This window comes from Sphingobium bisphenolivorans, from assembly GCF_000412635.1.
Lineage (GTDB): Bacteria > Pseudomonadota > Alphaproteobacteria > Sphingomonadales > Sphingomonadaceae > Sphingobium > Sphingobium bisphenolivorans.
The window spans coordinates 1-57,671 of record NZ_ASTG01000017.1 but is presented as its reverse complement, the minus strand read 5'-3'; the positions used below and the strand labels follow the sequence as shown (position 1 = coordinate 57,671).

Annotated in this window: 51 protein-coding genes and 2 tRNA genes (1 of these 53 running past the window's edge); 32 read left to right on the top strand and 21 right to left on the bottom strand. The window is 64.4% G+C overall.

What is annotated here, in order from left to right; genetic code table 11:
- The 3 genes from L858_RS0113065 to L858_RS20145 all read left to right on the top strand — a co-directional run.
- A protein-coding gene (locus tag L858_RS0113065; protein WP_022683598.1) for an NADP-dependent malic enzyme crosses the window boundary here: on the top strand, positions 1-891 show its final stretch. It extends 1,371 nt beyond the left edge of the window; 891 of the gene's 2,262 nt are visible here — the last part of the coding sequence; its start codon lies off the left edge, out of view; it ends in the stop codon at positions 889-891.
- Between the two features lie 223 nt (positions 892-1,114).
- On the top strand, positions 1,115-1,612 hold the full coding sequence (locus tag L858_RS0113060) for a flavin reductase family protein (RefSeq protein ID WP_028056100.1): 498 nt from the start codon (positions 1,115-1,117) through the stop codon (positions 1,610-1,612).
- A 142-nt stretch (positions 1,613-1,754) separates the two neighbouring features.
- Complete coding sequence (locus L858_RS20145) at positions 1,755-4,046, top strand: GumC family protein (protein WP_193742871.1); 2,292 nt, start codon at positions 1,755-1,757, stop codon at positions 4,044-4,046.
- Positions 4,047-4,317: 271 nt separating this feature from the next.
- Here L858_RS20145 and L858_RS20140 read toward each other — a convergent pair whose 3' ends face one another.
- The 4 genes from L858_RS20140 to L858_RS20130 form a co-directional block, all read right to left on the bottom strand.
- Positions 4,318-5,670 (bottom strand): lipopolysaccharide biosynthesis protein, encoded by a 1,353-nt coding sequence (locus L858_RS20140; protein WP_022683595.1) that lies wholly within the window; start codon positions 5,668-5,670, stop codon positions 4,318-4,320.
- Positions 5,671-5,683: 13 nt separating this feature from the next.
- A complete protein-coding gene (locus L858_RS0113045) occupies positions 5,684-7,024 on the bottom strand; it encodes an O-antigen ligase family protein (RefSeq protein WP_022683594.1) in 1,341 nt (446 codons plus the stop codon).
- Positions 7,025-7,113: 89 nt separating this feature from the next.
- Positions 7,114-8,127 (bottom strand): sulfotransferase family protein, encoded by a 1,014-nt coding sequence (locus L858_RS20135; RefSeq protein WP_152639825.1) that lies wholly within the window; start codon positions 8,125-8,127, stop codon positions 7,114-7,116.
- A complete protein-coding gene (locus tag L858_RS20130) occupies positions 8,105-8,902 on the bottom strand; it encodes a LuxR C-terminal-related transcriptional regulator (RefSeq protein WP_022683592.1) in 798 nt (265 codons plus the stop codon). The genes L858_RS20135 and L858_RS20130 overlap by 23 nt, the downstream gene beginning before the upstream one ends.
- Before the next feature lie 649 nt (positions 8,903-9,551).
- On the opposite strand from L858_RS20130, the gene L858_RS20125 reads away from it, so the two are divergent.
- The 4 genes from L858_RS20125 to L858_RS0113015 all read left to right on the top strand — a co-directional run bounded on the left by L858_RS20125 (position 9,552) and on the right by L858_RS0113015 (position 14,756).
- On the top strand, positions 9,552-11,609 hold the full coding sequence (locus tag L858_RS20125) for a polysaccharide biosynthesis protein (RefSeq protein ID WP_022683591.1): 2,058 nt from the start codon (positions 9,552-9,554) through the stop codon (positions 11,607-11,609).
- Positions 11,610-11,634: 25 nt separating this feature from the next.
- Positions 11,635-12,867, top strand: coding sequence for a DegT/DnrJ/EryC1/StrS family aminotransferase (locus L858_RS20120; protein WP_022683590.1), 1,233 nt, complete (start codon positions 11,635-11,637; stop codon positions 12,865-12,867).
- Positions 12,868-12,966: 99 nt separating this feature from the next.
- Positions 12,967-13,536, top strand: coding sequence for a polysaccharide biosynthesis/export family protein (locus L858_RS0113020; RefSeq protein WP_028056099.1), 570 nt, complete (start codon positions 12,967-12,969; stop codon positions 13,534-13,536).
- On the top strand, positions 13,527-14,756 hold the full coding sequence (locus L858_RS0113015; protein ID WP_022683588.1) for an outer membrane beta-barrel protein: 1,230 nt from the start codon (positions 13,527-13,529) through the stop codon (positions 14,754-14,756). Before L858_RS0113020 ends, L858_RS0113015 begins: the two co-directional genes overlap by 10 nt.
- Before the next feature lie 15 nt (positions 14,757-14,771).
- On the opposite strand, the gene L858_RS0113010 is transcribed toward L858_RS0113015, so the two are convergent.
- From L858_RS0113010 to L858_RS20110, 3 genes are read right to left on the bottom strand one after another with little or no spacing between them, the layout of a single operon-like run.
- The gene (locus L858_RS0113010; protein WP_152639823.1) at positions 14,772-16,193 is read right to left on the bottom strand and encodes a pectate lyase family protein; all 1,422 of its coding nucleotides are present in this window, start codon (positions 16,191-16,193) and stop codon (positions 14,772-14,774) included.
- Entirely contained in the window at positions 16,180-17,436 is a 1,257-nt protein-coding gene (locus tag L858_RS20115) for a glycosyltransferase family 4 protein (protein ID WP_022683586.1), read from the bottom strand. Before L858_RS20115 ends, L858_RS0113010 begins: the two co-directional genes overlap by 14 nt.
- 9 nt (positions 17,437-17,445) lie before the next feature.
- The gene (locus L858_RS20110; protein WP_022683585.1) at positions 17,446-18,633 is read right to left on the bottom strand and encodes a glycosyltransferase; all 1,188 of its coding nucleotides are present in this window, start codon (positions 18,631-18,633) and stop codon (positions 17,446-17,448) included.
- Positions 18,634-18,907: 274 nt separating this feature from the next.
- On the opposite strand from L858_RS20110, the gene asnB reads away from it, so the two are divergent.
- Positions 18,908-20,857: an asparagine synthase (glutamine-hydrolyzing) gene (gene asnB, locus L858_RS0112995; RefSeq protein WP_022683584.1), complete on the top strand. Its 1,950-nt coding sequence runs from the start codon at positions 18,908-18,910 to the stop codon at positions 20,855-20,857.
- A 169-nt stretch (positions 20,858-21,026) separates the two neighbouring features.
- Positions 21,027-22,220, top strand: a complete 1,194-nt coding sequence (locus L858_RS0112990) for a calcium-binding protein (protein ID WP_022683583.1) — start codon at positions 21,027-21,029, stop codon at positions 22,218-22,220.
- Between the two features lie 101 nt (positions 22,221-22,321).
- Here the strand turns inward: L858_RS0112990 and L858_RS0112985 are convergent, their stop codons facing one another.
- Both L858_RS0112985 and L858_RS0112980 read right to left on the bottom strand, forming a co-directional pair.
- Positions 22,322-23,080, bottom strand: a complete 759-nt coding sequence (locus L858_RS0112985; protein WP_022683582.1) for a LuxR C-terminal-related transcriptional regulator — start codon at positions 23,078-23,080, stop codon at positions 22,322-22,324.
- A gap of 482 nt (positions 23,081-23,562) precedes the next feature.
- Entirely contained in the window at positions 23,563-24,078 is a 516-nt protein-coding gene (locus L858_RS0112980; RefSeq protein ID WP_238564970.1) for an outer membrane protein assembly factor BamE, read from the bottom strand.
- A 142-nt stretch (positions 24,079-24,220) separates the two neighbouring features.
- Here L858_RS0112980 and L858_RS0112975 point away from each other — a divergent pair, with 142 nt between their 5' ends.
- From L858_RS0112975 to dinB, 4 genes are read left to right on the top strand one after another with little or no spacing between them, the layout of a single operon-like run.
- The gene (locus L858_RS0112975) at positions 24,221-24,736 is read left to right on the top strand and encodes a ubiquinol-cytochrome C chaperone family protein (RefSeq protein WP_022683580.1); all 516 of its coding nucleotides are present in this window, start codon (positions 24,221-24,223) and stop codon (positions 24,734-24,736) included.
- Positions 24,733-25,263, top strand: a complete 531-nt coding sequence (locus tag L858_RS0112970; protein ID WP_022683579.1) for a DUF177 domain-containing protein — start codon at positions 24,733-24,735, stop codon at positions 25,261-25,263. Before L858_RS0112975 ends, L858_RS0112970 begins: the two co-directional genes overlap by 4 nt.
- Positions 25,260-25,811, top strand: coding sequence for a hypothetical protein (locus L858_RS0112965; protein ID WP_022683578.1), 552 nt, complete (start codon positions 25,260-25,262; stop codon positions 25,809-25,811). Before L858_RS0112970 ends, L858_RS0112965 begins: the two co-directional genes overlap by 4 nt.
- Positions 25,812-25,862: 51 nt before the next feature.
- Positions 25,863-26,945: a DNA polymerase IV gene (gene dinB / locus L858_RS0112960; RefSeq protein WP_022683577.1), complete on the top strand. Its 1,083-nt coding sequence runs from the start codon at positions 25,863-25,865 to the stop codon at positions 26,943-26,945.
- Between the two features lie 6 nt (positions 26,946-26,951).
- Here dinB and L858_RS0112955 read toward each other — a convergent pair whose 3' ends face one another.
- A complete protein-coding gene (locus tag L858_RS0112955; RefSeq protein ID WP_022683576.1) occupies positions 26,952-27,764 on the bottom strand; it encodes a DUF1134 domain-containing protein in 813 nt (270 codons plus the stop codon).
- A 234-nt stretch (positions 27,765-27,998) separates the two neighbouring features.
- Between L858_RS0112955 and L858_RS0112950 the strand changes: the two genes are divergently transcribed.
- The 3 genes from L858_RS0112950 to L858_RS0112940 all read left to right on the top strand — a co-directional run bounded on the left by L858_RS0112950 (position 27,999) and on the right by L858_RS0112940 (position 31,817).
- Positions 27,999-28,090: transfer RNA gene (locus tag L858_RS0112950), tRNA-Ser, on the top strand.
- A 185-nt stretch (positions 28,091-28,275) separates the two neighbouring features.
- A complete protein-coding gene (locus tag L858_RS20105) occupies positions 28,276-30,426 on the top strand; it encodes a type I secretion system permease/ATPase (protein ID WP_022683575.1) in 2,151 nt (716 codons plus the stop codon).
- Complete coding sequence (locus tag L858_RS0112940) at positions 30,423-31,817, top strand: HlyD family type I secretion periplasmic adaptor subunit (protein ID WP_022683574.1); 1,395 nt, start codon at positions 30,423-30,425, stop codon at positions 31,815-31,817. The genes L858_RS20105 and L858_RS0112940 overlap by 4 nt, the downstream gene beginning before the upstream one ends.
- Positions 31,818-31,829: 12 nt before the next feature.
- Here L858_RS0112940 and L858_RS20100 read toward each other — a convergent pair whose 3' ends face one another.
- Entirely contained in the window at positions 31,830-32,696 is an 867-nt protein-coding gene (locus L858_RS20100) for a sulfotransferase family protein (protein WP_022683573.1), read from the bottom strand.
- A gap of 255 nt (positions 32,697-32,951) precedes the next feature.
- On the opposite strand from L858_RS20100, the gene L858_RS22280 reads away from it, so the two are divergent.
- From L858_RS22280 to L858_RS20090, 7 genes are all read left to right on the top strand, one after another.
- Entirely contained in the window at positions 32,952-34,718 is a 1,767-nt protein-coding gene (locus L858_RS22280) for a sugar transferase (protein ID WP_022683572.1), read from the top strand.
- Positions 34,690-35,613, top strand: a complete 924-nt coding sequence (locus L858_RS0112925; RefSeq protein ID WP_022683571.1) for a methionyl-tRNA formyltransferase — start codon at positions 34,690-34,692, stop codon at positions 35,611-35,613. The genes L858_RS22280 and L858_RS0112925 overlap by 29 nt, the downstream gene beginning before the upstream one ends.
- A complete protein-coding gene (locus L858_RS0112920) occupies positions 35,610-36,293 on the top strand; it encodes a PIG-L deacetylase family protein (protein WP_028056096.1) in 684 nt (227 codons plus the stop codon). The genes L858_RS0112925 and L858_RS0112920 overlap by 4 nt, the downstream gene beginning before the upstream one ends.
- 44 nt (positions 36,294-36,337) lie before the next feature.
- A complete protein-coding gene (locus L858_RS0112915) occupies positions 36,338-37,330 on the top strand; it encodes an ATP-grasp domain-containing protein (RefSeq protein ID WP_022683569.1) in 993 nt (330 codons plus the stop codon).
- Positions 37,311-38,009: an HAD family hydrolase gene (locus L858_RS0112910; RefSeq protein WP_022683568.1), complete on the top strand. Its 699-nt coding sequence runs from the start codon at positions 37,311-37,313 to the stop codon at positions 38,007-38,009. The genes L858_RS0112915 and L858_RS0112910 overlap by 20 nt, the downstream gene beginning before the upstream one ends.
- A 97-nt stretch (positions 38,010-38,106) precedes the next feature.
- Positions 38,107-39,120 carry a sulfotransferase gene (locus L858_RS0112900; RefSeq protein WP_193742870.1) on the top strand — a complete coding sequence of 338 codons (1,014 nt, stop codon included), beginning with the start codon at positions 38,107-38,109 and terminating at the stop codon, positions 39,118-39,120.
- Entirely contained in the window at positions 39,117-40,268 is a 1,152-nt protein-coding gene (locus L858_RS20090; protein WP_022683565.1) for a glycosyltransferase family 4 protein, read from the top strand. Before L858_RS0112900 ends, L858_RS20090 begins: the two co-directional genes overlap by 4 nt.
- Here L858_RS20090 and L858_RS0112890 read toward each other — a convergent pair.
- Genes L858_RS0112890 through L858_RS0112875 form a run of 4 tightly spaced genes read right to left on the bottom strand, consistent with a single transcriptional unit; the run spans position 40,228 to position 43,986 of the window.
- Complete coding sequence (locus tag L858_RS0112890; protein ID WP_022683564.1) at positions 40,228-40,626, bottom strand: GtrA family protein; 399 nt, start codon at positions 40,624-40,626, stop codon at positions 40,228-40,230. The genes L858_RS20090 and L858_RS0112890 overlap by 41 nt on opposite strands.
- Positions 40,616-41,350 (bottom strand): HAD family hydrolase, encoded by a 735-nt coding sequence (locus tag L858_RS20085; RefSeq protein ID WP_193742869.1) that lies wholly within the window; start codon positions 41,348-41,350, stop codon positions 40,616-40,618. Before L858_RS20085 ends, L858_RS0112890 begins: the two co-directional genes overlap by 11 nt.
- A gap of 4 nt (positions 41,351-41,354) precedes the next feature.
- The gene (locus L858_RS0112880; RefSeq protein WP_022683562.1) at positions 41,355-42,359 is read right to left on the bottom strand and encodes a UbiA family prenyltransferase; all 1,005 of its coding nucleotides are present in this window, start codon (positions 42,357-42,359) and stop codon (positions 41,355-41,357) included.
- 25 nt (positions 42,360-42,384) lie between these two features.
- A complete protein-coding gene (locus L858_RS0112875) occupies positions 42,385-43,986 on the bottom strand; it encodes a glycosyltransferase family 39 protein (RefSeq protein WP_022683561.1) in 1,602 nt (533 codons plus the stop codon).
- 419 nt (positions 43,987-44,405) lie between these two features.
- Here L858_RS0112875 and L858_RS20080 point away from each other — a divergent pair, with 419 nt between their 5' ends.
- The 3 genes from L858_RS20080 to L858_RS0112860 are packed head-to-tail and all read left to right on the top strand — an operon-like array spanning position 44,406 to position 46,887.
- On the top strand, positions 44,406-44,699 hold the full coding sequence (locus tag L858_RS20080) for a hypothetical protein (RefSeq protein ID WP_028056092.1): 294 nt from the start codon (positions 44,406-44,408) through the stop codon (positions 44,697-44,699).
- A 12-nt stretch (positions 44,700-44,711) separates the two neighbouring features.
- Complete coding sequence (locus L858_RS21020) at positions 44,712-45,815, top strand: phosphoenolpyruvate carboxykinase (ATP) (protein ID WP_028056091.1); 1,104 nt, start codon at positions 44,712-44,714, stop codon at positions 45,813-45,815.
- Positions 45,802-46,887, top strand: coding sequence for a nucleotidyltransferase family protein (locus L858_RS0112860; RefSeq protein WP_022683560.1), 1,086 nt, complete (start codon positions 45,802-45,804; stop codon positions 46,885-46,887). Before L858_RS21020 ends, L858_RS0112860 begins: the two co-directional genes overlap by 14 nt.
- Before the next feature lie 11 nt (positions 46,888-46,898).
- Here L858_RS0112860 and L858_RS0112855 read toward each other — a convergent pair whose 3' ends face one another.
- Positions 46,899-47,474, bottom strand: a complete 576-nt coding sequence (locus L858_RS0112855) for a Clp protease/crotonase-like domain-containing protein (protein ID WP_022683559.1) — start codon at positions 47,472-47,474, stop codon at positions 46,899-46,901.
- Between the two features lie 140 nt (positions 47,475-47,614).
- Here L858_RS0112855 and ruvA point away from each other — a divergent pair, with 140 nt between their 5' ends.
- From ruvA to L858_RS0112840, 3 genes are all read left to right on the top strand, one after another.
- Entirely contained in the window at positions 47,615-48,223 is a 609-nt protein-coding gene (gene ruvA, locus L858_RS0112850; RefSeq protein ID WP_022683558.1) for a Holliday junction branch migration protein RuvA, read from the top strand.
- 121 nt (positions 48,224-48,344) lie between these two features.
- Entirely contained in the window at positions 48,345-49,364 is a 1,020-nt protein-coding gene (gene ruvB / locus L858_RS0112845; protein WP_022683557.1) for a Holliday junction branch migration DNA helicase RuvB, read from the top strand.
- 102 nt (positions 49,365-49,466) lie between these two features.
- Positions 49,467-51,245, top strand: coding sequence for an AMP-dependent synthetase/ligase (locus L858_RS0112840; RefSeq protein ID WP_022683556.1), 1,779 nt, complete (start codon positions 49,467-49,469; stop codon positions 51,243-51,245).
- Positions 51,246-51,249: 4 nt separating this feature from the next.
- Here L858_RS0112840 and L858_RS0112835 read toward each other — a convergent pair whose 3' ends face one another.
- The 3 genes from L858_RS0112835 to L858_RS0112825 are packed head-to-tail and all read right to left on the bottom strand — an operon-like array spanning position 51,250 to position 52,871.
- Entirely contained in the window at positions 51,250-51,651 is a 402-nt protein-coding gene (locus tag L858_RS0112835; protein WP_022683555.1) for a hypothetical protein, read from the bottom strand.
- A gap of 58 nt (positions 51,652-51,709) precedes the next feature.
- The gene (gene gloB / locus L858_RS0112830) at positions 51,710-52,432 is read right to left on the bottom strand and encodes a hydroxyacylglutathione hydrolase (protein ID WP_022683554.1); all 723 of its coding nucleotides are present in this window, start codon (positions 52,430-52,432) and stop codon (positions 51,710-51,712) included.
- A 4-nt stretch (positions 52,433-52,436) separates the two neighbouring features.
- Positions 52,437-52,871 (bottom strand): VOC family protein, encoded by a 435-nt coding sequence (locus L858_RS0112825; RefSeq protein WP_028056090.1) that lies wholly within the window; start codon positions 52,869-52,871, stop codon positions 52,437-52,439.
- A 103-nt stretch (positions 52,872-52,974) separates the two neighbouring features.
- Here L858_RS0112825 and L858_RS0112820 point away from each other — a divergent pair, with 103 nt between their 5' ends.
- A complete protein-coding gene (locus L858_RS0112820; protein WP_022683552.1) occupies positions 52,975-53,679 on the top strand; it encodes an SIMPL domain-containing protein in 705 nt (234 codons plus the stop codon).
- Between the two features lie 22 nt (positions 53,680-53,701).
- Here the strand turns inward: L858_RS0112820 and L858_RS0112815 are convergent, their stop codons facing one another.
- On the bottom strand, positions 53,702-54,568 hold the full coding sequence (locus tag L858_RS0112815) for a tetratricopeptide repeat protein (protein ID WP_022683551.1): 867 nt from the start codon (positions 54,566-54,568) through the stop codon (positions 53,702-53,704).
- On the bottom strand, positions 54,568-55,323 hold the full coding sequence (locus L858_RS0112810) for an alpha/beta fold hydrolase (protein WP_022683550.1): 756 nt from the start codon (positions 55,321-55,323) through the stop codon (positions 54,568-54,570). The genes L858_RS0112815 and L858_RS0112810 overlap by 1 nt, the downstream gene beginning before the upstream one ends.
- Positions 55,324-55,465: 142 nt before the next feature.
- Between L858_RS0112810 and L858_RS0112805 the strand changes: the two genes are divergently transcribed.
- Together L858_RS0112805 and L858_RS0112800 are read left to right on the top strand one after the other, a co-directional pair.
- A tRNA-Leu gene (locus L858_RS0112805) sits at positions 55,466-55,552 on the top strand.
- Positions 55,553-55,641: 89 nt separating this feature from the next.
- Positions 55,642-57,372 carry a site-specific integrase gene (locus L858_RS0112800; protein ID WP_022683549.1) on the top strand — a complete coding sequence of 577 codons (1,731 nt, stop codon included), beginning with the start codon at positions 55,642-55,644 and terminating at the stop codon, positions 57,370-57,372.
- The last annotated feature ends 299 nt before the right edge of the window (positions 57,373-57,671 follow it).

The window sequence follows — 57,671 nt, the reverse complement described above, 5'->3', positions numbered from 1 at the left end:
GTGCTCCGCGCAGCGATCCAGTTCCGCAACCTTGGCTACGGCATCCCGGTTCTGGTCGGCCGCGACCATGTCTATGACAAGCTCAAGGAACTGGGCGTTCAGGACCCGGAGAGCTTCGAACTGCACAACAGCGTCAATTCGCCGCTGGTGCCTGACATGGTAGACCTGCTCTACAGCCGGTTGCAGCGCCGCGGCCATCTGCGCCGCGATTGCGAGCGAATGGTTAACCGCGACCGCAACATTTTTGGCGCGCTCATGGTCAAGATGGGCCATGCCGATGCGATGATCACGGGCATGACGCGTCCCTTCGCGCAAACGCTTCGCGAAGTAAGACGGGTGATGGACCCGGCGGCGGGCCGCACGCCCTTTGGCATCCATGTCATGGTTTCGAAGGACAAGACCGTGTTCCTGGCCGACACCGTGGTCAATGAACGTCCCTCCTCAAGCGAACTGGCCGACATTGCCGAGGGCACGGTCGCCGTCGCCCGGCGGATGGGGCATGATCCGCGCGTGGCGTTCCTTTCTTATTCCAACTTTGGCAATCCGCCGGGCGACCATCTGGAGAGCATCCGTGGCGCGCTGCGGGTGCTGGACGAGCGGAATGTCGATTTCGAATATGAGGGCGAGATGACCGCGGATGCGGCGCTCAATCCCGCAGTGGCGAAGAATTATCCGTTCAGCCGCCTGTCGGGACCCGCGAACATCCTGGTCATGCCCGGTCTCCAGTCAGCCAATATCTCGGCCAAGCTGCTGCGCGAGTTGGGCGGGGTGACGGCGATCGGCCCGATGCTGGTAGGCGTGGAAAAATCGGTTCAGATCGCGACGATGTCGTCCAACGCGTCGGAACTGCTCACCTTGGCAGTACTCGCATCGGCCGGCGTCGCCGTCTGAAAGGGGACGCTGCCCTGCAAGGCTCGGGCCTGACAGGTCATCATTCGATCCGTCACCGGGGGGCTGCACGAAGCCATTGCATGGCGTCCCGGATTTGTGCTGCATCTCACCCGGCATCAAGGCACGTCTGCTGTGGCAGGGTCTGTGTGGAAAGGATCAAGATGAACAACGCTGGTCAGAAATCGGCGATTGCGAAGCTCTCACTCCTTACGGGGTTCTGGATGTGACGGGAGCGGTGAGCTTCGACAGCGCGACATTCCGGCACGTTCTGGGTCATTACCCCACGGGGGTTTGCGTCGTGACCGCGCTGGAAGCTGACGGCGCGGCGGCAGGAATGGTGGTCGGGTCCTTCACCTCCGTGTCGCTCGACCCGCCGCTGGTGGCCTTTTTCCCGGCGAAAAGCTCCGAGAGCTGGCCGCGGATCGAACGGGCCGGCAAGTTCTGCGTCAATATTCTCGCCAGCGACCAGCAACCCTTGTGCCGGCAGCTTGCGGGCAAGCAACTCGACAAGTTTGCGGGCGTCACGCATCGTTTGTCGGAGGGCGGCTCGCCGATCCTTGATGGGGTGGTCGCGTGGATCGACTGTCAATTGGACGCAGTGCATGGGGCGGGCGACCACTATATCGTCCTTGGCCGAGTGACGGCGCTGGAGGTCGAAAAGCCGGGCAAGCCGTTGCTTTTCTTCCAGGGGGGCTACGGCGAATTCACGCAGTTTATCTGAGCGGCGGGGAGGCCAAGCGGACTCTCGAAGGGGTTAATCATTATGCCTGCGGCCAAGTGACAGAAGACCGTTTGATCGATCCCGCTAAAACGAACAGGTTCAGCATGCTCTGGCGTGACTACGTCGTCTTGGAGACATGCTCATGTTGTCGCAATCGGGAACGATCAATCCCCCACTTCTTGAGACCGGGGTTGATCGGCAGGGGACCGGGGGCACGCCGTCAAGCCTGACCGCCCGGCAGGTCATCAAGATCATTCGCAGGCATGAACTGCTGCTGGGCGCTATCATCTTCGTCATCGTGGCGGCGGTGCTGGCGATCCAGCTCACGACCAGCCCGGTTTATGAAGCGGTGGCGACGGTGCAGGTCGAATTGAATGACGACAGCGGTTCTCCTGACCTTGCCGTTCGCAATCAGCAGCGTGTGTCGAACGAGGCGAATCTCTATCGCGCGCCTTCGCTGGCCGAACGCGTCGTTCAGGACCTGAAGCTCGCCCAGGACCCGCGCTTCACGGCCTATCCCTTGCCGCCCAAGGCGGTTCTAGACAGTGCCCGGCTCACCCGCCTTGCCGGACAGCTCATGTCGATGACGTCCGTTTCGAACCTGAAGGACTCTGATTTCATCGACATCACGGTACGCTCGGTATCGCCCGAACTGTCGGCGGAGATCGCCAATCAATATCCGGTCAGCCTGGCCGCATTCCGGATGGAGATGCGCGATGGCCGGCAATCCATGATCGTGCGCCAGCTCGATAGCGAGCGCGAGCGGCTGGCCGCCGAAGCGCGGCGGGCCGAGCAGGCGGTGTCGAACTTCCGGCGTCAGCATCTGATGCTCCAGGGCGCAGGCGGGCCGGAGGATTATCAGCAGATCAACCGGATCGCCGTAGAGGCGGCGTCTGCAGCCGCCATGCGGGCGGCGCAGAGTGCGCGCGCGGCAGGAGTCGCGCAGGCGGTCGGCAACATCAGCACGGCCGGCGCCACCTCTCCCCTGCTCGACCAGCAGAAGCGGCAGCTGGACGACCTCATGCGCACGCGCAGCGAAATGTCGCAGATGCTGGGTGCTGAACATCCGCGCATGAAGGGGATAGATGCCCAGATCGCGGAAACCTCCGCCAATATGCAGCAGGAACAGGCCCGCGTGATCTCTGCCGCGGTGCAGCAGGCGCAGGCCAGCGCGGCCCGCGACACCGGCCTTGCGCGCAGTGAGGCGGCCGCGGCGGGTTCCCGTGCCGGTCAGTTGGAAGGCACGTTGCGCGCGATCACCGGCAAGGCGTTCGCCAACACTGCCGCGACCGTCGAACTCAATGGCCTTGAACGCAATGCGGAGGCGGCGCGGTCGGCCTTTACCGCCATGAGCACGCGCGTTCAGGAGGTAAAGGCCAGCCTCGCCGAGTCGGGCATCCACTCCCGCCTCGTCTCGCCGGCGGCGGTGCCGGAAATGGCGGTTTCGCCCCGCCCCAAGACGGCGACCTTCGCTGCCTTCATCGGCTCGCTGATCCTGGGGCTGGTGATCATCTTCGGCATCGAACTGACGGACAACCGGCTGTGGAGCGCTGAACAGATCTACCAATATTTCGGTCTGCGTACCTTCGCGATGCTGCCCGAACTGACTGGCGATGCGCTTACCTCGGCCAAGGCGAACCCGGTGCTTCAGGACCCCCAGTCGCTGTTCGCCGAAGTGGCGCGCGGCCTTGGCAGCGAGGTGGCGGATCTCGCCTTGCCGGACAAGGCGCAGACGGTGCTGATAACATCGCCGATCAGCGGCGACGGCAAGTCCACGGTGACCCTGTCGCTTCTGGCGGCGGCGGTGGCCATGGGACGCCGCGCCATCGTCATCGATCTTGACCTGCGCCGGCCCAGCGACGCGCATCTGCGGTCCACCGACGAGCGCGACAGCAGGCCCGACCTCATCGATTATCTGTCCGGCACGGTGGATGTACAGCATGTGCTGCCCGCGCCGGAGCCCGCAAATCCCACCGGCGCGCCGCGTGATGCGGTCACCTTCGAGCCTGTGGTGCTGAGCGCGCGCGCGCCTGCGAGCAATCCGGTGGCGCTGATGCGCATCGGGCGGGTCAATCATCTTCTGGAGCAGTTGCGCCCCCGTTATGACCTGGTGATCATCAATGCGCCGCCGACGCTTGCCACGCGGGATTCGCGCATGCTGATGGACGCCGCCGATCATACGCTGATGGTCATCCGCTGGGGCCGCACGACCATCGAGCAAGTCCGCGCTTCCATGCAGGTACTGCAGAAGCCGGTCGATGGCGTGGTCATCAATCGGGTCGACTATGCGGAACATGCACGCCGCGGTTATGGCGATCCGGTACAATTCTACATGGACTCCGCCGAATATTTCGAGGGCGACACAGCGCGGCCCCGGCGCTGGTACGGACGCGGCGTGGAATTCCCCTGGCGTAAGAAATCGCATTACGCCTGATCGGCCGATAGCGCCGCCCAACTGACGACCGGGTTCCCGCTGCAGCAGGGACCCGGTTTCCGTTTGCCCAGACCAATTGAGGACCCGCCCGAACAGGCCGTGCTCCTGCGAGCGGCGTCGGGAGAGTCCAATCCAAGCGGCGGGTCTATAGAACTGCCCTCGGCGGCACAGACGTCGGTGCATAGGATGCATGTTCCGTTCCGTATGAAGCATGGGAGGGAGTTGTTGCGGGCGGATGTAGCTTGCGGAGTACCGTCCGCCGCGTCGGCTATTACTCCGCCGCGACCTGCTCGGAGCCGCTCAAGGACGCTGATCCGGAAGCCCTGCTCTGATGGATCCACGCCAGGTCCAGCAGGACCGCCGTCACTACGGCGAGCACGATATGCGCCACGCTGGCGCCGATCGGACCGAAATAGAGGAGGCCCGGCACTGCCACCAGATAGAAGAGCAGGGTGCTGAGCGCAAAAATGTGCAGCACGCGTCTTGGCTCTCCCATCGAAAGCAGGGCGCTCTTCGCCGGGATCGAGTGCATGATGAACAGGACGGCGATGACCTGCGTCATGAGAAGGGGGAATGCGGGCACATATTGTGCGCCGGGACCGATGCGCAGCGCCCATTCGCCCAGGAACCATGTGAGGATGACGATACAGATGCCGGTTCCGCTCAGCAGCAACTGCGTGCTGAAGATGGTCGTGCGGAAGGCGTTCCGCTTCGTGCCTCCCCACATGCGGGCCAGTTCGGGATAGAGCACCGTCTGGACCTGCACGCCGATCTGCTGCCCGAACTTGCCGACGCGTTTGGCGAGATTATACATGCCGGCCGCACCCTGGCCCGCCAGGGCGCCAACCAGCAGTTCGTCCGCCTGATGGGTCAGCGTCCGCAAGGTGGTCGACAGGTTGGTAGTCCAGGCGAAGGACAGGAAGTCGGGGAAATCCTGCCGCAAGCCCTTGAGCGAGACGCTGAAGGGGAAGGGCACGCCCTGCCCCTTGAGGGACAGATGGCCGAGCCACAGGAACAGCAGACTGTTCGCTACCTCCGCGACCGTCCAGGCGATGGTAAAGCCGATGATGCCCGATCCTGCCCACAGGCAGATCGCCGCCAGGATGCCGCGCAGAATGTTCGACAGGATCTGCGAATAGGCCACCGCCTTGAACTTGCCGTCCAGCCGCAAGGCGGCGCTCGGTGCGCCGACGATCCTGCACAGCATGGCGATGGAGTAGATCGCCGCCACGCTGAGCGGCAGCCCCTTCATGCCCAGCGCCGGAGCGATGAACGCCGCGATCACGATCAGCACCAGGGCGGACGCCGCCGCCGTGCAGATGTCCAGCAGCAGCCCATATCCATAAAGGCGCGCCATGCGGACAGGATCGCCTGAGCCTTCCTCATCGGCGGCGAACTTGATGAGCGGCTGCCAGGATTCGAAGCGGATCAGTCGCTCGATCGTGTTGGCAAGCGCGATCACCAGCACCATGGCGCCCCACTGTTCCGGCCCCAGCGCGCGTGCGGCGCAGGCGACGCTGACCAGCATGACGGCTGCGTTCAGGAAATTGCCGGTCAGCATATGCCCGATATTGATCAGCCGGCGCCCCATGGGCCCGTTCAGCACGGAAGCAATCGTCCGCATCCTTTGCGATTCCTCAAGCTCTGGAGGGTGGCGCCGCGCCGCGAACGGGTCGCCGGGTCATGGGAGTGGAAGCCGGGACCCGCCGTGTCGGACCATACCAGATCAACGCAGGACTGACCGCCAGGAAGATGGAGAGGAACCAGGCGCGCCCATAGACATGCGGTACGCCCAGCGTCGCGTTGGCGAAGACCAGCACGATGGTCACCGTCGTCAGCAGCACCAGCCGCCCGTGCGGCAGCTGCCGCGCCACCGCGCCCGCGATGACCGGCACGCTCAGGACCAGAAGATAGCCCAGCAGGGAGAGTGCGCCGCCCTCGTTCAGCATCAGCAGATAGGTGTTGTGAACCGGCAGGCCATATTGGCTGTTGAAGCGATATTGATCGGCGCCCATGCCGATGATCAGATGATCGTCGGCGAAGTTCAGCGCCTCTATGTTCAGCTGCTGCCGATATTCGAACGTGCCTGCGCCGGCCAGATCGCCGGAGTTCATGGCGGAGAGGACACGATGCTGAAAGGTCTGCGGCAGATAGTCCTGACCGAAGACCATGACCGCGCCGGCCAGGCAGGCCACAAGGATCAACGTCTTAAAATGCTGCCGCCCCCCTAGAAAGATCAGGGTCGCGGCGGCCAGGGTATAGATGCCCGTGTTGGAACTGGTGAGAATGATCCCGGTGACCAGCATTCCGGTGCAGAGCAGCCCGGTCACCGGCTTCATCTGCCGCGACAGCAACAGGAACCAGACCAGCGGCAGCGTCATGACGGTGAGCACCGCCATCGCATTGGGATTATCCACGAATCCCGCCAGCCGCCTGCCGCCCGTCACCAGAGTCATCTGGTCGTTGGAAAGGCTGGTATAGCCCGACATGTAGATGAGGGCTCCAATCCCGCACATGGCGGTCATGCCCCAGATGCCGCACTTGATGAGGCGGATGACCTCCGCCTCCGACCGGCGCAAAAGCACCATCGGGACGATCAGATAGGCGAAGCAATATTGCGAGACGAGCGTGACGCACCGCACCATGTCTCCATTGACGACGCTCCCGATGAACAGCCCGCCTGTCAGCATCAGCAGGGCCAGCAGCCAGAGCCAGGTCAGGTCGGCGAACAGGGGGGCCATGCGGCCGGTGCACAGACGCAGCAGGAAGGCTCCGGCGAACAGCGCGTCGCCGAGGGTGAAATAGACCGCCGGGTGATGAAAGGCGATATAGGGCGCGAAGAAGACCGCGCCCTGCAACAGGATGAACTCCCACCGGTGCAGTTCGTTCGACCAGTCCTGCCCGAAGCCCGTCAGGTCGCCGGGGGGGCGAAGCGCCGGGGAGGGACGTTGGCTTGCCTGGTAATAGTCTGACTGCACAGGCGCTGCTCCGGCGGAAAATTGCCTCTTTGCAACGACAAGGATGCTAAGCGGGCCGGGCTTAGTCCATTGCACATATTGGCCGTCGGCTATTCAAAAGGGGCAGGGCCGGGTGCATCGATTGGATAGCCGTAGCGGGCTAATAAGGGTCGGCACGCCCAGCTGACGATGCGCCGCTTTCCCTTGGGCATTTCCCTTTGCCAGCCCTCGTCCTTGGCAATCCGAATCGCCTTTTGCATCCGCAACCGGTTGCCGGCGACCTGATGCGCCGGGCTGAAGGCCCCCGCCGCGAAGTCCTGGGCGTCCAGTTCCACGCCGGCCAATGCGGCGATGCGCTTCAGGCTGCCGACCGGGTCATCGATCACATCCTCATAGCGGATGCGGAGATACCGGGAGGCGCCGACTCTGCGGCCCAGCCATTCCGAGGCGAGATTGACATAGGCCCAGCGCGCCGCGCTGTAGAGGAGGGGCTTGGAAACGATCGCGCGCTGGAGTCCCTGCGCCGCATCGGACGTGTAGGATTTGGAGAGCGACCAGGCGACGCCACGCACATCGCGCACGAGGTGGATGATGTGCAGGTCGATCCCCTTGATCCCCGCCAGCGCGATGCCGCGCCCGGGCAGTTTCGAGGAATCGACGATCACCGCCTTGCCGCTGCTATCCCTGATCGCCTGCATCAGCCGGCGCGTATGGGAAGCGAATTCGCTCCCCTTGCGCCCGCCCAGCCAGCGGCGGACGCCAAACAGCCGGGCTATCTTCGACTGAAGCGTGAAATAGCGTTCGACAAAGCCCGGCTCCTGCCCGGCGACCCATCGATCCATCACTTCCTGCCAGAGGGCGCAGCTTCTCACCCGCCGCCCGCAGGCACAATATTCGTCATTGGCGTAGACATGTTCGCTCAGCGCCGTGATCTCGCCGGCGCCGAACATGGAGCGCTGCTGCCCCAGCAGAATATCCAGCAGGGTCGAACCGCTCCGACCATAGCCGCAAATGTAGATCAGCTTGATCGGCTCGACGGCGCTCTCGTCGCGGCACGCAGGCAGAGGAAAGGGAGAGACGGAAGCCGCTTTACGCGCGGTATCAGGCGCGACCGGCATGTCCATTTTTGAAGCTCCCGCTCATCGCCACCTTCGCATGCGGCTGGAAAGTGGCGCTGTCGATCGCCGCCGGATAAGCCCGGGGTTTCAATTCCTGCCGCGCCGCCGCCTGGAGCCCCGATCCCGACCCTTGCAGCCCTTGCGACGCTGCCCAGATGGCGGCTTGGGTGCGATTGACCACGCCCAATTTGCGCAGCACCGCCTTCACGTGCACCTTGACCGTCGCCTCGCTGATGGCGAGTTCGCGCGAGATGATCTTGTTGGGCGATCCGGCGATCAGCCGCTGCAGGATTTCCCGTTCGCGCGCCGATAGATTGACTGAGTCGATCGTCGCCTTGGTCTTCAGCGTCGGGCCGTCGGCCGCCTGATCGATCAGCTTGTCCGCCAGTTTCGACGGGAAGATCTTCTCACCCAGCGAGATGAGGTGAAGATAGCCGGACAGGCGATCCCAGGAAATATCGTTGGTCAGATAGCCATCGACGCCCGCTCGGAAAGCCTCCAGCATCGCGTCATAGTTGAAATCCTCGGCGAGGATGACGACGCTGGAAGCGGGATAATGATCGTCGATGCCGGCAAGCTCGATGCCTTCCCACCGGCACTTCTTGTCTTCGAGCAAGATGAGCAGAAGCGGCCGTTCGTCCGGGGCACTGTCTTTGTAGAGATCGGCCAGGCTCGAGCCGATGTTGAAAATTCGATGACCTTCTTCCAGGAGAAGCCGTTTCAAGCTCTCCCTGATGATGGAGTCGCGTCCGATGATCGCGACTTCGGAATCGATTAACATACCCCGCTACTCCGTTCAGCATCGCGAACCCTAATGGGTTCAAACGTAACGAATCTGGATCGAGGCAACCCTTTTCTTATGGACGTCAGGAGTATCACAGATCGGCGCTAGGACAAGACCTCAACATGTTGAAAAAACTTGACCTATGTTTGTGCTGAAAACGAAATGAAGAGCATCAAAACACGCTTGTATGCTGATCTTCGAAAAATTTCTTGAAGTAAATTCGGTACATAGCCCGGCATGCGTTCAGGAGATTGCATCGCAGCCTCTCCTTTTATTGCCACAACGGCTCGTCGATTCAGGCGTATCTTCGTTCAGTCGGTGAAGGGGACCGGACGAACCGTCAAAGGTGGGATGTCAATTATCCCGAAGGTGTAATGCTGGTTTGTCGGCTAGATGAGATGAAGAGCGTTACAGACTTATCCTGATCTCATTCAGCTATCGTGTGCCAACAGTTCGCCACAAGGGATTATAGCTGTCTGGTTCATTGCGACCCCCCGGTGAACCGCTACCATTCGGCCAAGTAAATCGGTGGCTGCACCTCCGCAGATACGGCCGAACTTGGCTATTTCCGCGCGACGGCAAGCAGTCCAGCCTTCAATTTTCAAGCGCGCAAGGGGACGTCATGGTTTGGAGCGCTTCGCCCGCAATGCCTGATTCGAATTTCGATGAGATGGCCGAGTCGCGGAAGAAGATCGCCGATGGCGCACCACTGTGGGCCGTTCTGCTCCATGAATTGCTCACGCGGCCCACGGGCTTTCCCGGCAGGACGCGCTTCGTCGCGCTGATGATGATCGACGGGGCGCTCATCCTCTCGACCATGCTGCTGGTCGTGCTGGCTATTCCTGGCCCCATTTCCGCAGCCTTCCACGGCCGGCCGAGCCTGATCGCGCTTTTTTGCCTGACGGCCCTGTTCACGATCAGCCTGACCGGCCTTTATTGGCGCAGCTGGCGCTTCCTGTCTTTCGGCGACTGCATCGCGATTTCCACCGCTGTGGGTGTCGGCATGGCGGCCGGCTGGTCGGCCTGCCTCATCATCTCCTCGAAAATTCGCGGAGCGCCGTTCGATGCGCTGGGTTTTGCCCTTCTCCATTCAGCCTTGCTGCTGGTCGCGATGATCAGCGCTCGAACGCTGCGAAGAGGGCTGAGGGAAATGGCCAGAAGCCGGCTCATGCTGACAGGCGACAGGCACGACATCCTGCTCCTGGGTGAACTGGAATGGATACGATCCCTGCTGGAGCTGCTTCGCGCCGATCCTGCGAACCGGTTCGATGTCGTGGGGGCGCTGACCTTCGATGGCCGCGAAACCCGGCTGCAGGTCGCTGGCGTGCCGGTGCTGGGCTCTCCCGAAAAGCTGCCGGAGATCGTCGAGGCGCTCACCGTGCGGGGCAGGAAGCCGGAAAGCCTGGTCATCCGCGGCAATCCCGCCATGCCGCGCCGCGCCTTTTCCCATCTGGTGACGCTGGCCGACAAGTGCGACCTGACCGTCGCGCGGGCCGATGACCTTCACAAGAATGAGGAAGGTGAGCCGCGCATCCAGATCAAGCATTTCGAACTGGCGGACCTGCTCGGCCGACCGGAAGTATCGCTCGACCGCAACAGCGTCGATCGCCTCATCCGCTCGCGCCGGATATTGGTGACCGGCGCAGGCGGGACGATCGGCGGTGAACTGGTGCGGCAGATCGCGTCGTTCAAACCGGCGGAAATCGTCCTGCTCGATCATAGCGAGTTCAATCTCTACACGATCGAGATGCAGGCCCGGGATCTGTTCCCCGACGTCATCTGCCGCCCGGAACTCTGCTCGATTCGTGAGCGGTCGGCGCTGGACGATGTGTTCAGCCGGCATCAGCCGGAGATCGTCTTTCACGCCGCCGCGCTCAAGCATGTGCCGCTGGTGGAGGGCAATCCTTGTGCCGGGGCGCATACCAATGTGCTGGGCACCCGCAACGTCGCGGACGCGGTCTGCGCTCATGGCGCGCTCGCCATGATCCAGGTGTCCACGGACAAGGCGGTCAACCCGGTCGGCATCATGGGTGCGACCAAGCGGCTGGGCGAACTTTACTGCCAGGCGCTCGACCTGATCGGGCAATGCGATCCCGACAGCCCCCGTTTCATGACGGTGCGCTTCGGCAATGTGCTGGGGTCGAGCGGTTCACTCGTGCCGCTGCTGCAACAGCAGATGGCGGCCGGCAAGCCGCTAACGGTCACGCATCCGGATATCGAACGCTATTTCATGACTGTCGGGGAGGCGGTCCAGCTGATCCTCCAGAGCAGCGCGCGCGCCATGGAAGCGATGATCGACCGCGGCACCATCTTCGTGCTCGACATGGGTGAGCCGATCAAGATCGTGGATATCGCCCGGCGGATGATCCGGCTCGCGGGCCTTCGTCCGGACATCGACGTCCCGATCGAGTTTGTCGGCCTTCGCCCGGGCGAAAAGCTGTACGAGGAATTGTTCGACGCGACCGAGGAGCAGACCCGGTCCACGATTCCGGGCGTGATAGAGGCTATGCCCTGTCCCGTGCCGCTGGAGAAGCTGGTTGCCGCCTTTTCGGAGCTGTCCCATCTGATCGCCGCTTGTGACGAGGATGGCGTGCGCGACCTGATGAAGGAATTGCTCCGCGCGCCGGCCCAATCGACCTGGGTCAAGACGCTACGCGAGATGACGCGCGAAATCGATGTGATCGGCAAGGCGGCGAACGAATGAGCCGCCCGGATGGATCGGGGGTCAGATGAAACCGCTTCTTCACGCACATGCCGCCGACGCGGGGGCCGCCAGCCAGCATGCTGCGGAGCCTGAGCGACGCTGGCCGCAATATGAGCCTGACGAGGTCGAAGCGGTCATGCGAGTGCTTCAGTCCGGCCGTGTGAACTCGCTGGTGCATGGTCACGAATGCCGCGCCTTCGAAAGCGAGTTTGCCGCCTATTGCGGTATGCCGCACGCGATTTCGGTCGCCAATGGAACGCTGGCGCTGGAGCTTGCTTTCCGCGCGCTCGGCATAGGCGCGGGGGATGAGGTCATTGTCCCGGCGCGCAGCTTCTTTGCAAGCGCATCGGCGGTTGCGGCCGTGGGCGCCGTGCCGGTCTTCGCCGACATCGACGCCGAAAGCCACACCATCGACCCGTCGGCGGCGAGCGCCCTCGTCAACGAACGGACGCGCGCCATATTGTGCGTCCATCTTGCCGGTTGGCCGTGCGACATGGATGCGCTGGGAGCCCTTGCCGACAAGTACGGGCTGGCGCTGGTGGAGGACTGCGCGCAGGCTCATGGCGCGGCCATCCGGGGCAAAAAGGTCGGATCGTTCGGCGATGCCGCTGCCTTTTCCTTTTGCACCGACAAGATCATGTCGACCGGCGGGGAAGGGGGGATGCTGCTGCTGAAGGATTCATACCAATGGGCGCGAGCCTGGGCCTATAAGGATCATGGGAAGAATGTCGCGCTGCTCTCTGCCCCCGCGACGGGCAACGACTTCCGCTATGTTCACGAGAGCTACGGGACGAACTGGCGCCTGACGGAGATGCAGGCGGCGATCGGACGCGTCCAGTTGCGCAAGCTGCCGGATTGGCTCGGCATCAGGCGGCGCAACGCAGCGGTGCTCACGCGCCGACTGAGCGGCCATCCGCTGGTGCATGTACCTGTCCCGCCGCCGCAGGTCGAGCATGCCTGCTACAAATTCTATGCAATGCTCGACATCGACGGTTTCGCGCCGGGGATGGACCGTTCGACCATCATCGCCGATCTGCTGCGTCACGGGATCCTGGCGGGGAGCGGCTCCTGCCCCGACATGTCGCGGGAACTGGCCGTGAGGAACAGCGCTCATCCCAACCGCAATCCGCTGCCTGTCGCGGCGCATGTGGGTGAGCGCAGTCTGATGCTGGCCGTCGATCATCTTCTGTCGGCGGAGGCGATGGAGCGAACGGCGGACAGATTGATCGCCTCGCTTGATCGAGTTCGTGCGCGATGATCCGGCACGCGAGGCACAAACTTCGCATTGACTTTATTTCGCGGCTGTTCTGAAACTTGGGAAACCGCCGTCGAGCGGAAAATGAAAGGGGAGATGATTATGCGGTTTCTTCGCCTCATCGGCCTGTCCCTGATGATCAGCCTCCTCGCCGCATGTACCGGCTCCGTCTCCGGGCTGCCGCCGGTTTCGACGGCCGACGCCAACCAGTATCGGCTCGCGCCCGGCGATGAACTGCGCATCATCATTCCCGGCCTTACCGAACTGGAGAGCAACACGGCCTTCACCGTGAACGATCAGGGCCAGTTGTCGCTTCCCCTGTTGGGCAGCATTGCGGTCAGCGGATCGACCGTTCCCCAGCTGGAACAGCGGATCGCGAGCCAGCTGGTCGAACGAAAGCTGATGGTGGCGCCCGCCGTCAGCGTGCAACCCGTCAAGCTGCGGCCCATCTATATTCTGGGTGAGGTGCGCAGTCCGGGTGAATATCCCTATCGCCCCGGCATGACGGTGGTGACGGCTGTGTCGGTGGCCGGCGGCTTCACCTTCCGCGCGAACCGCGGCACGGTCGCGATCATCCGCCAGGTGAACGGTCAGGCCACGACCTCCAAGGCCTCCGAAAATACTCCCATCCAGCCGGGCGATACAATCAAGGTAGTCGAAAAATGGTTCTGATGCCCCGCTTCCTCCTGTCGATCGGTTCCTGCGCGGCGCTGGCCGCCGCCGTGCCGGCTTTCGCGCAGCAGCTCGATCGCGCGACTCCGCTGATCGAGGCGCCTGGCGAATATGATGCCAGGTCGATCCAGCTGGGCAGGGTCGCTGCCGCCTTCGGCGGCGATGTCAGGCTGGAATATGATTCGAATATCTACGCCCTGCCGTCCGACGAGATCCACGATGTTCGCGCGGTCTTCTCACCCTGGATCAATCTGGGAATGAAGGACGACAAGGTTGATCTCGGGCTGCAGGCTCGGGCGGTGGTGCGCCGCTACTTCGACAGGAAGACCGAAAATTCGGAGGCTGGCACGGTCAATCTGAAAGGCAGCTATCAGTTTTCGAACGCGGACAGCCTTTCGGCCAATCTCGGCTGGATGCGGGTGGTCGAAGAACGCGGTGAGCCGGAAGGTCTGACCACGGTCGGCATATCGCCCCGCAAATATGACCAGTTCCGCAGCGAACTTGGCTATAGTCACCAGGGAGCCAAGATCAATCTCGGCCTCAAGGGATCGGCGCTGCGCAACAATGCGCTGCGCGCAAGCGATGCGGACCGCGACTATTGGCAATATGGCGGTGTCGGGCGGGTCGGCTACCGGGTCAGCGGCATCGTTAGCGCTTTTGGCGAACTGTTTCTGACGGCGAGGGATTTCCGGTTGGGTGATGACCCATCCGCCCTTAATCGCGACTCCAAGACCTATGGCGCGCGGGGCGGTGTCGCGTTCCAGCCGGGCGGGCTGATCCAGGGTGAAGCGGCGGTCGGCGTGTTCCGGTTCAATCCCGACGACCGCCGGCTGCGTTCTCGATCCGGCCTCTCTGTGTCGGCTGGCCTCACCTATACGCCGACGCCGCGTGTGGTCGTGACGCTGGACGGCTTCCGCGGTGATGTCGCTACAGTGCGGGCGGGCGCGCAAGGGCGCACCGATACGCGCTTCCAGCTGGGGCTGCAGAATGAAATCTACCATAATCTTCGCTGGCAAGGGGCGGTCATCTATCGCCGAAGTGTCTTCATCGGCGCTGGGCAGAAAGAGCGGACGATCGCGGGCCTGGTTGAACTTGAATATCTGCTCAGCCGCAACATCGCTTTCGCGCTGACCGGGCGCCTCGCCAACCGCGAGAGCAGCGAGCCGCTCGACGATTTCGATCGCAGCATCCTGGGGGCTGAGGTGCGCCTGCAATATTGATGCCGGGCCGGTCGGTCAGCTGATCGGTCGGCCTGCCAGCGCCTGACGGTGGGCGAAGTCCAGAAATTCGTCCAGGTTCAGCCATTTATCACGATCGGCATCCTCCCACGCGTCATTGCGCCCGGGGTCCATGCCATTGGCCCTTTCCCAGCTATCGGCCATGCCGTCCTCATCCAGGTCGACATAGGGCTCGCCGGGCGCAATGACCGGTAGCGGCCGTGGTCCGTTCAGCAGCGGCCCACGGACGATCGATCCGGTGCGGTTCCGCACCTCCGACACGATGCGCAGGTCGAGCGAATCGCGTGGGAAGGCGCCGGCCTGTTGCAGCGCCTGGACATAGGCCTGTTCAGCGGGAATGGCGCGCGTGCTGAGCGGGCATACGGGTCCCGGCACCATCGCCTCTTCGGCTGCCGCGGTCGTCATCACGCGCACATGGTCCAGCTGATTGTCCGCCACGAAGATCCGGGACTTGCCCTTGCTCGCTATGACCACGCGATCGACGGCAGGAATGGTGGTGCGGCTGTTGGGTCCCCTGCGATAATAATTGCCGACGACGTTGACCGGGGTTCCGCCGAAATTCTCATGGATTTCGGTGAACTGGGACGAGCCGTTATAAAGGACGTTGTTCACGATCTCGACGCACGACCCCGGCGGAAAGTTCACGTCCGGGTTCCGATCGCCATTATGCGCGCAGATATTGCGAATGAAGCTGAGCTTCTGAGGCCCCTTCGGATCGGACCCGAGCAGCGCGCATTTGTCGTGCCGGGGAATGCCCTCGCTGAATATGGAGTTGGACACGGTGATATTGTCGTTGTCGCCATAGCCGGTCATCACCTGATCCAGCGCCCAGGCCCCGCTGACATGGTCGAAAATGACGTCGCGGCTGTTCTTGAACAGAAAGGAGCCATTGCTGCCCCGATGTTCCGGGTCGGCATTCAATTCCGTGCGCACGCGAATGTCGCGGATGATCACGTCATGCGTGTTGCTGACGACGATCGGCGTATAGGCTTGCGAACCGCCAGCATGCGTGATGAGGATGCCGCCGCCCGGCGCCGTCTGCCCCGCGATGGTGATATAGGGGTTGTGGATCACCGGCCGCTGGGTGGTGAAGCGGATGACGCCGCTGACACGGAAGATGCAGGTTCGGGGACCTTTGGCATCGATGCAGGCACGGAGAGAGCCCGGCCCTTGATCCGCCAGCGTGGTCACCGCGATGATCTTGCCCCCGCGCCCGCCCCGCGCCCGTCGGCCAAAGCCCTCCGCGCCGGGAAAGGCATCGACGCCCGGAACATCCGGCAGCGCGGGGTCCCGGTTGCGGCCTTTGGGGCTAACCCCTTCGCTCCCCGACGCCAGCCAATCGGACGGTGCCATGAATGGCGTGGCGAGCAAAAGCGCGATGGCGGTGCCAAGGATCGCCATCGGGCTAATGTTGACCATGGCCGGTGGCCCCTTGTGCAGCGTGACCCAGAAGCGACTGATAGATCGCGCTCACCTCGGCGATATGCCTTTCGGTGCTGTAGCGATGCCTGGCCGTCTCCCGCGCCCTGGCGGCGATCGCCTTGTGGCGGTGCGGCGATTCCAGCAGGTCGACGATCGCGGCGGCCATGGCTGTGGGATTGTCTGGCGCGGTGAGCAGCCCGGTGACCCCCTGCTCGATGGCCTCCCTATTGCCTCCGGATTCGGCCGCGATGACCGGTGTGCCCAGCAACATCGCTTCGATCAGCGAACGCCCGAAGGGTTCATCGATCGAGGGCACGGCGTGGACATCGCACCCGGCCATGAGCCGTGCCGATCCATAGCGGAAGCCCATCAGGCGGACCCGATCGGCGACGCCGACAGAGCGCGCATGGTCCTCCAGCATCTCCTTCACACCGGATTGTAGCGCCGCTCCGAACAGCAGCCCCATGAAGGGGAGATCGGGGCGCATTCCGGCCATCTGCGCTATCATGTCGATGAACAGCTGCGGGCGCTTGCGTTCGACCAGATTGCCGAAGAAGCCGATCAGCCGGGTTTCGGGATCAACACCGAGTTCGGTAGTCAACGCCGCATGCGCCTCTTGCCGGTCGATCGGCTCTGCATCGACGTCGAAGGGGCTATAGACAACCGCTGTCTTGCGCGCAGCCCCTGGGATGGGGCGCACTGCCGACAGCGCGAATTCCGATACTCCAATGATGTGGCTTGCCACCACCGGCGCAAGGAAGCGCACGCCGCGCGCGTCCGAACTGCCGCGATGATGCCAGACCTGCTTCGCACCGGCGAGCCGGGCCGGGAGCGCCCAGGACACATGCATCGCGCCCTCATTGGTGTGGACTATGCGGACGTCATGGCTCTTGAGAAAGTGCGCAAGCCGCCATTGATCGGCGCAGGTCCGCCAGACCGCCCCGGCTCCGCGCGGCTTGGTGAGACCCGCGCTGGTGCCGAAGAAGAGCGCATCGTTGAGTGTCAGATAATCCAGTCCTTCCCCTTTCAGGAAGCGGCCGAGCTCGCCCGATCCATGATGCAGCACGATCAGCGGATGCACCTGGCTGCGGTCGAGGCGCTGGATGAGCTTCACCGCCGAGATATGGCTTCCACCCACCGCGCCGCCGCCGAAGGGAAAGCAGATGCGCGGCGGGGCCGCTGCCTGAAGCGCGCTTCGGGGGACGATCGCGGCCGGCGGCATCGCGGGGGAAGCAACCATTCGAACCATTCACATCACCTGTGGCTTGTAGAGTTCGGCCTGCGTGCCGGGCGCGGGCGCCGTGCCGCTGACGGCTTCTTCGTAAAGCTCCCGGTAAAGCGCCGCGATCTGGCCGATCGAGAAGCGCTGCTTCACCCGCTCTCTTGCCGCTTCGCCCAGCCGCCTGCGCCCGATCGCGCCGAGTTGCGCCATGCTGAGGATCGCGCCCGCCATCTGTTCCGGATCGCGGGGCGGCACGATCAGGCCGGTATCCGCGACGACCCAGCGGCTGTCGCCGACATCCGTTGCGATGCACGGCACGCCGCAGGCCATCGCTTCGCCTAATATGTTGGGAAATCCCTCTCCCCAGGCGGAGGGAAGGGCGAGAAGGTCAAGACCTGGCAGCAGCTCGGCAAGCGAGGCGTCATGGCCGCGCAGCGTCACCCGGTCGGCAGGCAATTCGCCGACTAGCCGCGCCAATCGACCGGTCGGCTTGTCCATGCCTTCGCCGGTCAGCAGCAGATGGGCATCGACACCCGCATCTCTGGCCCGCCGGACCGCGATGGCGAGGGTGGCGGCGTCCTTCATCGGATGGTTGCGCGCCGCCATGCCGATGATGAGCGCCCTGGAATCGATGCCGAGCCGAGCGGCAATCTCATCACGGGCGCCCGTGCGCGGCCGCAGGCGGTCACAATCGAAGCCGTTGGGAATGACCACCGCCCGCTTCGCGCGAAAGCCGAGCCGGCCGTGCTGTTCGGCGGCGGCGTGGGAATTGTAGATGATCGTCCGGGCGGACCGGGACAGCAGCGCCCCAAGCTGGATCACCATTCGAAGGGACGGCTTTTCCTGGCGCAGATCATCGATGCTGTGCCGCACGTTCCAGATCGTCGGGTTAGGAACCCTGTGCAGCATCCCCGCCAGCGCGGTCGCGACATGGGCATGATACATCCAGCCCATGATCATATCGGGCCGGACCTCATCAATGATCCGGCGCAGCCGCGCCAGCCCGGCCAAGGCGGAGGACGCTCTTTCCACCCCGCAATCGTAAAGCGCGACGCCGCTCTCCCGGATGCGCATGCCGGCCTGCCCCGGCGGCATCAGCGAAGCGACGCTCGAGCGATGGCTGCTGCTGCACGACCGCTCATGCTCCAGCAGCCGGGCCAGCATCGCCTCGGCGCCCCCGACATTCAGAGCCGTTATCACATGAAGAATTTTCATGGCTCACCTTGTGATGGACGCCTTCCGTCAAGCTATCAGGCGGGACGGTGCCGTGAAGTGAGCGCTTGGCTAGGATGCCGGCCCATTGGGGTTAGTGGTACGCGGGCGAACGGCAGGGCGGGCTAAGCCATTGGCGGGCCGTGCAAACTCGATCGGATATCATCCTCAATGGCTCTGGAGTCGGGCCTGCGGGGGTCTAGGCTGAGGGCATGACGACATGGAAAAGCCTGAATGACTTGGTTCCGGGCGGGTGCAGGGCCGAGGACAGACCGCCATGTGCGGGCTGACCGGCGGCTGGAGTCGCAAGGATTTCCCGCTTCTGCAAAGCGCCTTGCCGCGCATGAGCAGGGCCTTGCAGCATCGCGGACCCGATGACGCCGACCTGTGGTGCGATGACGAAGCGGGCATCGCGCTGGCGCACAATCGGCTGTCGATCGTCGATCTCTCGGCGGCGGGACGGCAGCCGATGGCGTCGGCGAGCGGGCGGTGGGTCATCGTCTATAATGGCGAAATCTATAATCATGGGGACGTCAGGCGCGACCTGGAAAGCGAGGGCGCCGTGCCGGCATGGCGGGGTCATTCGGATACGGAAACGCTGCTGGCCGCTGTCGAACGATGGGGTGTGGAAGAAAGCCTGCGCCGCGCGACCGGCATGTTCGCCTTTGCGCTGTGGGACCGGTCCGAACGGTGCCTTTGGCTCGCGCGCGACAGGTTCGGCGAAAAGCCTCTTTATTATGGCTGGCAGAAGGGCGCGTTTCTGTTCGCGTCGGAACTGAAGGCGTTGCGTGCTTATCCCGGCTTCAACGCGGTCGTGGATCGGCAGGCCCTCGCGCTCTACCTGCGCCATAATGCGGTTCCCGCCCCATTCAGCATCTATCAGGGCATCGGCAAGCTGCTGCCCGGCCACTGGCTGAAGCTCAGCAGCCGCCACCTGGAAACGGGATCATGCCCCGATCCACAGCCCTATTGGCTGGCCGCCGATGTGGTCGCCCGCCAGCGCCGCGAGGCTTTCGCAGGCACCGAAGCGGAGGCGACCGACGCGCTCGACGGGCTGCTGACACGCGCGATCGGCCGCCAGATGGTGGCCGACGTGCCGCTCGGCGCTTTCCTGTCAGGCGGCGTCGATTCCTCGGTCGTCGTGTCCCTCATGCAGGCCCAGTCGGCGCAGCCCGTCCGGACTTTTTCGATCGGCTTTCACGAAGCGGACTATAATGAAGCCGAACATGCCGCGGCCGTCGCCAGGCATCTGGGAACCGACCACACCGAATTGTTCGTGTCGCCCGATGAAGCGATGGCGGTCATCCCGGAACTGCCGCTTATCTATGACGAACCCTTCGCCGATCCTTCGCAAATCCCCACCTCTCTGGTCGCTCGCCTCGCCCGCCGGCAGGTGACCGTCGCCCTTTCCGGCGATGGCGGCGACGAGCTGTTTGGCGGCTATGCCCGCTATTTCATGGTGGCAGGCTTGTGGAAAAATCTATCTCGCATTCCCCGCACCGTGCGGCGCATGGGGGGGCAGCTGATTCGGTCCGTGCCCGAACAGCAGTGGGACCGGCTCTACGCATTCGCGCAGCCGCTGATGCCTGCCCATCGGCGCTGGTCCCATCCGGGTGATCGGCTCTACAAGGGAGCCGACGTCATTCTGGCGGAGGATGGGGTGGACCTTTGCCGGCAGCTGACCAGCTTGTGGTCCCCTCCCGACCTGCTTGAAGAACGGGCCGAGCCGGCACGCTTCGGCCCGCCCCGGCAGGTGCCCGGAACCAGTCTCTTTGAGCATATGATGCTGGACGATGCCTGCCATTATATGGCCGACGACATATTGGTGAAGGTCGATCGCGCCGCCATGGCGAGCAGCCTGGAAACCCGTGTTCCCTTGCTCGACCATAGCGTGTTCGAATTCGCCTGGAGCCTGCCGCACCCGTTCAAGGTCCGCGACGGCGTGGGCAAATATATTCTGCGCCAGCTGCTGTATCGCTATGTCCCCGCGGCGTTGATCGACCGGCCGAAGAGGGGATTTTCCGTACCGCTCGACCAGTGGCTGCGCGGTCCGCTCAAGGCATGGGCGGCTGAACTTCTCGATCCCGTCCGGATCCGGCAAGAGGGCTATTTCGACCCGCAGGCGATCCAGCAGAAGTGGCGCGAGCATCAGAGCGGCACGCGAAACTGGCAGCATCAATTATGGACGATATTGATGTTCCAGTCCTGGCTGGAAGCACTGGACTGATCGCTGTCTTGACCTCCCAGAAGCGAGTCCCATAGCCCGGAAACACCTTGCCAGCACGGCAGAACGGCCGGCCGCGCAGCGACGATCCGGTAAATATGGCGTTCATAAAACTCCCCCCAATCGAGGGTGCCCCTCTCAGCGGGAGCGGGGTTTGGCGGGGGAACGACCAATGGCACTTATCAACGGTACGGCCGGCATCGACGTCCTTAAAGGGACGACATTTGCCGATAAACTCTATGGCGGCGCCAGCGCGGATGAAATCTGGGCGGACGCGGGCGATGACTATGCCGAGGGCGGCGATGGCAACGACACCATGCACGGCGGCGCGGGAGTCGATATCCTGAAGGGCGGCCTGGCCGACGACGTCATCTATGGCGAGGATGGCAACGACTCGCTCGACGGCGGCTATGGCAACGACCGCCTCTATGGCGGTGCGGGCAACAACATCATGGTCGGCGGCGACGGCAATGACTGGATCGAAGGCAGCGTCGGCCATGATCATATTCTTGGCGATACCGGCAATGACACGATCGTCGCAGGAGCCGGCCGGGACTATATCGACGCCGGGCCCGGAGACGATCTGATCTATGCAGGCGCCGGCGACGACGGCTTCCAGAACGAGATCGACCCGGCGACGGGCAAGCTGACGACCCAGGGCGTCAATGGCGGCGCCGGGAACGACACGATCTACGGCGAGGAAGGCAGTGACAAGCTGAAGGGCCAGTCGGGCGACGACAAGGTCTTTGGCGGCATCGGCGATGACCGGGTCGATGGCGGCGACGGCAATAACATCCTTTACGGAGACGCCGGCAACGACATTCTCGACTCCGAAAATGGCATTGACCGGCTTTACGGCGGCGATGGCAAGGATTCGCTCGCGTCAGGCGCGGGCGATGATTTTCTCGACGGCGGCAAGGATGCGGACTGGCTGAGCGCTGAAGCGGGCGCCGACATTCTCTACGGCGGCGCAGGCGACGACACGCTCTATGGCGGCGACGGCGCGGATGAACTGCATGGTGATGACGGGTTCGACAAGCTGATGGGCGACCTCGGGCCCGACAGGCTCTGGGGCGGCGCGGGCGCCGACTGGTTCGGTTTCAGGGGAGCCGGCGCGTTCGACGGCGGCGACCGGATCGAGGATTTTGAGGACGGCACTGACCGGATCGTCCTCGAAAAGCTGGGCGTCAGCAAATATGCGGCAGGGGGAGCAGCCGGCACCGTGTTCGCAAGAGACGGTGCGAACGGCAATATCTTCCTGGACGTGGTGACGTCGGCCGGCGTCAAGTTCAGCATCGACGTGGCTGATCCGACAGCCACTCTGACCGCGAAAAACTTCTCGGGCGCGGATTTCGTTTTCGCCTGACGCGCGGCTTTCAGAATGAAGGCTGCGCCGCGCGGGTCCACCCTGTGGAGGGTGGACCCGTGAGAGTGACGGGGCGACCGCGCGGCCGCCCTTTGTCAGGATCAGACGTGGCTGTAGGAAGCGGCTCTCTCGAGCGCCGGCAGTTGGGCCGGATGGGGAATGGTCACGTCGGCGGGTACTTCCGGCGCCGCTTCGACCACGCCGCCGCGCATGCCGTGATTGGCTGCCCAGATCGCCGCTTGGGTCCGGTTCTTGACGCGCAGCTTGCGCAGCACCGCCTTGACATGGACCTTCACGGTCGCCTCGCTGATGTTCATCCGCTTGGAGATCACCTTGTTCGGGCAGCCCATGATCAGCCAGCGCAATATCTCCATCTCGCGATCGGACAGGCAGGTCGCGTCTACCGGGCGCTCGATCTCCAGCGGCTCGCTAAGGCTCGGCCGTGATTGCAGTTCATCGGCCAGTTGGGGCGGCAGCACCCGTTCGCCCATGGCGACCAGACGCAGCGTGGCGATCAGGCGGTCACAGGCGATTTCCTTGACGATATAGCCCAGCGCGCCGAGCCGGAACGCCTTCAGCATGATCTGGAAATCGAACCGGTCCGACAGAAGCACCAGGTAGGAGGAAGGAAAGCGCCTTTGCAGGGCGGAGATGGATTCGCTGTCCAGCTCTTCGGTCGCATGATCGATCAGGAGCAGCGAAGGACCGGTATCTTCTTCAAGGACTTCGGTCCGTTGCAGCGCGGCGGCCATATTGGGATATTGAGCTACGCGGAAATCCCGTTCCATCAGAATTCGACTGAGCCCCTCCCGAACGATCGCATTTCCGCACAGCAGACGCACATTCACTGGGTAAGCCATTGGGTAGTCCCCTCATGTTTCCTCCCTGTTCGTCAGCAGGCCACGGACGAAACATGGAAGGCCAGTTTGAAGATGCCTGCAGTGCGACCCTTTCTTATTCTTTCAATAACTTATGAGTAGCATATTTGAGGCAGAGGAGTCCTGAACAAAGCCAGAAATTCTGGGTTAGGCGTAAGAACACTTAACGATTTGTTTGCACTTCATATTTCAGCCGGCGTAGATCATCCGCAGGCGGAACTACCTCTTTAGATATGCGATACCCGGCGCGAACGAAGGCCCCGGATGAGTGGCCGAGTCTTTTATTCTCAACTATTTAAGTTGATATTGCAGTGCGATGCGGCTCACGTCATGCGGGACCCGGATCGCGGGTGCCCCACGAATTTCGTCCACCGTCGCCATCTGAGGTATGCCGATCAGCCGATGGACTGAAAACATCGTTACTAATAGGTTCTAGCGTGGAAGCTGCACGAACAGGCCGCGCGTCAGCTTCCGTTAGGTCCGCCGCCGGTGTTGCTGCCGCTGCCACCGCCGCCCATGCCGCCTGCGCCAACCGCCCCGATATTGCCGAAAATCTCATCGAACAGGCTGCGATGACGGCCGAGCGTGGGCGTCTTGTCACCCGACGGGGAGATTTTCGCGACCTGCTCCAGCCCCATGCGGTCTACCGCGACGACATTGCCCGCCGGATCGAAACGGACGTGCAGCACGGTTTGCGAGACGGGTTTGGGATTGGAAAAGGCCAGCGCCCGCATGTCGCGCGAGACATAATACCAGTCCTGGTCGCCAAACTGCGCCGTGAAGCTGGGGCGGCCGAGCGTCCCTTCCACCGAGGCGCGATTGTCGATGCCCGGCTGGATGGAATCGACCAGCAGCTTGTCCACCTGATAGCCCTGGTGCGTGCGGATGCGCGTGCAGCCCGAAGCGCCCAGCAGCGCCGCGCTCAGCCCGACCGCAAGCAAGATGCGCCCGCTGCGGGAATGACGGCTGAACTGACGCATGAACTTCTCCTGCGGGGGCAGGCCCCGGGCCTTTAGAAACATAAGCGCCGCCATTGCATCGCGCGGCTCGCCGATCAATATGGAAATGCGCGTGGCTCGGCAAGAGGGCCGCCGACCGGTTCAGCCAGGAAACAGTCTCGTCATGCCCAGCATCTTCAAGCGTCTGTTCGCATCCAGCGATCCCAAGGACGCGATGCGCCCACTCTATCATGCCCTCGTCGCGGAGGGGCGGCAGCCGCACTGGTATGTGGAAGGGCGCGTGCCGGACACGATCGACGGCCGCTTCGACATGATCGTCGCCATCCTGTCGCAGGTGCTGATGCGGCTGGAGGCACTCGGCGCGACGCAGGAAAGCGTGTGGCTGACCGAGCTGTTCGTCGACGATATGGACGGCCAGCTGCGGCAGGAGGGGATAGGCGACGTCGTCGTGGGGAAGCATGTCGGCCGGATGATGAGCGCCTTGGGCGGCCGGCTGTCGGCTTACCGCGGGGCCTTGTCGGGCGAAGCGGACCTGCGCGAAACCCTCAGCCGCAATCTCTATCGCGGCGATTCGCCCTCCGCCGAGGCGCTGGCCCATGTGGAATCGGGTCTGCGCGCCCGTTGGGTGCGGCTGGGATGTCTCAGCCGCGATGCCCTGATCGCTGGAGATCTCGGATGAGCGACACCCCTGCACCCGAATTTTCGCGGCCCGTTCGGGTCGATCAACTCGCCCGCCATGCCAAGCCTGTGACCATCACCGCCGAACCGGCCGAGTGCGAAGCGCTGGCCCGCCGTTTCAACCTGTCGGCACTCGACAGGCTGGAGGCGGACTATGCGCTGAGCGAGGAGAATGGCGCCATCTATGCGCGCGGGCGGGTGCGCGCCGACCTTGCCCAGCCTTGCGTCGCCACGGGCGCCGCGGTGCCCGAGCGGATCGACACCGACTTCGTGCTGCACTTCGTGGCGGCGGAGGAGGAGGCCGTTGAAGGCGATGAGTTGGAGCTGGATGCAGAGGATTGCGATACGATCCTCTATGACGGGCAGCTGCTGGACATCGGCGAAGCGGTTGCCGAAACACTCGCACTTTCGATGGAACCTTATCCCCGCGCGCCGGACGCGGACAAGGTCCTGCGCGAGGCTGGCGTGCTGACAGAGGAGCAGGCGAGTCCCTTTGCAGCATTGCTCTCGCTCAAGGACAAGAAATGATCCGCTGGTCGTGCCTGTTGTTCGGCGCGACCTTATTGTCACAGGCCGTGCCCTTGGCTGCGGCGGACCGATCGCTGCTGGTGGCTGAGCGTCGCGCCCGCGCGGAATGGGCCAAGGCGGAGAACCGCAAATCGTGCGCTCCCCTGGCGCTTGCCCGCGGCGGCACGCCGGAAGGAACGCCGCGCGCCGCGACCTTCAGTGGCGGCTGGGCCGTGGCATTCGACCTGCCGGGCCGGCGCAGCGCCTATGGCTTCGCCGGGACCGGCCTGCTCCCGTCCGACAAAGCCGATGCGCGGACCCACCGCGCAAGGCTGAAGCGGCAATGGCCCTATTTCCGCGAACTTGCTCGCCTGCCCGCGCCGTCCTTCGCCGGCTATGGGCAGGAGGGCGCAGACCCCTATCCCGCCCGGAATGCGGCGGGTACAGGGCTTCACTCCCTCGCCTATCTGCGCGTCGGCGGGCAGCGCTGCACCTATAATGTGTGGAGCCGGATCAGCCGGGCGCATCTGGAATGGCTGCTCGATAATCTGCGTCTGCTGCCGGGCTGAACTATAACCGGCGTTGCCCGTTCGTTCCGCCTTGTGGCATAGGTTTCCGCCATGGACTTCCCGCCGCGCAAGATCATCCATATCGACATGGATGCCTTTTATGCGTCGGTGGAACAGCGCGACGAGCCGAGCCTGCGGGGTAAGCCGATCGCGGTGGGCGGCGGCGGGCCGCGCGGGGTCGTCGCGACGGCCAGCTATGAAGCGCGCAAGTTCGGCGTCCGCTCCGCCATGCCCGGCGCGAGGGCGCGGCGGCTCTGCCCCGACCTGCTGTTCGTCCGCCCGCGTTTCGAGGTCTACCGCGCCGTCTCCGCCCATGTGCGGGAGATTTTCGCCCGCTTCACCGACATCATCCAGCCGCTCTCGCTTGATGAAGCCTATCTCGACGTCACGGTGAACAAGTGGGGCATCGGCTCCGCGACCCGCGTGGCCGAGGAAATCCGCCGGCTGATCCAGCAGGAAACCGGGCTCACCGCCTCGGCAGGCGTGTCCTACAACAAGCTGATCGCCAAGCTCGCGTCCGACCAGAACAAGCCCGACGGCATTTGCGTGGTGCGGCCGGAGGAGGGCGCCGCCTTCATCGCCGCCATGCCGGTGCGCCGCATCCATGGAGTGGGGCCTGTCACCGCCCGCCGCATGCAGGCGTTGGGGATCGAAACCGGGGCCGACCTGCGCGCGCGCGACCTGCCTTTTCTGCAGCATCATTTCGGCAGTTCCGCGCACTTCTATTACCGCGCCGCGCGGGGAGAGGATGACCGGCCCGTCCATGAGCGGCAGGGGCGAAAGTCGGTCAGCGTCGAGGATACGTTTCTCGACGATCTCAGCGCGGAAGGGGCGCTCATTGCCGAGATCGACCGGATCGCCGACAGTCTGTGGGGACGGATCGAGAAGAGCGGCGCCTATGGCCGGACGGTGGTGCTGAAGGTAAAATTCGCCGATTTCCGGATCATTACGCGATCGAAAAGCTTTGCCGCCCCGGTCCGCTCGCCCGATATCCTTGCCGATACCGGTCGCACGCTGCTGCGCGCCCAATTGCCGCTGCGCATGGGGGCGCGGCTGCTAGGCCTCGGCGTCCATAATCTGGATGAGGAGGAGCGGCAGGGTGAGGCCGGCGAACAGCTCAGCCTCTCCCTCTGACCTGGCTCAGAAGGGCAGCCAGTTCCGCTTCTCGGTGAATTTCATATAGCCCGCATTGATCCCCAGCCGATAGCCGACGCCCAGCCGGATCGGGATCAGCACCACGCTGCCCCAGCGCAGATAGCTGGCGGTAAAGCCGCCCACCAGATAGGCGGTGCCCTCCGCCGCCGGGAAGCGGTGATAGAGGTCCTGCGTGTCATAGAGATTATAGACGAGCACGAAGGTGTTCGCCGCATTGCCGCCGACGTCGAAGCCGATCGACGGGCCGGTCCAATAGACTTCCCTCTTGCCCTCCACCTTGTGGTTGAGCGTGCCCGAGCCATAGCGCAGCCCGACCACGAAAGCGCCCGACGCCTCGCGCCCGGCGATATAAGCGTTAGGGCGGCCCTGATCCTTCAGGATCTTCTCGATGATCCCGGCAAGGCCCTCCGCGCCCTTGCCGAAAACGCCCTCGGCCGCGCCGATGAGGTCGTCCTGCTGATAGGAATCGCCCGGCGACAGGCTGGCAGGTGGCGAGTTGGCCGTCACCGGCGCGCCCGTCGCCGTGGTGGCCGAACCTGCAGCAGGCGGTGTGTAGGGCGCGCCGCTGTCGGCCGGAGCGCTGGCGGGAGGAGGAGCGCTGGTATCAACGCCCGGATCGGTGGGTGCGCTGCTTTGCGGCGGTGGTGGGGCCAAATCGGCATCGATCGCGCTGTTGGGATCGACTGTCCGCACCTGCGCTTCTGCCGAGATTGGCGCCAGCGTCACGCCGGCCACTGCGGCGGCCAGCGCGCCGGCCCGCCCGATGCGGCCTGCAACCCGCCCCAAAATCCCGATCATGCCCATTACTCCCCGAAGGCCCGCGTCCAACTCACCGTCCAGATTATCGGCCAACAAGCTGAAACGGCAATGAACGAACGGCCACCCGAGTCGATTCCGCGCCAGTCCGAATCCAGTAATTCCAAATCACGCGATTTTTCATCGCGAAGGACCGTTGCCTTGTGCAAAAGCCGCCGCTATAGCGCTTCTCGCCTAGCCGCTGTCCCGCCCCAAGCGGGTGTTCAGGCCATGTTTGGAGACGTGGGTGAGTGGCTGAAACCAACGGTTTGCTAAACCGTCGTACTGTGAATACGGTACCGAGGGTTCGAATCCCTCCGTCTCCGCCACCTTTTCATGAATTTCGATGGCCGCAGGGTTTGGCGGCGCCCGCCCGATCGTCGTCGCATGGCTACGCTCGCCCTCGTCCGTCATCCCAAAGCGACCTGCTCGCCCGAAATTGCCCTGCTGATCCGAGCGGCGCATGATATGAAATCGTCGCCAGCGGCAAGCGTAAAAAGGGCGAACGACGGTCATGCAGAGCGAGGATCGGCAGCGGGAGCGCAGCGTCTCGCCCGCGCAAAGTGGGCCGGTCGCGCTTGCCAAGCTGCTGGGCATGCACCGGGTCGCCGCAGACCCGGCGCTGCTACGGCATGAACTGGGTCATTCCGATCCGGTCGGCGTTCGCGACATGCTGCGGCTGGCGAAGCGGCAGGAAGGGGTGCGGGCGCGCGCGATCACGATCGGGGTCGATCGGCTGAGCCGGGTGCCTTTGCCCGCCCTCGGGCGTGGCGGTGACGAATGGTTCATCATCGGGCGGGTGACGGACGATGGCGTGCTGGTGCACCGCCCCGGCCGCGGCGTGGAAAAGCTGAGCCATGAGGATCTCGACGCGATCTGGTCAGGCGACCTCATCCTCGTCACTACACGCGAAGGAATTGGCGGCATCAAAGGCCGCTTCGACATACGCTGGTTCATTCCGCAGATCGTTCGCTACCGCCAGCTGATCGGCGAGGTGCTGCTGATCACCCTCTGCCTCAACCTGCTCGGCCTTGCCGCGCCGCTTTTCTTCCAGAATGTGATCGACAAGGTGCTGGTCTACAACACCATGGCGACCTTGCAGGTGCTGGTGCTCGGCTTCGTCCTCGTCTCCTGCTGGGAAGTGGCGTTCGGCTGGCTGCGCACGCGCATCTATTCCGAGACCAGCCAGAAGATCGACGTGGAACTGGGCGCGCGGCTCTACCGCCACCTCATGCACCTGCCGCTCGCCTATTTTGAAGGGCGGCGCGTGGGGGACACGGTGACGCGCGTGAGGCAGCTCGAATCGATCCGGGAGTTTGTGACCAACGCCTCGCTTTCGGTGCTGATCGATCCGCCCTTCGCCCTGGTGTTCCTGGTGGCGATGGCGCTCTATTCGCCGTTGTTGACCGTGATCGTCATGTTGACCCTTCCGGCCTATGTCGCCGTGTCGATGCTCGTCACCGGACCGCTGCGGCAGAGGCTGAGCGAAAAGTTCGAGCGGAGTGCGGCCAACAACGCGCTGCTGATCGAGAGCGTGGCGGGCATGCAGACGATCAAGGCCGGCGCGGTGGAGCCGCAATGGCAGCATCGCTGGGAATTGCAGCTCGCCGCATACAGCGCCGCCAGCCAGCGCGCGATCAACCTTGGAAATAGCGGCAGCCAGATGGTGCAGCTGATCTCCAAGCTCAGCCTGGCCGCCATCCTCTATTTCGGGGCAAAGGAAGTGATCGGCGGCAAGATGACGGTCGGCGGCCTGGTCGCATTCAACATGTTCGCCCAGCGCGTATCGGCTCCGGTCATCCGCATGGTGCAGCTGTGGCAGGATTTTCAGCAGGTGCGGCTGTCCGTCGCGCGCATGGGCGAAGTGTTGAACGCGCCGCTCGAACCATCCTCCACCTCTCGCCAGACGCTGCCTTCGATCAAGGGCGAGGTGCGGTTTGAGGGCGTGCGATTCCGCTATTCGGATGAAGGACCCTGGACGCTGGAGAATATCGATCTGGCCGTACCCGCGGGAGGATCGGTGGGGATTGTCGGTTCGTCCGGGTCGGGCAAGTCGACCCTCGCGAAGCTGTTGCAGCGCATGTATGTGCCGGCGGCCGGGCGCGTCCTCATCGATGATGTCGACATCGCGCATGTCGATCCGGCTTGGCTGCGGCGGCAGGTTGGCGTCGTGCTTCAGGAGAATCTGCTCTTCAACCGCAGCCTGCGGGAGAATATCGCGCTCGCAAGTCCCGCCATGCCGCTGGCGCAGGTCGTCGCAGCCGCGAAGCTCGCCGGTGCGCACGAGTTCATCACGTCGCTACCGCACGGCTATGATACGATGATCGAGGAGCGCGGGGTCAACCTGTCCGGTGGCCAGCGGCAGCGGATCGCCATCGCCCGCGCGCTGGTGACCCGCCCCAAAATCCTTGTGTTCGATGAGGCGACCTCCGCCCTGGATGCCGAGAGCGAGGCCATCATCCAGGCCAATCTCAGCGCCATTTCGCAGGGGCGGACCGTCCTCATCATCGCGCACCGCCTCTCGGCGATCCGCGACTGCCAGATGATCGTCGCCATGGAAAAGGGGCGGATCGTCGAACAAGGCACGCATGACGAATTAATCGCGAAGAACGGCCGATATGCGGCGCTCTACCGGCTCCAGAACAGGGCGGGAGAGGCCGCGTGACCACGCTGGCACAGCATTGGGCCGCCTTCCGAAAGATGATCGCCGAGGAAAGGGCGCGCGGCGCCGCGATAACGCAGGTCGATGAAGCCGAGTTCCTGCCCGCCGCGCTCGAAATCATCGAGCGTCCGGTGTCCCCGACGGCCCGCTATACCGCGCTTCTGCTGATGGCGGCGCTTTTGATTGCGATTGCCTGGATGGTGCTGGGGAGGCTGGATATCGTCGTCTCGGCGCCAGGCCGATTGGCGCCCGCAGAAGCGGTCAAGGTGATCGAGGCGGCGGACAGCGGCACGCTGCGCTCTATCCTCGTGCACGAAAGCCAGGCCGTGAAGAAGGGGCAGCTGCTGGTCGAACTGGACCCGACCCTCTCCTCCGCCGAGGCCACCCAGGTGCGCAAGGCGCTGGAGACGGCGGAACTGGATGCGGCGCGCGCCCGCGCGATCCTGTCGGCGCTCGATGGCAAGGGGCTTGCGCTTGCCGTTCCGCCGGGGACGCCGCCGGGCATCGTGGCGGTGCAGACCGCTCTCGCGCGGGCAGAGCTGGAGAGCATCAGCGGCGGCTCCTCCATGCGCGATGCCGACCGGCGGGCCGCCGCTTCGGCGCACGCGGAGGCAGTGCTGCAGGCCGCGAAGATCACCGAAACGCTGCCGCTGATCAACCAGCAGATCGAGGCCAATGAGAAGCTGCTCGCCAAGGGCTATGTCTCCAAGCTGCGCGTAATCGAGATGAACCGCCAGCGGCTCGCCATGATCAAGGACCGCGAGATCGCCCGCGAAGAAGCGCGCAGGGCCGAGGCGCAGATGGCGTCCGCGCGCGGTGGCATGGAGCAGTCTGCGGGTGAGGCACGGGCAAGGGTGCTGCGCAACCTGACCCAGGCGGAGGCGGAAGCGCGGATCAGGCGCGAAGAATTGGTGAAGGCGAGCCGCAGGTCTGCCTTGCAGCAGTTGACCAGCCCCGTTGATGGCACCGTCACGCAGCTGTCCGTCCATACGATCGGCGGTGTGGTCGCGCCGGGCAAGCCGCTGATGCTGGTCGTGCCTGCCAGGGGCCAACTGGTGGCAGAAGCGAAAATCCCGAACAGGGATGTCGGCTTCGTACGGGTGGGACAGGATGTTGCACTGAAAGTGGCGGCTTTTCCCTTCACCCGCTACGGCGCGGCCCCCGGCATCATTCAGAGCGTGAGCAGCGATGCGGTAGAGGATGAGAAATTGGGCCTCGTCTATACCGCCCGCATAGCGCTCGATCGTAACTGGCGTGCGCGTGAAGGCGGCCTTATCCGCCTCGCACCCGGCATGGAGGTGATGGCCGACATTCGGACCGGCCGGCGCAGCATCGCGAGCTATTTGCTGAGCCCCTTGCAGGGCGCTTTGGTGGAGGCGGGCCGGGAAAGGTGAGGCGCCGGCCGGTCAGGCCTGCACCGCGGCCGGACTTGGAGCTGCAGGGGCGGCGGGGCTGGCCAGCCAGTGGCTGAGATCCTTTTCCAGCAAATCCTGCAGCAGCACGATGTCGTCCCGATAGAATCGGCGAAGCGCTTGCTGCAATTCCTCGGTCAGCGGCGGGTAGCGCACGGGCGCGGCCATCATGTCGCGCAGCTTCGCCATCAGCGGATTGGACCGCAATGGGTCGAGCATCGGCCGAACCGGCTGCAGCGCGCGCCTTAGCGGCAGGGGGAGCAGGGGAGCCTTGCTGTCATTCCTGCGGCTGGCGGCTTTGTCCGGCGCGATATGGACCGGCACGCCGATATGCGTGCAGACCTCCGCGATCACCTGTTCGGGGGAGTGGCGAAGGCTTTCGTACAGGATCACCTGGATTTGCTCGCGCGCAAAATAGCGCAGGAAGCGGCTGAGATGCGCGCCATAAAGGCCCCCCGAAAGGAAGCGGGACTGGCCCGCCTCGCCGCCCTGCAGATATTTGTGCGGATCCCCGCTCACCGTGCCACGCCGGTAGAGCATGCAATAATCGGAATAGGCCCGCTGCACCGGATCGCGCAGCTGAACGATCAAGCGGGCGTCGGGCAGCATCGCCGCCATGCGCGCCGCAGCGTGGGGATGCGCGAGATAATCGGCGGACTTCTCGCCCAGCATCCGCCCCTCCGGCGCTGGATCGAAGAGCGAGGCATACCATTGCGCCCCGCGTTCATATTCGGAGCTGAAGAAATGCGGCTCGCCGCGCGGCAGCCATAATTGCGGATGGCTGCGAAGCTGGTGTGCGATCCAGGTCGTGGCGCCCTTGACGGCGCCGATCACGATGAAGCGTGGCTTGCGATCGGTCATCTTGTTTCCCGTTGCTTTCCATCATGATAAGCGCGCGGAAACCGGGTGACAGCTGTGCATCGGTACGAAGCAATTGGGGGTAGCAGCCCATCGTAGTGGGCAATTCGGGGGCGCCCTCGCCTTAGCTTCTACCCCGAAAGGATAGGTCGGCTCCGCGCTCGCCCTTCTCAAGTATAGGGCGCGAAATGGTGCGGCCGATTACGGCAACTTTCCCCTAGACTTGGCACCGACGCCCCCAGCGCAGGTCGAGGTTGCATGAAGATCGTCATAATCGCCAGTCTTGCCTATTCGCTGGTGAATTTTCGCGGCCGGCTGATCGCCTCGATGATCGAGGAGGGGCATGAGGTCGTGGTTTGCGCCCCCTGCCACGATGCGGAGATCGAAGTCCGGCTGCAGGCGATGGGCGCCGCCTATAGGCGTACGCCCATGGCACGGGCGGGGATGAACCCGTTTGCGGACCTTGTGACGCTCGCATGGCTGGTCCGCTGCCTGTGGCGGGAGCGGCCGCAGGTCGTGCTGGCCTATACCCAGAAGCCGATCATCTATGGCGGCATCGCCAGCCGCTTTTTCCCGGGACTCGACTTCTATGCCATGGTGAGCGGCCTCGGCCATGTGTTCAGCGAAGGCGGATCGCGCCTGCTACCCTATGTTCGCTCGATCGTCTCCCTTCTCTACCGGCTGGCCCTGCGCAAGGCTAAGGCCGTCTTCGTCTTCAACAGCGACGATCGGGGGGAGATGCTGCGCCACCATATCCTGCGCAAGGACAGCCGGGTCATCCAGGTGCCCGGATCGGGCGTCGACCTGTCGCATTATGCGCAGGCCCCCTTGCCCGCAGGCCCGCCGACATTCCTGATGATCGCCCGGCTGCTGAGGAACAAAGGGCTGGTCGAATATGTCGAAGCGGCGCGCCTTGTCCGCGCCCGCTACCCCGAAGCCCGCTTCCGCTTGCTTGGGCCGCTGGACGAGAACCCGGCCGGCATCGCCCGGGAAACGGTGGAGCGCTGGCATCAGGAGGGGGTGATCGACTATCTCGGCGAGACGCGCGACGTCCGCCCCTATCTCGCCGACGCCAGCATCTTCGTGCTGCCGAGCTGGTATCGCGAGGGGCTTCCCCGCACGATCCTGGAGGCGATGGCGGTGGGACGCGGCGTGATCACCACGGACATGCCGGGCTGCCGCGAGCCGATCGTCGAAGGGGTCAATGGCTTCCTGGTCAAGCCCCGCAGCGCCCAGTCGCTGGCCGACGCGATGCTGTGCGTGCTGGCGCAGCCCGGCTTGCCTCCCCGGATGGGGAGAGCGGCGCGCGGCACCGTTGAGGAGCGCTACGCGGTGGAGAAGGTCAACGCCATGCTCCTGTCCGAAATGGAGATCGGCGCCGGCCGCAATCGGGTCAGGGAGCCGCGCCGGCCGGCCCCTGCGATCCGCGTGAACCGGCTGATCGACATGGCGGTTGCCGGCCTCGCCCTGCCGCTGGCGGCGCCGCTGATGGCGCTGATCGGCTGCGCCATACGCCTGCAGGACGGCGCGCCTGTCCTGTTCCGCCAAATCCGGGTGACGAAGGACGGCCGCCTGTTCGAACTGGTCAAGTTCCGGACGATGACGGACCAGCGCGACGAGCAAGGGACGCTGCTGCCCGATTCGATGCGGACGACGCCGATTGGGCGTTTCCTTCGCCGGTCGCGGCTGGATGAACTGCCGCAGCTCTGGAATATCCTGACCGGTTCCATGACGCTGATCGGGCCGCGCCCGCTGCTGCCCGAAACCATCGCCGAGGCCGGGGAGAAGGGCCGTCAGCGCTGCACCGTGCCGCCGGGCCTCACCGGCTGGGCGCAGGTCAACGGCAATGCGCTGCTCAACAATGACGACAAGTTCGCGCTCGACCTCTGGTATATCGGCCATCGTTCGCTGCGGCTGGACATCAACATCCTTTTGCGGACGCTCCGGCTGACGCTGCTGGGCGAGCGTCCCAATCCCGTCTCGATAAGGAGTGCTCATGAGGGCAATACTCATCGGCGCTGTTGAGAGCAGCAGGATCGCCCTGCGCTGCCTTGCCGCCGCGCCGCGCTGGACCCTGGCCGGCGTCTTCACGCTCCCCCTGGAATTGTCCGGCCGCCATTCGGATTTTGTCGACCTCGCCCCCGATGCCGAGCATGCGGGCACCAGGCTTGTGCGGGTCGCCAACATCAATGCTGAAGATGCGCTGGCGCAAATCCGCGAACTGGCGCCCGACTATATCTTCGTGATCGGCTGGTCGCAGATTTGCGGCGAGCAATTCATGGGAACCGCGAGAAGGGGCGTGGTCGGCTATCATCCTGCGCCCTTGCCGCGCCTGCGCGGGCGCGGTGTCATCCCCTGGACGATCCTGCTTCAGGAGCCGATCTCCGCCTCCTCGCTGTTCCTGATCGACCAGGGGGTGGACAGCGGCCCGCTCCTTGCCCAGCGCTATTTCCACGTCGCGCCGGATGAGACGGCGGCCACCCTCTATGCCAAGCATATGGCGAGCCTCGAGGAGATGCTGCCCGCCGTGCTGGAGGATATGGCCGGCGGCTCGCCGGCGCTCCACATCCAGGACGAGCGTTGCGCAACCTATGCCGCGCGGCGGCGGCAGCAGGATGCGCTGATCGACTGGAACAGTCCCGCCGCGACCATATGGCGCTATGTCAGGGCGTGCGGCGATCCTTATCCCGGCGCCTGGACGAGCTATAAGGGCGAACGTCTGGTCATAGCGGCGGCGGTTCCCGTGCCGCTCGGGCACCATGCCGCAGCCATGGCCGGTCAGATTGTCGAGCGGACGGAGGACAGCTTCATCGTGAAATGCGGTGACGGCGATGGGCTGCGGGTCACCCAGTGGCGGACCGAGCGCAAGGCGCCGCTGCCCAACCATGCCATATTGGGAGAGGATCGGGCGGCGGCATGACAATGTTGGAGAGCGTCCAGCGGGCGATGGTGATCGCGCCGCACCCCGATGATGAAGTGCTGGGCTGTGGCGGCACGATCGCCCGCCTGACGGCTATGGGGTGCCATGTCGAGGTCGTCGTGGTGACGCGCGGCCAGCCGCCGCTGTTCGACGCCGGGCAGGTCGAGCAGGTGCAGGCAGAGGCCCGCCGCGCGCATGGCGTGCTGGGCGTCGCGCGGACGCACAATCTCGATTTTCCCGCCGCCGCGCTTGACCGGGTGCCGCGCGCTGAACTGAATGCAGGCGTTGCCGCGCTTGTGTCCGACTGCCGGCCGGACCTGCTATTCCTTCCCTTCATCGGCGACCTGCATTTCGACCACGGCCTGGTTTTCGACGCCGCGATGGTCGCGGCCCGGCCGCTGGGCGACCATTATCCAAGGCGTATCCTGGCCTATGAAACGGTGTCGGAGACGAACTGGGCGGCGCCCTATCTGGTGCCGGCCTTCCAGCCCAATGTCTTTGTCGACATCAGCGAATTTCTCGATCGGAAGATCGAGGCGTTCAGCTGTTTCGCATCGCAGGTTCATGCCTTCCCCAATGAGCGGTCCGTCGAGACGTTGCGCGCGCTGGCGCAGGTGCGCGGCAGTTGCGTCAGCCGGCGGGCGGCCGAAGCCTTTGTCTCGATCAGAGAGGTCGCCTGATCATGGATCTGTCAGCCATCCCCCAAAGAGAAGCCGTCGCAACGATGGGCACGGAGCCCGGTCGTGGCGAGCCGCGCCGGCGGTCGCTGCGCATGATGCTGAGCTCGGCGGGGCGGCGGGTCAGCCTGTTACGGAGTTTCCGCGAATCTGCGGCGGCGCTGGACGTCGATCTCACCATCTTCGCCAGCGACCTGACGCCCGAATGGAGCCCGGCCTGCGTCGAGGCCGACAGAGCCGTGGGCGCGCCGCCGGCCGACAGCGCTGAGTTCATTCCGGCCATGCTCGACATCTGCGAACGCGAGCATATCGGCCTGATCGTGCCGACGATCGACACCGAGCTCGTCGCCTACAGCGAAGCGCGCGACCGTTTCAGCGCGCTCGGCTGCCATGTCGCCGTCAGCGACGGGGCGCTCGTCCGCATGGCGCGCGACAAGCTCGCCACCGCGCGCTTCCTGGCAAGCGCGGGCCTTCCCTCGCCGCGCACCTTCTCGGTGGAGGAGGTGCTGAGCGGCGAGGCCGACCTGCCGCTTCTCGCCAAGCCGCGCCATGGCAGTTCCAGCCGTGGGATCATGATGGTCCATGACCGGGAGCAACTGCGCACGCTGGAGGAGCGCGAACCCTACATCCTCCAGGAGCTGCTGCACGGTCGGGAATTCACTGTGAACGTCTACTTCGATCGTGACGGGCAGATGCATTGCGCCATCGCGCACGAGCGGTTGCGGGTCCGCGCGGGGGAGGTGGAAAAGGGGGTGACGCTCCGCGATCCCGCGCTGCTCGACCTCGCCTGGCAGTTGGGCGGTGCGCTTGGCGGCGCGAGCGGCGCGCTATGCTTCCAGGCGCGCATGGACGCGGACGGCAGACCCTCCATCTTCGAGATCAACGCCCGCTTCGGCGGGGGCTATCCGCTGGTCCACCGGGCCGGGGCGCATTTCACCCGCTGGCTGCTGGAGGAACGGCTTGGCCTCACCCGAACGGCGCATGACCGGTGGCAGGACAATGTCCTGATGCTGCGCTTCGATGATGCCGTCTTCCTCTGACCGGCCGCGTGGGCGAGAGCGGCGGTTCGACCGGCTCATCGTCTTCGATCTGGACGACACGCTCTATCTCGAGCGCGACTATGTGCTGAGCGGGCTCAAGGCCGTGGGACAGTGGGCGAGCGCGATATTGGGGATCGAGCGGCTGGGCGCGGTGATGCGCGAGCGGTTCGAGGCGGGCTACCGGACCAGAATATTCGACCAGAGCCTCAGCGACATGGGCCTTGAGCCCCATCCCGCGCTCATCGTCCGGATGCTCAGCGTCTACCGCCAGCACCGCCCGGACATCAGCCTTGCCGCCGATGCGGAGCGGTTTATCGGCCGGCAGGACGGCACGACCGCCATGGCGCTGATCACCGACGGATTTCTCGACGCGCAGAGGCGCAAGATCAAGGCGCTCGGCCTGTATGGCCGGGGCATTCACTATGGCCTGTGTACCGATAAATGGGGCCGGGATTGCTGGAAGCCCAACCCGCGTGCCTTCCGTCATATCGAGGCGCTTTTCGGCCGGTCCGGCGCTGCCTGCACCTATGTTGCCGACAATCCGCTCAAGGATTTCAAGGCGCCCCGCCTGCTTGGCTGGGACACCGTCCGCATCGCGCGGCCGAGCCGCATTCATGTCTTCGCCCGCAATGAGGGGGTAGAGGCGGACAGGGTGATCGAAAGCTTCGAGGAGTTTTGAGCCCGCTCCGGACATTGGTGGTACACCCTTTTACCGCGCCATTTCCGCGCCTTCCTGTGCGATGATCGGCTCGTCCATGGTCAAGGAGACACCCCGCATGTTTCGCCATGCCCCCGCGCCGACGCTGGCGAATGAGCCATGCCCGGCGCCGATGTCCGGGGCCGAGCGCGCGCCGCTGCTCATCCATATCGGTTTTCACAAGACCGGATCGACCTGGCTCCAGCAGCAGATATTCGGCAGCGCCGACCACGGTTTCACGACCGAGACGGGGCGCCCCCGCCATCAGATCGTGCATGATTTCGTGACAGCCGATGCCTTTCAGTTCAGCCCTGACGAAGCGCGCGCCTCTTATGCGCGCCATATCGCGGCGGCGAAGAATCAGGGCTGGACGCTCGTCGTCTCGCATGAAAGGCTGTCGGGCTATCCGTCGAGCGGGGGGCATGACCGCCGCCTGATCGCCGACCGGCTTCACGCGACCTTTCCCCAGGCCCGTATCCTCATGATCCTGCGGGAGCAGCGCAGCCTGATCCGCTCGATGTACAGCCAGCACATCACGGATGGCGGCACGGGGTCGCTCAGGGCCTTTCTGGCGTCGGTCGAGCCCCATCTCGGGCGCCGGCCCGGCTTCCGGTTGTCGACCTATGAGTTCGACGGGATGATCCAATATTATCAGCGCCTGTTCGGCCGCGACAAGCTGCTGGTCCTTCCCTACGAGATGCTGGCCGAAGAACCGGCGTGGTTCGTCGCCAGGATACAGGATTTCTGCGGTTTCACGGGGGAGCCGGTTGGCCGGGCGAACCGCGCCAATGAGGGGCGCTCGCTCCTGATGCAACTGGTGCAGCGGCGGCTCAACGCGCTCTTCTATGATAATGAACTCAGCCCCGGCGCGCTCGTCGCCATCCCGCGTTTCGCGCCTCGCTTCGGGGCGATGCGCGGTCTGTTCGAAGCCTTCTCGCCCCGGCGGCTGGAGCGCTACCTGCACGCCCGGCTGCGTGATCAGGTCGAGGCCCATGTCGGCTCCCACTACGCGCAGAGCAATTGGCGCACCCAGGAGCTGACGGGCCTCGACCTCGCGCGGTACGGCTATCCCGTCTCGGAGCCGCTTGCGTGAGCCGGCATATCCTCTTCGTCATCTCCAGCCTGGGGGCGGGAGGGGCCGAGCGCGTGATCGCGCAGCTTGCCTCGCACATGATCGGTAGGGGTGACCGGGTGTCGGTCGTTTCCTTCGACCGGCCTTCCGATCCCATCTACCATGATTTTCCGCAAGCAACGCGGTTCGTCCGGCTGGGCGGGGACCTCGAAGCCTCCGCGCTCCGCACGCTACGCCGTATCTTGACGCTGCGCCGGACGATCGCAGGCCTCGCGCCCGACATCGTCATCAGTTTCCTCACCAAGATCAATGTCATCGCTCTGGCCGCCACCATCGGCATGCCGGTGCCCGTCATCATATCAGAACGGAACAATATGGCGCGGCAGCCCATGCATTTTCTGTGGAGGAAAGCCGCAGCGACTCTGTTCCCGCGCGCCCGAGCCATCGTGCTTCAGACGGCGGCGAGCGCGGCCATGCTGCCCGCCGGGGCAAGGCGCAAGGCTGTCGTCATCGGCAATCCCATCACCCGATTTCCCTGGACCCCTGCGGGATTGGCGGCGACTCGACTGACGGCCGTTGGGCGCCTGACCGACCAGAAGGGGTTCGATACGCTGATCGACGCCTTCGCCAGAGTCGCGCCGCATCATCCCGGCTGGGCGCTCGACATATGGGGCGAAGGACCCGACGAAGCCGCACTCCGGGCGCGGATCGGCGACCAGGGGCTCGGCGGCCGCGTCCGCCTGGCCGGCCTCAGCGAACGGCCGGCGCAATGGATCGAGAGCAGTTCCATCTTCATCCTCTCGTCACGTTATGAAGGCTTTCCAAATGTGCTGGGCGAGGCCATGGCCGCAGCCTTGCCGGTCATCGCGACTGATTGCGCCTTTGGTCCGGCGGAGCTGGTGCAGCATGGCGAGAACGGCCTGCTCGTGCCGGTCGATGATCCGGCGGCGTTGGGAGGCGCGATGCTGCGGCTGATCGAGAACGCGGAACTCGCAATCCGGCTCGGCGCCAGCGCGGCCGGGGTCGCCGAAGCCTATAGCCCGCGCGCGATCGCTGGCCGCTGGGATGAGGTCATCGACGCATGCCTGACGCCGCTCGCCAGCCGGGCCGGCAGGCAGGAGCAGCGGGCTATTGGGGCCTTGGCCGCCGGAAAACGAGAAAGCTGTTGATCGAGAAATTGAAGGCGAAGGTGATGCCGATGGCGATCGCCTTCGACAGGATGGGTTCTAACCCCCTGATATCGGCGAGCGCCACCGTCAGCGCCGAATTCATCAGCAGCCCGGCAGACGCACCCGCCATGAAGCTGCCCAACCGGCGCAGCGACAGGTCCGCCTGGAAAACGATCATCGACGACAGCAGATAATTGGCCAGCGCGGCAATCAGGAAACTGGTGATGGCCGCAATCGCCGTCGACAATTCCTGCCTGATCAGCAGGTAAAAAATCGACAGGTCGAGGATAGCCGCGCAGCCGCCGACCAGAAAATAGAGATAGGCTTTCTGGAACAGGCTGCGCCTTTCACGAGGCATAGGCGCTGGCCTTACCGAGCTGCGTTCGTGACTTCAGCAGTTCTGCGAAGGGCGGGTCCGTGTAGCGGGCGAAGCTGTCCACATGGCGGCAGGACCGCCGCGACCGGATGATCGTGCGCACGCCCGCCCGGCTGCCTGCCTCCCAGTCCCGATCGACGCGGTCGCCGACCAGAATGGCCCGCTCCGGGGCAACGCCGGACCATTGCAGGAGCTTGATCAGGCCCGCCGGCTCAGGCTTCAACCGCCCTACCTCCGCGTGCCCGGCGCAAGCGATCCAATCGGCTTCCAGCCCCATGGCGGCCAGCTTGGCGTCGGCCGGATAGTCGGAGAAGATGCCGATCATCTTGCCCGTGGATCGAAGCGCCCGGAACAGCAGGTCGATGCCCTCGACGCGGCTTGCCTTCAGCAGCGGCAGCGGACGCAACTGCATCCATTCTTCGACGAGCGCTTCCACCTCGTCCGGGGCGCATCCCATATGCTCCGCCGTTGACGCATATTGCCGTCGTCTGAAATCTTCATGCGGCCGCAGCGCGAGTTCCTCACGACATTGCCGGTAGCGCCGCAGCAGGCGCGGCAGCGTCAGGCTGCGGTTGCGCAGCACCTCCACCCCGATCTTCACCATCATATGCGCGCGGACTGGTGCCTGCCTGTAGAGCGTCCCATCGACATCGAAGACGACCAGATCGATCCGATCCCAGTCCACTGGCCCGTTGACGAGCGGCACGGCGTCAGCGCCCGAAGCTGATGAAGTGCGGCTGCGACAGCGATTGCAACTGCGGAACATCATGGAGGGACGTGAAGACGAATGCTGCCGTCGTCGCCGCGACCGCCAGCATCAGCCGCCGTGAACGAAACAGCCGCTCGGGACGCTGCGCGACGGACGCCTCTCTCAGGGACAGCCAGAGATAAAGGGCGAAAAGGGAAGCGACGAAGGGGAAGGCGAGAATATATTCGATCCGATATTTGATCAGGAACACGGCCAGCCCGAAGGCCGACAGGATCGCATATTGAAAACAGCAGACGGTGAGATTTTCCGCCGTATAGGTGGCAAAGGAAGGGCGGTAACGGTGCAGCATGGCAAGCTCGCCCCGGCCGGCGGAGTCGCGATATTCGGACAACCGCTTCGATGCCATCAGGAACGCGCCCCCCATCCAGTAGGAAAGCAGGAGGCTGCCCGGCGGAAGGCTGGTCGGGTCGACCATCGCCCAGCCCAATATGAGGCGGATCGGATTGTTGAGCGACTCTGCCAGAACATCCACATAGGCCCGGTCCTTCGTGCGGAAGGGGCGGACATTATAGGTTAGGCCCGATATCAGGAACAACAGCGCGGCGGGCAGGAATATGCCGCCGATAAGCACCGCGAGCAGCACGCCGACACCCGCGAAGGCCGCATATTCGGTATAGACGAGCGCCGGCGTCAGCTGGCGTTTGACCGCGATGCGCTGCGACTTCAGCGGGTGAAAGGCGTCGAACTCGCGATCCAGCCACTCGTTGATGACATAATTGGCCGAAGCAATCAGCACGGCGCTCAGGATGCCGAGAACCAGATGGAGGACGGTGTCCGCGTCCGATGGCCCGCGAAACACGTAGGCAAGGATGATGCCCGGCAGGATGAACACATGCTTGGTCGCATGATCGAAGCGCGCGATCGCAAGATAGTCGCGCAAGTCCGCTGTCGTTCGCGTTGGCGGCGCTGCTGCGGCGGCGGACCGGATAAATCGAATGTCGGGCACGAGAAAATCTCCTTCGAGGCTGGACTCAAAGCGGATTGTTCGAGGGTGAAGACGGCGGAAGATTGTAGATCCGCCCATCGGCGAGGCGCTCGACCAGCTTGAGGCCGAGCGCTTGCCTCAGTTCGTTTTCAGTGGCCGTGTAGAAGCGCCAGTCGACCCGATCGACGAACACCACATAGGCGTTGCCGCCTTGCAGGCGCTGCCGCGTGGCTTCGAGCTGGCGCGGGTAGGGATTGTGCGGGCGGTCGAGGCCGGTGCGCGAATCCATCTTCATCGGCACGATGGTCGCCGGCCGCTTGGCGGCGTAGATGATCGCCTCCGGCCCGTTGCTGAAGATCATCGCACCGCGCGGGAGCCGCCGGACGGCGTGGATGGTGGGCGAACTGGCCCAGGCCCGGCTGGCGAAGTCTAGGCCTTGCTCGTAAGCCGCTTCGGTGCGGCTGGCGGTGCGGACCGTGTGGCTGGCCAGGATGCCGATGCTGATGGCGACCAATAGGGAGGCAAGAGCCCTGTCGCCCCGTGACATGTTTTTCCGGTCGCTCACTACGATGGTCGCGGCTGTGACCAGCGTCACGTAGAGTGGCAGGGCATAGCGGCCATTAAGGGGGAGATTGGCCTCGAGATGGACGGCCAGCACCATGAACGCCGCATAGAAGAGGGCGAAGAAGCCGAACACCGGGGCGATGGTGCGCTCTGGCGCCCGTTCCGCCTCCCCCATGTTCGCGTCCGCCTTGCGCAGCACGAAGCGGCAATAGTGAAACCAGATCCAGGCGACCGCTCCCAGAACCGCGAGCAAAAGCGCCGCGCGCGCGAGTAATGGCACTTCCATCGGCGCCAGCAGAGCCGTCAGCGACTTGAAGCCCTGCTTCCATCGTTCCACGTCGGCATTGCCGTAGAAGGCGAAATCCCGGCCGACGGCGTGATCGGCCACGATCTTGCTGACGATCGCCCAAAGAAGCGTGATGCCGCCGCCCACGGAGCCCAGCATCACCACCGATCTTACACGCTGCCGCAGCGGCAGCTGGCGCATCAGCAGGAGTGTCGCGGCGATGGCGAAGCCCAGCACCATACCGGGAAAGCGCACCAGGGTGGTCACCGCGATCATTGCCCCGCAGGCTGCGAGCCGCCGCCAGTTCATGTCCTTCAAATAAGCGACGAACAGCAGGACGGAGGTGAAGATGCAGGTGATGAACAGCGCCTCCGACAGCGCCAGGGCGCTCAGCCGGGAGAAGGAGGGGGAGAGCAGGATCAGAATCGTGCCGCCGGCTGCATGGACATTGCTCCGCGTCGCCCGCATCAGCGTGACCCAGATCAGGATCGGGTTGAGGCAGCTGAGCACCAGACCGAGGAGCTTCGCGCCGCCCCAGATATTCAATCCTGTTTCGGCGATGCCCCTCAGCAGCCAGCCGTAGACGGGCGCGTCGTCCGGTTTCCAACCCAGTCCCATATAGCGGAACGTGTCGGGCCGAACGCCGATGCCATATCGGGAACTCAGCAGGAAGAGTGAGGCCGACAGGCCGACAAGAATGGCGCATATGGCCCAGGGGGCCGACTGACTCTGGCGCTGGTTCAGCCAGGGCCAGGTCAGCCCTGGATGCCATACGCGCTTTTCTGCGGGTTCCACCACCACCCTGTCCTCCGCTCGCTGACTGCTCGCAAGCAAGCCCGGGTGGAGGCGTCCCACGAAACCACGCCGGGGACCATTCGCCTTTAGGACCGCGGCCTAGTTCTTTTGGGTGACCATGATCTCACAGGGTTACGCTCTCAAGGGCGACGATCGGGAATGATGCGGAATGCGCCAGCACATCTTTGGATTGCGGGGCGATCACCGGTCCTCCCGCAGGGCTGATCGAGCGAAGCGAGAGGAATAGCCCGAGGCACCGATTCACCTATGTTTGTAGGCGACGCCCGCTCACGGCCGATTCGCCCCTGCGGCGGCGGAATATTCCTTTGGATATACCCATTTTTGGCTTACCCATTCATCGCACTCAGGCGAGCGATGGCGCCATGGTAATTTCCAGCCTTCATCCAGCAAAGGAGGCTGCTTTGCCCCAGGAACCCACTCCGGAAACAGGCGCGGAAGACCGGCGCGACTTTCTGAAAACCTGCGGACGTTTCGCGGTGACCGTGCCTCCTGCCGTCACGATCCTGCTCTCGACGTCGCTCTCCTCGCCGGCGATCGCTCGGTCCGCTGGCGGCGGCGGCGGAGGGCCGAAGGGCAATAATGGTGTCGGCAACGGTCCCGATCCGCAGCCTCCGGGCAACCCGCCGATCAATGACGGCCCGGGCACCGGCCCCGGCAATCCGGGCAATCGCGGACACGGGCGTAACAAGCCCTGAGTCGAAGCGCAGATGGTGTTGCGACTTTCGCAGGGCACATCGCTCGTCTTTGTCGACGGTCAGCCGTTGATCTTCTCTTCAGGACGGCAGGCGCTTCTCAGCGTCAACCAAATTGGCGGATATGTCAGCTGCCGGCTTGAAGAGGGGGTCTGTTTCGACCAGTTGTCGCGGGAACTCGCCGATCGGGGCGTTCGTCGGTCCGGGCCGATGTTGAGGGACGTGCTGGCGAACTGGTCGACGCAGGGGCTGGTCAGCGCCTGCGATCCCGATCCGCGCGCCCCGCCCGTTCGGGTGCAGACCATCGCGATCGGTGCTGTTTCCCTGTCCTTATCCTATCATGACGAGGCGCTCGCGCGCATGGTCGCGCCCTTGTTCGATCATCTGCAGCGGGACAGCCTGTCCTGCGCGATCGGCTATGCGCTTTGGGAAGCGAACGGCATGGCCTTTCTCAGCCGGAATGACGAGCCTGCCTGCCTGATGCAGCCTTCGCAGGCCGGGCCCGTCCTCAAGGCGAAGATCACCGAAGAGATATTGAAGGACCCACGCTGGCGGCTCGCGCTCCATGCCGGCTGCCTGCACCGCCGCGGCAAGGCCCTGCTGCTCCTGGGAGAACCCGGCGCGGGGAAGACGACCCTGACCTCCTGGCTGACGGCCCAAGGCTTCGACTATGCGGGCGACGATATCGCCATGGTGGATGGCGAGGGCCGGGTTCAGGGCCTCGCCTTCCTGCCTTCGGTCAAGGCCGGCGCCTGGCCGCTGCTGGAATCGGTCTATGGCGATATGGCGCGGTTGCCGGTTCACCTGCGCGCGGACCGCAAGCGCGTCCGCTTTCCGACACCGGGCGGGATCGCCGCCGAACAGCCGGTCGGCATCGGCTGGATCATCCGATTGCGGCGGCGGAGCGCGGGCGGCGCGGAACTGCGGCCCATGACGACGGCGATCGCCCTGCGGCAGCTTCTGGCGGAAGCGGCCTCGCATGATGAGGAGATCGGCCGGGACTCGCTCGATCTCATGATCCGGACCGTCGCTGCCGCCCGATGCCATGAACTCCATTATGCCCGGCTTGATGACGCAACGGCCCTCCTGAAGCAAATATGCGACGATGAACCGGCTTGATCATCTGCGGGGCCTGCTCGCCTGCCTGCGCGGCGAGGTTCCCGTCGAGGATCAGTGGATGGGCATTATCGAGATGGCCAATCATTCGCTCTGCACGCCGCTGGTGGCGAGCAGGCTCAGGGACAGCGGCCGTCTACCATTGCTTCCCTCGGATGTGCAGCGTTTCCTGGAGGAGATCTATGGCCGGAACGAGGAGCGGAACCAGCGCCTGTACGGGCAGCTCGATGAAGCGGCGAAGCTGCTGAACGATGCGGGCATCGAACCGGTGGTGCTGAAGGGCACGGCTTGGCTTGCCGCTGCGGCACCGGCGAAACGGGGCGACCGCCTGCTTTCGGACCTCGACCTGCTGGTGCCGCCGCAGCAGATCGCAGCAGCCGTCAGCCGGTTGCAGGGCCTGGGCTATCAACTGGAAGCGCCCCATGAGGGGCCGGATGTGCCGCTGGTGCTGTTCCGCTTGACCGACGCGGCGACGATCGATCTGCACAGCGATTATGGCAGCCGCACGACGCTGCATTACGGCCATGGGGACATCGTGAGGGACGGGGCGCGCCATCGCCTTGCGCAAGGCACTGTCTATCTGCCCTCTACCGTCACTTCCGTCGCGATCTTGCTGCTGCACGATCAGCTCAAGGGCCGCGACTATCTGAGGGGGCGGATCGACCTGCGCCACCTTGTCGACATCCAGTCGCTGGCGCATGGCATGGACGCGGTGGCATGGCGCCAGCTGGACGGACTTTTCGCTGCCGGTTACGCCCGATCGGCGGCCCGCACGCAGCTGCGGACCGCCAAGAAGCTGCTTGGACTGAATGTGCCGGCCGCATCGACCGGTTCGATACGCGCAGTCCTGCAATATCGCCGCCGCCTGATGCAGGTGCGTTGGCCGGCAACGGCTCTCCCGCTGACGATGCTGTCGCTTCTCGATCCCCAATATCTCCGCGCCCGGCGCACTTGGCGAGCGGCGGCAGCGTCGCCTGGCGCGAAGGAAGCGGGCGGCCGGCAAGCGTCGAAATGGCTCCCCCGCCGGACCAGCGTCGAACGGCTGCTGAGCTGGAGGGAAATCGGGAAGATCTGACCGGCCGTCGCTCAGATCACCGCCGCCACCAGCCCCAGCGATGCCGCTTCATTGGCCTCCAGATACCAGTTCTCCGGCGCCCGCATCAGCAGTTCGTTGATGCTCACCTGCGATCCCAGGATCAGGTTCTGGAATCCCTCATTCTGGATGGCGATAGATGCCTCGATCTCGTTCAGCGCCGCCTTCAGCGAGGCGATGCAGCGGGACAGCGGCCCCTCCAGATGCACGTCCTTGGTGATGATCCGCTCATGGATCATCAGCCGCGTGCCCCGCGTCAGATAACGGTTCTCCGCCGCAAAAAAGCCCATGAAGGTCGCGCCCGCCGAATAGACCGCCGTCTTGCCCAGAAACACCATTCTTCGGTTCGGATGCAGCTCCGAATGGAAACGGATGTCCTCGCCCATCATCCGCGCCACCTCCGGGTCGCCGCCCAGCGTCGCCATTTCGACCACCACCAGCCCCTCTTCGGGCGCGGAAGTCAGGCAGCTGCGGAAATGCTGGTACATCGCCTGATCGACGGTGCCGGACAGGATGATGGCCGGATGTTCGAAATCGCAGGGTCCCAGCTGTGGAGCCTCGAGCGTCATGCAACATTCTTCCTTCTGTAAATGCCATGGTTCGGCTGCACTACGCCTTGAGCGGCAAATGGTGCCGCATGCTTCGCTTTTGACTGGCGCCGCGCCGGAGTCGCTCTTAAGGAACAGATCATGACCAAAGGGCTTGGGGCATGATCGCAAAATTGAAAGGGCGGCTGGACAGTACCGGCCTTGACCATGCCATCATCGACGTGGGCGGTGTCGGCTTCCTGGTTGGGGCCTCCTCCCGCACGCTGAGCGCTCTTGGTCCGGTGGGTGAAGCGGTGACGGTCCACACCGAAATGCTGGTGTCGGAGGATTCGATCCGCCTCGTCGGCTTCGCCCGCGCCGAAGAACGCGACTGGTTCCGCCTGCTGACCGGCGTGCAGGGCGTCGGTTCTCGCGTGGCGCTCGCCATCCTCTCCGCGCTGGAACCGGCGGAACTGCACCGGGCGATAGCGACCGCCGACAAGGCGATGATCGCCCGCGCCAATGGCGTCGGCCCCAAGCTTGCGCAGCGCATCGCCAACGAGCTCAAGGACAAGATCGGCGCGGTCCCGACACCCGCTGGCGGCCTCGGCGTCGGTCTGGCAGCGCTGCCGACCGGCGGCCATGGCGCCGACGCGGTGTCCGCCCTGCAGAATCTCGGCTTCAAGCCCGCCGAAGCGGGCAACGCCGTCGCCGCCGCCGAAGAAGAACTGGGCGAAGGCGCCACCCTGGACGCGCTGGTTCGCCTCGCCTTGCGCAAGGCGGCGAAGTGATGATGGTAACCCTACACTCAGTGGCTCGGTCTGGCGGTGAGTTCGGGTTTGCCGCCGCTGGAGCATCGCGTGCGGTCCGATGGATGCTGAGCCAAGTTCAGCATGACGAGGGTGCGAGCGCATGAGCGACGATCGTCTGATCGCCTCCACTCGCCGGGTCGAGGATGTCGACGCGGCGCTTCGGCCCAAGTCGCTCGCCGAATTTGTCGGGCAGCAGGCCGCGCGCGAGAATCTGCGCATCTTCATCGAGGCGGCGAAGGCGCGGCGCGAGGCGCTGGACCATGTCTTGTTCTTCGGTCCTCCCGGCCTTGGCAAGACGACGCTGGCGCAGATCGTCGCGCGGGAAATGGGGGTGGGCTTCCGCGCCACATCGGGTCCGGTCATCGCCAAGTCGGGCGATCTCGCCGCGTTGCTCACCAACCTCGACGAAGGCGACGTGCTGTTCGTCGATGAGATTCATCGCCTCAATCCGGTTGTGGAGGAGGTGCTCTATCCGGCGATGGAGGACCGCGCGCTCGACCTGATGATCGGCGAAGGCCCCTCGGCCCGATCCGTCCGCATCGACCTGCCGCCCTTCACGCTGGTCGGCGCGACGACGCGGCAGGGGCTGCTGACGACGCCGCTGCGCGACCGCTTCGGCATTCCGGTGCGGCTGCAATTCTATACCGTCGAGGAACTGGAGCTGGTGGTCCGCCGCGCCGCCCGGCTGCTGGACCTTCCCATCACCTCCGACGGCGCGGTGGAGATCGCCCGCCGTTCCCGTGGCACGCCGCGCATCGCCGGGCGGCTGCTGCGGCGGGTGCGCGATTTCGCCGCTGTCGCCGGCGCGGAGGCGGTTGACAAGAAGGTCGCCGACACCGCGCTCACCCGGCTGGAGGTCGATCATCTCGGCCTCGACCTTATGGACCGGCGTTATCTGATGATGATCGCCGACATCTATCGTGGCGGGCCGGTCGGCGTCGAGACGCTCGCGGCGGGGCTGTCCGAAGCGCGCGACACGATCGAGGAAGTGATCGAGCCCTATCTGATCCAGCTTGGCCTCATTGCCCGCACCGCGCGGGGCCGCTGCCTTAACGGACCGGGCTGGAAGCATCTCGGCCTCAATCCGCCCTCCACCGTTCAGGACGGCCTGTTCGATTGAGGAAAGCGGTTGAATTTCATGGCCGTTACGGCACGGCAGGGTTATAGCACCGCGAGGGCATAAGAGGGCGCAGCAGACGTCCGTCGCAACAGGAGGTGCTGCTTGAAGGCGATCGACCGTTTTCCCAATCTCGTGACCATGTTCTTCGGCCGCGCGAAGGAGAAGGGGGAAGCACCTTTCCTGTGGCGCAAGATCAACGGAGAATGGACATCTCTAAGCTGGGCGGAAGCGGCGCGGCAGGTCGCCTCGCTCGCCGCCGCGCTGAAAGCGCAGGGTTTGAAGGCGGGTGAGCCGGTGATGCTGGTGAGCGAGAACCGACCGGAATTCTGCATCGCGGATCTGGCGATCATGGCGGCGGGCTGCGTCACGGTGCCGACCTACACCACCAACACAACGCGCGATCACCAGCATATCCTGACCGACAGCGGCGCGCGGGCGGTCATCGTCTCGACCGCAAAGCTGGCGCAGAATCTGATGCCAGCGGTGCTGCGGTCGCAGGCCAGCTTCGTGATCGGCATGGAGCCGCTGCGGGGGGCGCAAGGCGATATCGCCTGCCACGGATGGAGTGACCTGATCGCCGCGCATCCCGCCGACCCGGAAAGCTGCGCCGCAGCCCAGACAGCGCGGCGGGAGGACCTGGCCTGCATCATCTACACCAGCGGCACGGGCGGCGCGCCGCGCGGGGTGATGCAGCATCACGGCTCCATCCTCTGCAATGTCGAGGGCGCGGGCAAGCTGCTGCAGGAGGATTTCGGCCAGGACGAAGAGGTCTTTCTCTCCTTCCTGCCCCTGTCCCACGCCTATGAACATAGCGGCGGCCAGTTCCTGCCGATCCTGATCGGCGCGCAAATCTATTATGCCGAAGGGCTGGAGAAGCTCGCCTCCAATATCGAGGAAGCGCGTCCGACGATCATGGTCGTCGTGCCGCGCCTGTTCGAGGTGCTTCGCGCCCGCATCATCAAGTCGATCGAGAAGCAGGGAAAATTTCCCGCTTACCTGCTGGAGCAGGCGCTACGCATCGCGACCAGGGAGCAGGACGGGGGCAAGTCACTGCTCGACCTGCCGATGAAGGCGCTGCTGTCGCGAACGCTGAAGCCCAAGGTGGCCCGGCGCTTCGGCGGCCGCATGAAGGCGATGGTGTCGGGCGGCGCTCCGCTCAACCCCGATGTCGGCCTGTTTTTCGAGGCGATGGGGCTGACGCTGCTTCAGGGCTATGGACAGACCGAGGCGGGGCCGGTGGTAAGCTGCAACCGCCCCCGCGCCGGGATCGCCATGGAAACCGTAGGACCGCCGCTCGACGGCGTGGAGGTCAGGATCGCCGAGGATGGCGAGATATTGGTGCGCGGCGAGCTGGTGATGCACGGCTATTGGCGCAACCCGGCGGAGACCGAAAAGGCGCTGAAGAACGGCTGGCTGCACACTGGCGACATTGGCGAGATCGATGCGCGGGGCCGCATCCGCATCACCGACCGCAAGAAGGACCTGATCGTCAACGACAAGGGGGACAATGTCTCCCCGCAGAAGATCGAAGGCATATTGACGCTCCAGCCGGAGATCGGGCAGGCGATGGTCTATGGCGATCGGCGGCCCTATCTGGTCGGCCTGCTGGTCCCGGACGCGGAATGGGTGCGCGAATGGGCGGTGGCGCAGGGACGCGGCGGAGAAGCTATCGTCGGCGATCCCGCCTTGCAGGCGGCGCTGCGGGCGGCGGTGGACCGCGTCAATGCCGAGCTTTCCATCATAGAGAAGGTGCGGCGCTTCATTCTGGCGGACGAAGCCTTTACCATCGACAATGGCGAGATGACGCCGTCGATGAAAATCCGTCGCCATGTCATCCGCGCCCGCTATCAGGATCGGCTGGACGCTCTCTATAAGGGTTGAGGCCTCATCTGGCGGGCGTGCGGTAAGGCGTGAAGTCGCCCAGCGCACAGGAGCCGGTCACCATGCTAGCCAGCAGATCCGCGCTGCGCGCCATGTCGCCGCGGCAGAGTTGCGACGTATGGGATTCGACGATCAGCGTGTCGCCTCTGGAAAGACCGGAGCAACTGCCGATCAGGTCGTTGCGATAGACCAGCCGGCCGCTGACACGATAGAGCAGCACGCTGTCGCTGATCGCCGTCAGGTTGGTCTGCCCAAAGCGGCTGATGCAGCTGACCTTTTCGCCCGCGACCTTGCCCGCCAGAGCCGCTTCAAGCCGCATCGTCTGCTTTTCGGTCAGCCTGGGCGGCTCATAACTGCCGGAGCAGGCCGCGAGCATGATCGGCCCCAGAAACATCCATGCACGCATCACCACTCTCCTTGTTCGGCCCCGCTCGAGGAAAGACGAGTTCGACGCGTCCAAGCCGTCAGGCAGCGTCCTTGGCGGCACGGCGCTCGGCCAGTTCGGCGACGGTGCGGGCGCGCATGAAGACGTTGGTGGCGCGCTCCTGGCCGATCGTCGTCGGCACGGTCGCCTCGCCCCGTTCGCGTGCCGCCTCGACCTGCGCCATCCGCGCACGCAGCACCGCATTATCGGGCTCCACGCCAAGGGCAAATCGGCCGTTGGATTGCGTATATTCATGAGCGCAATAGACGACCGTGTCGTCCGGCAGTTCCGAAAACCGCTTCATGTTAGCGAACATCTGCTCGGCGGTTCCCTCGAACAGCCGGCCGCAGCCCATGGCGAACAGCGTGTCGCCCACGAACAGGATATGATCGCCCGCCAGATGGTAGGCGATATGGCCCGCCGTATGCGCCGGCACGTCCATCACGAGCGCTTCATGCCCGCCGATGCGGACACGGTCGCCCTCGCTCACGGTTCGGTCGAGCGTGCCGATCTTCCCGGCTTCCGCCGCCGGCCCGGTGATGGCGCAGCCGGTCGCGGCCTTGATCGCTTCATTCCCGCCGACATGATCGCCGTGCCAGTGGGTGTTCCAGATCTGGCTGATCGTCCAGCCACGTGCCGAGGCGGCGTCCAGCACCGGCTCGGCCACGGCCGGGTCGACCGCCACCGTCTCGCCGCTCGCATCGTCATGCAGCAGCCAGACATAATTGTCCTTGAGGACGGGGATGCGGACGACCTCCAGCATGGGATTACCAGGCCCCCATGTTGGGCATGGAGATCCAGGGCTCGGCGGGCTCCAGATGGCCGTCCTGCAGCAGTTCGATCGAGATATTGTCGGGCGTCCGCACGAACGCCATATGCCCGTCGCGGGGCGGCCGGTTGATCGTCACGCCCGCATCCAGCAGGCGCTGGCAGGTTTCGTAGATATTCTCGACACGATAGGCGAGGTGACCGAAATTACGACCCTCGCCATAGGCTTCCGGAGCAGAGCCGTCCGCGGGCGGCCAGTTGTAGGTGAGTTCGACCTGCGCCGCCTCATCTCCCGGTGCGGCCAGGAACACGAGCGTATATCGTCCCTGTTCGCTGTCGAACCGCTTCTGCTCCTCAAGGCCCAGCAGGTTGAAGAAGGCGATCGTCCGGTCGATGTTGGTCACGCGGATCATCGTGTGCAGATATTTGGGCAAGGTGCGCTCCATTCGCCGCTGTAAAGCAACGGTTCATCTCTGAGGTGGCAAGGTCCATGGCGAAGATAGGGGGCATCGGCCCCGATAGGAAGGGGCGGCTGCGATGCCTTTGCTACTGCATGACAAGGTGCTGCTCGGTTGCGCGGCGGTCCTCGCCGTCGGACTCGCAGGCGGCGGCTATCTTCTCGGCGACGGGTTGAGGCGCGCCAAGGCCGCCGACCGATCCGTTACCGTACGCGGCCTTGCTGAAAAGGATGTCACGGCCGACCTTGCGACATGGTCGATCAGCTACTCGGCAACCGGCTTCGATCTGCCCGCGGTCCGCGCGGAGATCGACAATAATACGCGGGAGCTGCGCGCCTATTTCGCCAGCCTCGGCTTCCGTCCAAACGCGCTCAGCCCCACCGGCGCAGGGGTCAATCAATATATCAACAATGGCGTCAACACGATCACCATAACTCAGCGCATGCTGCTGCGGACGACCGACATCGCCCGGGCTCAGCGCGCGGTTGCCCAGCAGTTCGACCTCGTGCGGCGGGGCGTCACGTTGCAGGAGGGATCGGGCATGCGTTACAGCTTCACGAAGCTGAACGACATCAAGCCCTCCATGGTCGCAGCCGCCACGAAGGACGCGCGTGCCGCCGCCGAACAGTTCGCCCGGGACAGCGGCGCGCGCGTCGGTGGCATCAAGAGCGCGACCCAGGGCTATTTTTCCATCGAGGCGCGCGACGGCGAGGCCGATGGCGCAAGTGACACGCCCTACAAGAAGGTGCGGGTGGTGACGACGGTCGATTTCTACATCGACTGACGGCTGACGCCCCGAACCCCGCTCACTTTGCGGCGCCGGCCGCCGGCAGTCGCGAGAGGTTATCCGCCGCCGCTTTTCCGGCCGGTGCGGTGGGAGCCAGCTTCACCGCACGCTGCCATGCCGATCGGGCGACATCCTCATGATCGGAGAGGATCGCGATATTCCCCTCCTCCAGCGCGACCGAGGCATCGTCGGGCGACAGCTGCACCGCGCGGGCGATGTGCGCCTGCGCCAGCTTGATTTCGCCCGATCGCCGCGCCAGCGTTGCGGACAACAGCCATGCCAGCGGGTCCTGCGGCACTTGCGTCAGCGCCGTGTCGAGCGATGCGCGCGCGCCCGCCATATCGTTCAGCGCGACCAGCGCGCGCGCCCTGTCTAGATGCACTTCGCCCTTTTCCACGCCGTCCGGCAATCCGCGCGCCAGCGCCGCATCGAAATGATCGCGAGCCTTGGCAGGGTCGCCACCCGCCAGCGCGGCATTGCCCGCCTGCGCCCACAGCCGCGCGCCTTGCGCCACCTCTCCGCTGCGTTCGGCCTCATCGGCCGCCTGTTCGAACGCGACGATGGCGGGAGCCCAGCGTTCGGCTCGCGCATAGGAAAAGCCCATGCAGTTACGCGCGTAGAAGCTGCCGCCCGTGATCCGCCACTGCTCGGCAAAGGCGATCCCCCGATCCGGCGCCTCGATCGCCTGGTCCAGGCATTGCTGAAATTTGGCGGCATATTTTTCCGGCACCGGAATCCGCCCCATCTCCGTCTGTGCCGGCGCCGGCGCGGACGGTGCAGCGGCGGCGGCGGCCTTTTCCCGCCGCTTGCGGTTCATCACCGCCTCGATCTCCGGATCATAGGTCTGGGGGGCGAGCAGCAGCAGGGGCAGGATGAGGAGGGGCATCACAACTGGTCCAAAAGGGCGGCGACGGTGCGGATCAGCAGGGCGATGTCCGCGTCGCGCGAAAGGCGATGATCGCCATCCTTAACCAGCAGCGTCTGCACATCCGATGAACGCAGCTGCGCAGCGAGACGGAGAGCCGTCTGCCAGGGAACCTCGGGATCATCCTGCCCCTGGAGCAGCCGCACCGGGCAATCGATCGCGAGCTCGCTTTCCAGCACCCGAAGGTCCTGTCCCGATTGCCAGAAGCCGAGCGTCGTCACCGACGGCTCCTCGCCATAGGGGGAAGGCTCGACGATGCGTCCCTCCGTCGCCAGCAGCGCCTTGTCGGCATCGGTGAAACCCCAGTCGGTAAAGTCCGGCGCCGCAGCGATGCCCACCAGCCCCGCCACCCGGCCCGGCCGCGCAAGAGCGACCAGCAGCGCCAGCCATCCGCCCATCGAGGAACCGACCAGCACCACCGGCCCCTCAACCAGTGAATCGATCAGCAGCAGCACATCGTCCCGCCATCCCGCCAGCGTCCCCTCATCGAACCGCCCCTCGCTCGCCCCATTGCCGGCATAGTCGAGCCGCAGCATCGCGCGCCTCGACCGTCCCGCCCAATCGTCGAGGGCGACGGCCTTGCCCCCCTCCATGTTGGACATATAGCCCGGCAGGAAGACGACCGTGGGGCCCTGGCCGGCACGATGGCGATAGGCCAGACGCAGACCGTCCGGCCGGGCAAACATCGCCGGCGGCAAAAATTCGGTGCTCTCCATGACATGTCTCCGGATTATGACAGGCGTTCCGCCAAGTGCCTCAGCAAGGCCAGCGCTGCAAACAGGCAGATTAGGAAAAATAATGCGTCTCAGCTGATTGACAGCCCATCGGCCACCAGCTAACTGCGCGCTCCTACCCCGTGCCCAGATGGCGGAATTGGTAGACGCACCAGCTTCAGGTGCTGGCGATCGCAAGGTCGTGGAGGTTCGAGTCCTCTTCTGGGCACCATTTTCCGAATTCCTCTTGGATTAGCGGAAAATATTGCATTCCTGAGCCGCTGTGGTGCACTTTCAAGGTTCACATTGGCTACCAGGAAAATGCAACACAAACATCATTTGCAATGCGTCCACGGCTGGTATCGTTACCGTCGCCGTTGGCCGAAATCTGTCTCCAAAATCGCTCCCGGCGAGTTCTTCATTCGCTGCATCGGAACCACCGACCTGAAGGTCGCAGTGAACCGGCGTCCCTACCTGGACATCCAATTCAACAAGGAAGTTGACCGCCTTAAAATGCGGATCGAAGCGCATGAGCGTGCCGTCAGCCCTCCTGAGATCGAGCGGTTGTTTACCCGTTGGTTTCAGCGAGAGGTGGAGATTTGGAAGGAAGGCATCCCCGTTCATTTCGATGATGCCTCGCACGCCGAGTATCTGGATGACTTGGCAACTCTGGAGGGCAATTTGTGCCACATGCTGGCACGAGGACAGTTCGATCCGGAAATCGAGGCTTATACCCCGGCCCTCTTCGCCGAGGAGGGCATCTGCGCCACCCTGGACGATCCTGGCTACATGCAGCTTCGCGAACTTATGGTGAGGGCTTGGCGAGAACTCGCTGCGTCATACCGGGCGCGCCTGGAAGGGAATTTTGGTTATCAGTTCAAGGACGCGGGCATCGCGGCGGCCGCCGCCGCCTCGCTCGCTGGGCAACCTACCAAGGTCAACACCATTGCGGACCTCATAGAGGCCTACACAACAGACAAGGGCGAGGCCTGGTCGAAATCCACCTGCGCTGCCTACGCGCCTATATGGCGCCTTCTCCGCGAAGTTCTGGGGGCGAATCGGGATGTTGCCACCGTCACACGGGACGACGGCCGGATGCTTTTCGAACTCGTGCAGTGCCTGCCCTCGCACATGACGAAAAAGAAGGAGCTTCGCGGCCTTTCTCTGAAGGCGGCCGTCCAGAAGGCGAAGGCGCTTGGGCTCCCGACCCTCAGCGCCAAAACGATCAATGATTCCTACATGGGATTCCTCGTCTCGATCTTCGGGTGGGCCGTGCGCGAACAGTGGCTTCCCGCTAATCCCTTCGCCGGACTCAGGGTCCATGATCCCGTTGCCGATGAACAGAAGCGCGACCCATTCACGACCGAACAACTCAGCCAGCTTTTCTCACAAGCGCCCTGGTCCACGGGGGATGAAAGCGATCCGCTGCTCTACTGGGGACCACTGGTCGCGCTCTGGACGGGCATGCGGAGAGGAGAAATCGCGGCTCTTCGCCTCACGGACATCTCCAAGGTCGCGGGCACTTGGATGATCCTGGTAAGAAAGGGCAAAACAAGGAATGCCAGGAGGATGATCCCTGTTCATCCATGCCTTGCTGAAATCGGCTTCCTCGAATTCGTCGAGCGGCAGCGCCGCGCCAAGTGCTCGCAACTCTTTCCGGGCCAGAAGCCGAATTCCAACGGCCAATGGGGTGACGGCCTGTCAGACTGGTTCGTGCGCCTTGTCGAGAAGCGCGGGTTCCAAGGAACGAAGCTGGGCATGCACTCGCTGCGCCACAATTTCGAGGACGCGCTGCGAGAGGCCGATCTCCACGAAACGAAACTGGGACAATATCTCACTGGCCGGAGCGGCGGAGGGTCATCGTCCTCGAACTACGGCTGGGGTTACTCCACGGCGAGGTTGACCGGTGCTATGGATAGCATCAGCTATCCTGGGTTGGACCTCTCACACCTGTCCCGCCATACTGCGAAATCGGTTCCGCTATTTGCTGGCAAACGCGCCCGGCAGCCGGAGGCCGATGTTGCGATGCTTGGTGCGCTCTCGGCAGCTTAGAGCAGCCAGAGCGACTCCTACCGACCGATGAGGCGGGCTCATGCGCGAGGCTAAATAAGCCAAAATCAGCATGTGAGTTTGCCGTGAAGCGGAAATCCTTCATCAACACCAGAGAAACGCTCCTTAATTATGTTTACCTGAATGCCGACCTTCGAAAACGCCTCGAATCGTGCGGAACGCCTGCTCCCTGGGGCTGGGCGTTCTGCCGATCCACGGCGTGCCATCGCTGCCGCAAGTATCGCGCTTCCGACTGGGCGAGGGAAGCGAGTGACCTGATCGTGCCCCGGGGGATGGTGTAA

Coding starts and splice junctions, on each gene's coding strand:
- L858_RS20115 (WP_022683586.1), bottom strand. CDS start 17,436: ATGGTTGCTTCCCCCGCGATGCCGCCGGCCGCGATCGTCCCCCGAAGC.
- L858_RS21020 (WP_028056091.1), top strand. CDS start 44,712: ATGGTGTTGCGACTTTCGCAGGGCACATCGCTCGTCTTTGTCGACGGT.
- asnB (WP_022683584.1), top strand. CDS start 18,908: ATGTGCGGGCTGACCGGCGGCTGGAGTCGCAAGGATTTCCCGCTTCTG.
- ruvB (WP_022683557.1), top strand. CDS start 48,345: ATGAGCGACGATCGTCTGATCGCCTCCACTCGCCGGGTCGAGGATGTC.
- L858_RS0112860 (WP_022683560.1), top strand. CDS start 45,802: ATGAACCGGCTTGATCATCTGCGGGGCCTGCTCGCCTGCCTGCGCGGC.
- L858_RS0112810 (WP_022683550.1), bottom strand. CDS start 55,323: ATGGAGAGCACCGAATTTTTGCCGCCGGCGATGTTTGCCCGGCCGGAC.
- L858_RS20105 (WP_022683575.1), top strand. CDS start 28,276: ATGCAGAGCGAGGATCGGCAGCGGGAGCGCAGCGTCTCGCCCGCGCAA.
- L858_RS0112970 (WP_022683579.1), top strand. CDS start 24,733: ATGAGCGACACCCCTGCACCCGAATTTTCGCGGCCCGTTCGGGTCGAT.
- L858_RS0112835 (WP_022683555.1), bottom strand. CDS start 51,651: ATGCGTGCATGGATGTTTCTGGGGCCGATCATGCTCGCGGCCTGCTCC.
- L858_RS0113020 (WP_028056099.1), top strand. CDS start 12,967: ATGCGGTTTCTTCGCCTCATCGGCCTGTCCCTGATGATCAGCCTCCTC.
- L858_RS0112955 (WP_022683576.1), bottom strand. CDS start 27,764: ATGATCGGGATTTTGGGGCGGGTTGCAGGCCGCATCGGGCGGGCCGGC.
- L858_RS0112925 (WP_022683571.1), top strand. CDS start 34,690: ATGAGGGCAATACTCATCGGCGCTGTTGAGAGCAGCAGGATCGCCCTG.
- L858_RS0112965 (WP_022683578.1), top strand. CDS start 25,260: ATGATCCGCTGGTCGTGCCTGTTGTTCGGCGCGACCTTATTGTCACAG.
- L858_RS0112855 (WP_022683559.1), bottom strand. CDS start 47,474: ATGACGCTCGAGGCTCCACAGCTGGGACCCTGCGATTTCGAACATCCG.
- L858_RS0112915 (WP_022683569.1), top strand. CDS start 36,338: ATGGGCACGGAGCCCGGTCGTGGCGAGCCGCGCCGGCGGTCGCTGCGC.
- L858_RS20145 (WP_193742871.1), top strand. CDS start 1,755: ATGTTGTCGCAATCGGGAACGATCAATCCCCCACTTCTTGAGACCGGG.
- L858_RS0112985 (WP_022683582.1), bottom strand. CDS start 23,080: ATGGCTTACCCAGTGAATGTGCGTCTGCTGTGCGGAAATGCGATCGTT.
- L858_RS20130 (WP_022683592.1), bottom strand. CDS start 8,902: ATGTTAATCGATTCCGAAGTCGCGATCATCGGACGCGACTCCATCATC.
- L858_RS20120 (WP_022683590.1), top strand. CDS start 11,635: ATGAAACCGCTTCTTCACGCACATGCCGCCGACGCGGGGGCCGCCAGC.
- L858_RS0112900 (WP_193742870.1), top strand. CDS start 38,107: ATGTTTCGCCATGCCCCCGCGCCGACGCTGGCGAATGAGCCATGCCCG.
- L858_RS0112890 (WP_022683564.1), bottom strand. CDS start 40,626: ATGCCTCGTGAAAGGCGCAGCCTGTTCCAGAAAGCCTATCTCTATTTT.
- L858_RS22280 (WP_022683572.1), top strand. CDS start 32,952: ATGAAGATCGTCATAATCGCCAGTCTTGCCTATTCGCTGGTGAATTTT.
- L858_RS20140 (WP_022683595.1), bottom strand. CDS start 5,670: ATGCGGACGATTGCTTCCGTGCTGAACGGGCCCATGGGGCGCCGGCTG.
- L858_RS0112910 (WP_022683568.1), top strand. CDS start 37,311: ATGATGCCGTCTTCCTCTGACCGGCCGCGTGGGCGAGAGCGGCGGTTC.
- L858_RS0112990 (WP_022683583.1), top strand. CDS start 21,027: ATGGCACTTATCAACGGTACGGCCGGCATCGACGTCCTTAAAGGGACG.
- L858_RS0112815 (WP_022683551.1), bottom strand. CDS start 54,568: ATGCCCCTCCTCATCCTGCCCCTGCTGCTGCTCGCCCCCCAGACCTAT.
- L858_RS0113015 (WP_022683588.1), top strand. CDS start 13,527: ATGGTTCTGATGCCCCGCTTCCTCCTGTCGATCGGTTCCTGCGCGGCG.
- L858_RS0112800 (WP_022683549.1), top strand. CDS start 55,642: ATGCAACACAAACATCATTTGCAATGCGTCCACGGCTGGTATCGTTAC.
- L858_RS20135 (WP_152639825.1), bottom strand. CDS start 8,127: ATGGACATGCCGGTCGCGCCTGATACCGCGCGTAAAGCGGCTTCCGTC.
- L858_RS0112975 (WP_022683580.1), top strand. CDS start 24,221: ATGCCCAGCATCTTCAAGCGTCTGTTCGCATCCAGCGATCCCAAGGAC.
- L858_RS20100 (WP_022683573.1), bottom strand. CDS start 32,696: ATGACCGATCGCAAGCCACGCTTCATCGTGATCGGCGCCGTCAAGGGC.
- L858_RS0113010 (WP_152639823.1), bottom strand. CDS start 16,193: ATGGTCAACATTAGCCCGATGGCGATCCTTGGCACCGCCATCGCGCTT.
- L858_RS20125 (WP_022683591.1), top strand. CDS start 9,552: ATGCCTGATTCGAATTTCGATGAGATGGCCGAGTCGCGGAAGAAGATC.
- L858_RS0112920 (WP_028056096.1), top strand. CDS start 35,610: ATGACAATGTTGGAGAGCGTCCAGCGGGCGATGGTGATCGCGCCGCAC.
- L858_RS0112980 (WP_238564970.1), bottom strand. CDS start 24,078: ATGCGTCAGTTCAGCCGTCATTCCCGCAGCGGGCGCATCTTGCTTGCG.
- ruvA (WP_022683558.1), top strand. CDS start 47,615: ATGATCGCAAAATTGAAAGGGCGGCTGGACAGTACCGGCCTTGACCAT.
- L858_RS0112820 (WP_022683552.1), top strand. CDS start 52,975: ATGCCTTTGCTACTGCATGACAAGGTGCTGCTCGGTTGCGCGGCGGTC.
- dinB (WP_022683577.1), top strand. CDS start 25,863: ATGGACTTCCCGCCGCGCAAGATCATCCATATCGACATGGATGCCTTT.
- L858_RS20110 (WP_022683585.1), bottom strand. CDS start 18,633: ATGAAAATTCTTCATGTGATAACGGCTCTGAATGTCGGGGGCGCCGAG.
- gloB (WP_022683554.1), bottom strand. CDS start 52,432: ATGCTGGAGGTCGTCCGCATCCCCGTCCTCAAGGACAATTATGTCTGG.